This is a genomic window from Allorhizobium sp. nf9_anc (assembly GCF_056323085.1).
In genome coordinates, this window is the sequence record NZ_CM150481.1 from 4402672 (window position 1) to 4459922 (window position 57251).

The window sequence follows — 57251 nt, forward strand, 5'->3', positions numbered from 1 at the left end:
CCAAAAGACATAAGGCGTCGGCTCGACGCACAGCAAGTCCAGGGAGACGGGTGCATGGCATCGTTTGAAGACAATCTGAGCAAGGCCAAGGCCTATCTGAAAAAGTTCGAGGGCGGCGTGAAGAACCGCATCGGAGGAGAGGATCTCGACGCTCTCGACGGTTCGTCCTTCGAGACCATCTCGCCGGTGGATCTCGGTGTCCTGGCAAAGGTTGCGCGTGGCAAGGCTGCGGATATCGATCTCGCTGCAAAGGCAGCGAAGGCGGCCTTCGCCGAATGGGCCGCAATGCCGGGCGATGCTCGCAAGAAGCTCATGCACAAGATCGCCGACGCGATCGAGGCGCGGGCGGAAGAGATCGCCTTTGTCGAGTGCATGGATACCGGACAATCGCTGAAGTTCATGGCCAAAGCAGCCTTGCGCGGGGCAGAGAACTTCCGCTTCTTCGCGGATCGTGCACCGGAAGCGCGTGACGGCAAGTCCTTGCGGGCGCCCGGACAGGTGAACCTGACCACACGCGTGCCGATCGGCCCTGTGGGTGTCATCACGCCCTGGAACACGCCGTTCATGTTGTCGACCTGGAAGATCGCCCCGGCACTGGCGGCTGGCTGCACGATCGTCCACAAACCGGCCGAGTTTTCTCCGCTGACGGCGCGTCTTCTGGTGGAGATCGCCGAAGAGGCCGGGCTGCCGAAGGGCGTCTGGAACCTCGTCAATGGCTTCGGCGAAGACGCAGGCAAGGCGCTGACGGAACATCCGCTGATCAAGGCGATCGGGTTCGTCGGTGAGAGCCGTACCGGCTCGATGATCATGAAGCAGGGCGCCGATACGCTGAAGCGTGTGCATTTCGAACTCGGCGGCAAAAACCCGGTCGTAGTCTTTGCCGATGCGGACCTGGAACGTGCTGCCGATGCGGCCGTCTTCATGATCTATTCGCTCAACGGCGAACGCTGCACGTCCTCGTCGCGACTGCTGGTCGAGGAGAAAGTCTACGACCAGTTCACTGCCATGGTCGCGGAGAAGGCCAAGCGCATCAAGGTTGGCCACCCGCTCGACCCGCAGACGGTCATCGGACCGCTGATCCACCCCGTGCACGAGAAGAAGGTGCTGGAATACATCGAGATCGGCAAGTCGGAAGGGGCAAAGGTCGCGGCCGGTGGCGCGAAATTCGTTGGTCCCGGCGGCGGCTGCTACGTCTCTCCGACCCTGTTTACCGGCGCCAACAACCAGATGCGCATTGCGCAGGAGGAAATTTTCGGCCCCGTGCTGACGGCGATCCCGTTCCGCGACGAGGACGATGCCCTGTCGCTTGCCAACGACGTCCAATACGGCCTGACCGGCTATCTCTGGACATCCGACGTCACACGGGCCTTCCGCTTCACCGAACATCTCGAGGCCGGGATGATCTGGGTGAATTCGGAAAACGTTCGACACCTGCCGACGCCGTTCGGCGGTGTGAAGAATTCCGGGATCGGCCGCGACGGCGGCGACTGGTCCTTCGATTTTTACATGGAAACCAAGAACATCGCTTTCGCCACCAAGCCGCACGCCATTCAGAAGCTGGGCGGCTGAATTTCACACGACACGATCGACGCCTGCGGCGCCAACCGCAGGCCGGAGGAGGACATCATGGCACTACCAGAACCCAATCTCTACCCGCCCTTCAACATCGTGCGTCTCAGCCACGTTGAATTCGGCGTCACAGATCTCGCCCGGTCGCGCGCCTTCTATGTCGACACGCTCGGCCTGCAGGTGACCGACGAGACCTCGGATGCGATCTATCTGCGTGCAATGGAAGAGCGCGGCCACCACTGCATCGTACTGCGCAAGTCCGACAAGGCAGAGGCGCGGGATCTCGGCTTCAAGGTCTATGACGAAGCCGAGCTGGACAAGGCAGCACGCTTCTTCGATGGCAAGGGTCTCGGTGTTGAATGGGTCGAGCGCCCCTACCAGGCGCGGACCTTCCGTACCCGCGACCCGCACGGCACGCCGCTGGAATTCTACGCCAAGATGGACCGTCTTCCGCCGATCCACCAGAAATACGCGCTCTATCGCGGGGTCAAACCGCTGCGCATTGACCACTTCAACTGCTTCTCGCCAAACGTTGATGAAAGCGTTGCCTTCTACAACGAAATTGGCTTCCGGGTCACCGAATACACCGCCGATGAAGAGACGGGTCGCCTTTGGGCCGCCTGGACCCACCGCAAGGGCGGCGTGCATGACATCGCCTTCACCAATGGCAAGGGCCCGCGCCTGCATCACACTGCCTTCTGGGTCCCGACACCGCTCAACATCATCGACCTGCTCGACCTGATGTCGACCACCGGCTGGGTCGCCAATATCGAGCGCGGTCCGGGTCGTCACGGCATATCGAATGCCTTCTTCCTCTACATCCTCGATCCGGACGGCCACCGCATCGAGATCTATTGCTCGGACTACCAGACCGTCGATCCCGATCTGGAGCCGATCAAGTGGGACCTGAAGGATCCGCAGCGCCAGACCCTTTGGGGGGCGCCGGCACCGAAATCGTGGTTCGAGCACGGGAGCCTGTTTGCAGGCGCGGCTGTCCGTGAGTCTGACCTCAAGGCGCAGCCGATCATCGCGCCCTGACCACATCCGCGAGGGCAGCGCGGCACACGTGCTGCCCTAAGTCTCCTCTGAATAAGGCCAGTCCATGCAGCTCAAGGACCCGACACTCTTTCGCCAGGCCGCCCTCGTCGGCGGTGACTGGATCGAGGCCGATGCGGCAAACTCCATCGCGGTGGACAATCCCGCAACTGGCGAGATCATCGGGCGCGTGCCCAATCTTGGCGCCGAGGAAACCCATGCCGCGATCGAAGCCGCCAGAGTGGCGCAGATCGAATGGGCCGGCCGGACTGCCAAGGAGCGAAGCGTCATCCTGCGCCGCTGGTACGAGCTGGTCATGGCCAGCCAGGATGATCTCGGCCGCATCCTGACCCTCGAACAGGGCAAGCCGCTCGCCGAGGCCAAGGGGGAAATCGCCTATGGTGCCTCCTTCATCGAGTGGTTTGCCGAAGAGGCGCGGCGGCTTTACGGCGATATCGTCCCTGGTCACCAGAAGGACAAGCGCATCTTGATCATGAAGCAGCCGATCGGGGTGGTGGCTGCGATCACACCGTGGAATTTTCCGAACGCGATGATCACGCGCAAGGCGGGGCCAGCTTTTGCGGCCGGCTGCGCCATGGTTCTGAAACCGGCCTCGCAGACACCATTCTCGGCTATTGCGCTCGCCATCCTCGCGGAACGCGCCGGCTTGCCGAGAGGGCTGTTCAGTGTGCTCACCGGTTCTGCCCGCGTAATCGGTGCAGAGCTGACTTCGAGCTCGGTCGTGCGCAAGCTTACCTTTACCGGCTCAACTGAAGTGGGGGCGGAGCTGTACAGACAGTCGGCGCCTACCATCAAGAAGCTGGGGCTGGAACTCGGTGGCAATGCGCCCTTCATCGTGTTCGATGACGCGGATCTCGATGCGGCGGTCGAGGGTGCGTTGATCGCGAAATTCCGCAACAATGGCCAGACCTGCGTCTGCGCCAACCGGATCTATGTCCAGGATCGCGTCTATGATGCCTTTGCGGAAAAGCTCGCGAGCGCAGTGGGCCTGTTGAAGACGGGCAATGGCTTCGACGAGGGGGTCACGCTCGGTCCGCTCATCGACGGCAATGCGCTCGCCAAGGTCGAGGAGCATGTCGCCGATGCCTGTGCTCATGGTGGACGGGTTTTGGCTGGCGGGCGGCGCCACCAGCTTGGCGGCCATTTCTATGAAGCCACCGTCATCGCCGACGTAACGCCAACGATGATGGTCGCGAGGGAGGAAACCTTCGGGCCACTCGCCCCACTGTTCCGATTCACGGACGAAGTGGATGTGATCGCGCAGGCGAACGACACCGAATTCGGGCTTGCCTCCTATTTCTACGCCAAGGATCTCGCGCGCGTATTCCGTGTCGCCGAGGCCTTGGAATATGGGATGGTCGGCGTCAATACGGGGCTGATCTCGACAGCGGAAGCTCCATTCGGCGGTATGAAACTATCAGGCCTCGGACGCGAGGGATCGCGTTACGGCATCGAGGAATTCACCGAAATCAAATATGTCTGCCTCGGCGGCGTCGAGTGAGGAGCATGTCCATGTCCTATCCCCGTTTTCTGAGCTTCAGCACGTCGACAGGCCGGCAAGGCTTCGGTCTGGTTGTTGAGGGCGGCATCGTCGATCTTTCCATGCGATATGCCGGACAATACCCGACCCTGCGCGAGGTCATTGCCGATGATGCACTCGCAACGCTCGCGGAGCGTCATGCCGACGACAAGGCAGACATGGCGCTGACGGAGGTTTCATTCGAAATCCCGATCCCTGCGCCGGAGAAGCTGATCTGCGTCGGCGTCAATTTCCCTGACCGCAACGAAGAGTACAAGGACGGGCAGGCGGCGCCTGCCAACCCGTCGCTGTTCATTCGCTTTCCCCGATCTTTTACGGGTCACGATCAGCCGTTGATCCGTCCGCCAGAAAGCCCGCAGCTCGACTACGAGGGCGAAATCGTTGTCGTCATCGGCAAGGGTGGTCGACGGATCGCCGAACAGGATGCCCTCGATCACATCGCGGCGCTGACGCTCTGCAACGAGGGTACGATCCGCGACTGGGTACGACACGCCAAGTTCAACGTGACCCAGGGCAAGAATTTCGACCGTACCGGATCTATCGGCCCCTGGCTCGTTCCGTTCGTGGACGAGAGCCAGATCGCCGATATCAAGCTCGAAACCCGGGTCAATGGCGAGGTCCGCCAGAGCGACCGCACCAGCCGGATGATCTTCTCCTTCCGGAAGATCATCAACTACATCTCGACCTTCACCACGCTGGTTCCCGGCGACGTGATCGTCTGCGGCACGCCGACCGGTGCCGGCGCCCGCTTCGATCCGCCCATCTGGCTGAAGCCCGGCGATGTGGTCGAAGTCGAGGCGGATGGACTGGGGATCCTTACAAACACGATCGCTGACGAGGCCTGACATGCTGACACATGAAGAGATCGAAGCTGCTGCCGCCAGGCTCGATGAAGCAGAGCGGACACGAGTTCAGACGGGTCTGTTGTCGCTAGCCCATCCGGGGATCGACATGGATGACGCCTATGCCATCCAGGCGTCTTGGGTGAAGCGCAAGGTCGCCGCGGGGCGCAGGGTCATCGGCTGGAAGATCGGCCTGACCTCCAAGGCCATGCAGTATGCCCTCAATATCGACATTCCGGATTCAGGTGTCCTCTTCGACGACATGGTCTTCGAGGATGGCGCCACCGTCCCAAAAGACCGCTTCATTCAGCCGCGCATCGAGGCCGAGATCGCCTTCGTCATGAAGGCACCGCTGAAGGGGCCGGGCGTTACCGTCTTCGACGTGCTGAACGCCACAGATTACGTGACACCGGCACTGGAGATCCTCGATACCCGCATTCTCCGCGTCGATCCGGCAACGAAGAAGGCGCGGACGGTGTTCGACACGATTTCCGACAATGCCGCCAATGCCGGCATTGTCACCGGCGGCCGCGCGGTTCGTCCTGATCAGCTCGACATGCGCTGGATGGGCGCGATCGTCAGCCGCAATGCCGAAGTCGAGGAAACTGGCCTCGGCGCGGGCGTGCTCAACCAGCCGGCCCGCGGGGTCGCATGGCTCGCCAACCGGTTGGCGCAGTATGGTGACGGGATCGAGGCGGGGCAGATCGTGCTCGCGGGCTCGTTCATCCGCCCCGTCGAGGCTCGCCACGGAGACACGATTGTCGGCGACTTCGGTCCCTACGGCACAGTCAGCCTGTTTTTCGAATGAGTATGATCAGGCGGGCCTGGCCCGTCTGACCCGAATTGAAAGAGGAGGCCGTGATGCCTGCACCCGTCAACAGCTTCAAGCGTGGTCTGAAAGAGGGCCGTTTGCAGATCGGCCTTTGGCAGGCTCTGGGAAGCCCGAACACGGTCGAGATCTGTGCCGGTGCCGGTTACGGCTGGCTTTTGCTGGATGCGGAGCACGGGCCGAGCGACGTTCCGCGGCTGGCCGAGCAGTTGCGCGCGATGCGTGGTTCGCCGTCGCATGCCATCATCCGCCCACCCATTGGCGAAACATGGGTCATCAAGCAGATGCTCGATATCGGCGCCCAGACCATCCTCGTGCCCATGGTGCACGACGCGGAGCTCGCCGCCGAGATGGTCAAGGCCGTGCGATACCCGCCGCACGGCGTTCGCGGCGTCGGCGCAGCATTGGCGCGTGCCTCTGACTTCAACCGCATCGGCGATTATCTGCAGACAGCGAATGATGAGATCTGCCTGCTGGTGCAGGTAGAAAGCTGTGTTGCGATCGACAATCTCGATGCGATCTGCGCCGTCGATGGTGTCGACGGTGTGTTCATTGGACCATCCGACCTGGCGGCTGACATGGGGTTTCTCGGGCGTCCCGGTGCTCCCGAAGTCCAGGAGGTGGTGGAGCGATCCATCGGTCGGATCCTCGCTTCCGGCAAGGCCGCCGGGATCCTGATCGGCGATCTCGGGCTCGCGAAACGTTATGCCGAACTCGGAGCCACCTTTGTCGGGATCGGCAACGACGTCGGACTGCTCAGCAATGCTGCCGCGCGATTGCTCAAGGATTTCAGCGACGCAAAACCGGCGCAGCCGACGGCCGGCACGAAGGTCTACTGACCTGCAAGGGGAGCTGCACCTGGAATTTGACAATTCCCAGATTTGTTAACATGCTCAGTAAATAGGTGACCGACTTTGGGAGGAGGCGGACATGCACTTGGGGAGCTTGGGACGTTGCGTTCCCACGCAATGGATGACGCGTGAGTTCGACGCCTGGACGTCGGACCTCAAGTCTATCTGCGGCCACTTCAATCCAACCCGATACGACGGATCGAACGTCGTGCGCGGCGGGGCTGCTCTGTCTCACGCCGCCGGTGTGGAACTGGCGCACGTGGCGAACGACCTCGATTACATCCGCCGTAATCCCGACGACATCAGGGCCGACCAGGGCGATAACCTGTTCCTGCTGCTACAGCTTGAAGGGTCCTGCGGGGTCGAGCAGTCGGGCCGTCAGGAACAACTCCATCCGGGCGAATGCATCCTTGTCGATTCTACGAGGCCGTCAATATTCTATTTCGGCGGGTCATTTTCCAATCACCTGTCGGTACACCTGCCGAGGCAGATGCTTCTGTCCGATCGGGCTGTGCGAATTTCGGTGACGCGCAAGATCAAGGCGGATGATCCGATGTCGATCATGCTCGGCGCGCTTGTGGCCAAGATGATGAGCACGTCAAGCGACGACAACCGGGCGCCGCATCTCAGGGAATTGCTGTTCAACACGACGCGGCAGGCCTTTGCGTCCGATCCGGGCGAAGAATTCTTCGTCCGTGGCGACAGCGGGACGGGACGGCTCGAGGTGGTCCAGGTGCTCATCGACGAGAACCTGACCGAGGAATATCTGACGCCCCAATGGCTCGCCAACCGCGTCGGGGTTTCGCTGCGGACGCTTCAGGAGGACCTGAGCTCGCAAGGCATGACGGTAACCGGCATGATCAAGCTCAAGCGGCTGCACCTTGCCCGGGCGAGGCTCGAAAGACTGCGGGGCGCGCATCATCCGGGTGCTATTGCCGACGTCGCCTATTCGGTCGGTTTCAACGATATCTCCTACTTCAATCGCAGCTTCCGCAAGCTGTTCGACTGCTCGCCAAAGGACGTTGTGATGGCCTGATTTGGTATGAGGCGCCCACCGCGCTTTTGTCCAATTCATGCCGCGCCGTGATCCAAGAATTACCGACGGGCATTGGCTAGTCTCCTTCCATCGCAGTGCATGGGAGGATGTATCATGCAGGAATTCACGCTTGTCATCGGTGGCAAGGCGGCCCCGACCGCGCGTCACAAAGAGGTCAAGAACCCCTCGTCGGGCGCTGTTGTGGGCAAGTCGCCACTGGCCACCATCGACGACCTTAACGCTGCCGTATCCGCAGCAAAATCCGCCTTTCCGTCGTGGGCTGCCACTTCTTCTTCCGAGCGCGCCTTGCTCTGCGCCCGTGTGGCGGAGGTAGTCGAGGCGAATGCGGAGGAACTCGCGCGGCTTCTGACGCTTGAGCAGGGCAAGCCGCTCAACGGGCTCGGTTCTCGCTTCGAGATCGGTGGTGCCGTTGCCTGGACCCGCCATACGGCGTCCCTCGATCTGCCGATCGAGGTGGTCCAGGATGGGCCGGAAGGCCGGGTGGAGCTGCATCGCAAGCCGATCGGCGTGGTCGCTGCCATCACGCCGTGGAACTGGCCGGTGATGATCGCCTGCTGGCATATCATTCCAGCCATCCGCACCGGCAATACCGTTGTCATCAAGCCGTCGCCGAACACGCCGCTGACGACCATTCGTCTGGTGGAACTGATGAACGAGGTGCTTCCGGCCGGCGTCGTCAACGTCATAACCGATGACAATGATCTCGGCGCTGCTCTCACTTCCCATCCGGATGTCGCGAAGATCACCTTCACCGGATCGACCGCCACGGGACGTCGCGTGATGGCATCCGCTGCCGATACGCTGAAGCGGCTGACGCTCGAACTCGGCGGCAACGATGCCGGCATCGTCCTGCCCGACGCCGATCCCAAGGCGATTGCCGAGGGCCTGTTCTGGGGCGCCTTCATCAACAGCGGCCAGACCTGCGCCTGCCTTAAGCGTCTCTACGTACATGACAGCATCTATGATGCGGTGTGCGATGCACTCGCGGCCTACGCGTCCGCCATCAAGGTGGGCGACGGCCTGGCGGAGGACGTGGTTCTCGGGCCGCTTCAGAATTCAGCCCAGTTCGGCATCGTCTCTGACTTCGTAGAGGATGCGGTTGCCAAGGGCGGGCGGGTATTGACGGGTGGCGCACCGCAGGGCGGATCGGGCTACTTCTATCCCGTCACCCTCATCGCCGATGTCGATCACGGTGCGAAGCTTGTTGACCTGGAACAGTTCGGACCGGCTCTGCCGATCATCCGCTATCATGACATCGAAGAGGCGATTGCCAAGGCCAACGACAATCCGAGCGGTCTCGGTGGATCGGTCTGGTCGGGGGATGTTGCCAAGGCGAAGCAGGTTGCGGCGCGGCTCGAATGCGGGTCGGTCTGGATCAACAAGCATGGTGCGATCCAGCCCAATGCGCCGTTCGGAGGGGTGAAGCAGTCCGGCATCGGCGTCGAATTCGGCGTCGACGGACTGAAGGAATTCACCACCATCCAGACCGTTTTTTCCTGAACCGTTCGTCAGGCTTTTTTCAAGGCGCGGCTGTTGCGACATCGCGCGGGAGGCTCAAATGCGTGAGTTTGATTATATCGTTGTCGGTGGCGGGTCTTCCGGATCCGTTGTGGCCGCACGTCTTTCGGAAAATCCGTCCAACAAGGTCCTGCTGATCGAAAGCGGTCAGAAGGACACCGACAAGTTCATCCATATCCCCGCCACCTTCTTCAAGGTGATCGAGAAGGGCCGGGATGTGCATTTCTACATGTCGGAGCCGGATCCCGGCATCAAGGGCAAGCCCAATGTCGTGCCGCAGGGCAATGTGCTCGGTGGCGGTAGCTCGGTCAATGCGATGATCTACATTCGCGGCCAGCGTCAAGATTACGAGACCTGGGCGCAGATGGGATGCCGGTCCTGGTCCTATGACAAGGTGCTCCCCGTTTTCCGTGACTTGGAAGGCAATCAGCGGCTCTCCGGAGAGTTTCACGGTGCGGAAGGTCAGTTGAAGGTGTCGGACCGCCGCTACGGCCATCCTCTGTCCTGGGCCTTTGTCCGTGCTGCCCAGGAGGCAGGCATCAGCTACAATGAGGACTTCAACGGTGCGGAGCAGGAAGGTGTCGGCTTTTACCAGACGACGACGAATAACGGTCGTCGCTGGAGTGCCGCACAGGCATTCCTGCGGGACGCAGAAGGACGCGCCAATCTCGAGATCATGACCGGCATCAAGGTCGAGAAGATCCTGTTCGAGGGGCGTACTGCTGTTGGTGTTCAGCTTTCATCCGGCGAGAGGGTTAAAGCGCGCGGTGAGATTGTCCTGACGGCAGGCGCGATCGCGACACCGAAGATCCTGCAATTGTCGGGCATTGGTTCTGCCGAGCACCTGCGCTCGCACGGCATCGACGTTGTGGCCGATCTGCCAGGTGTCGGGGAGAACTATCAGGATCACCTGGAGGCGACGGTTCAGGCCGAAGTCAACATCATGTCCCTGTTCGGTCAGGACAAGGGGCTCGCCGCTGCCAGCCATATGCTGCAATACATGTTGACGAAAACGGGTCTTTTGACCTCGACCGTCGTCGAATCTGGTGGTTTCGTCGACACGGCAGGCCTTGGTCAGCCCGACATCCAGTTCCATGTGCTGCCAAGCTTCGTCGGCTTCGGAGAGCGTACGGCTGAGCCTGGACATGGCATCTCGATCGGCCCGTGCTTCCTGCGACCGCAGTCGCGCGGAACGGTCAAGCTTCGCTCGGCCAATCCCGGGGATCCCGCACTCTTCCACGCCAATTCCTTCGCCAATCCGGCGGATCTGGAGACGCTGGTCCGCGGTGTGGAACTGGCGATCAAGATTACCGAGGCGCCGTCGCTGGCGAAGATCATCAAGCGCCGCGTTCTGCCGACACCCGGCATCGAGAAGGATCCGGAGGCCTTGCGCGACTACATCCGCAGTGTCTCTAAAACCGTCTTCCATCCCTCCGGTACGGCCAAGATGGGCGTCCGGGAGGATCGCATGGCAGTCGTTGACGAGGAGCTCAAGGTCTTCGGGGTTGACCGACTGCGCGTCGCGGACGCCTCGATCATGCCGACGCTTGTTTCGGGCAACACCAATGCACCGACGATCATGATCGGGGAGCGCGCCAGCCGCTTCATCTTGGGGAGGGATCGGGCGGCCTGAGGAGACCGCGCGATCAAAACCGGCCTTTGGGCCACGACGCCGGGTTCCGGCTCACATTGGGAGGAAAACATGAAATCGCATCTTCTGGGCGGCTCCGCCGCTATCGCAGCTCTGTTCCTGATTTCGGCGGGCTCCGCCGCAGCCGCGCCGAGCTGCGGCCTGAACAACGGCCAAGCCGCCAGCGGTGAGCCGATCAAGGTCGGTGCCATCGTCGGCCGAACAGGCCCCGACGACTTCTCGTCCGCCTCGCTGGCGGCGAAGGCCTATTTCGACTGCGTCAACGCCAATGGCGGGATCAATGGCCGCCCGATCGAATACCTCGTCGAGGACGACCAGTGGAACCCGGAAGTCGCCGCGCAGGTCGCGACCAAGCTGGTCAAGGACGAAGAAGTGGTCGCCCTCGTAGGCAACGCTTCCTTCGTGGAAATGGGTGTCAATGCCAAGCTGTATGAAGAAGAGGGCGTGATGGCCATGGCCTCCGGTTGCGCCGTGGCGGAGTGCTTTGAATCGAAGAACATCGTGTCTACCAACCAGGGTCCGCTGCCGTCTTCCGTAGGTGCTGCTCAATGGGCTGTCGCCAATCTCGGCGCGACCAATGTCGTGTGCATCGGTCTCACCATTCCGAGCGTCGGTCCGTATTCCTGCGGCTGGACCGAGAAATACATGCAGTCGAAGAACCTCGCAGGTTCGAGTGTCCTGCTTGATCCTGCCGCTGCCGACATGAACTCGGCCTTCCTCGAAGCCGTGGCTTCTGGTGCTGACACGATGCTCGTCAACCTGCCGGCAGGCATGGCTGCTGCCTTCCTGAAAGCGGCACTCGAGTCCGGCCAGCGTGACAGCTACAAGTGGATCTCCTCCACGCCGCTCTATGATCGTGATGTTCCCGCCATGCTGGGTGCCGATTGGGCCGGTGTCATGCATGTGAATATCGAGCTGACACCGATCGACGGAACCGGCCCCGATGCCAGCAATTGGCGTGCGGTTCTTGATGCTCACGGCAATGCCGATGATCCTCGCGATACGTTTAGCCAGGCCGGATACCTGTCTGCCCGCTTCTTCGTGGATGCCATGCTGCAGCAGGATCCGGCCAAGCTCGACCGTGCCACGGTGAGCGAGGCGATCCGCAACATCAAGAACTACAAATCTGACCTTCTGTGCGGTCCCTATTATGTCGGCACAGGCGATCGCCACATGCCCAACCACGCCAACATGATGGTCCAGATGGTCGAGGGCGGCTACAAGGTTGTCGGTGAGTGCACTGACGTGGACAGCGCCTATCTCGATCCCTATCGCGCCGATGAAAAGGCGCTCGGCATCGTGAACTGAGGCCGCGGTCATGCTGGGCGCCTATGGAATGTTCCTCGTCTCGGGGCTTGCCGTCGGCGCCCTCTATGCGCTGGGCGGGGTGGGTCTGGTGATCCTCAACCGCGCCACCGGCGTGCTCAACTTTGCCTATGGCGCCATTGGCGCCGTGGGTGCCATGACGGCATGGCAGGTGCTGGAATGGCATCTGCCGGAGCCACTTGCCTGGGCGGCCGCAATCGGGGTGAGCCTCGCTCTGTCCCTGGGTTTCGGCCTTCTGGTTGCTCCGCAGCTCGCCCACCGGGAGCCGGTGATCAAGGCTGTGGCAACCCTCGGCTTCGCGCTCTGTCTCCTCGGCCTGATGAACCTGGTCTGGATGGTCACCTCGCGCAAGCTCGGTCTGTTTTCGGACAGTCTCGGCCTTTCCATCATCGGGGTCCGCATCAACGGCACCCGGCTGATTGCTCTCGCTGGTGGTGTGATCGCTACCGTGGCCATGGGAATCTATCTGTCGAAAACCCGGACGGGCCTGCTGATGCGGGCGCTTGCCGACAACCGGGATGTTGCGGCTATCCTCGGAGTTCCGGTTCGCCGCGTCGAGGCCATCGCTTGGGGCATATCGGGCGTGCTGGCCGGTTTTACGGGCTTGCTGTTCGGAGGGCTCGTGCGGCTCGATCCAGCCGTCCTCACCTTTCTCGTTATCCCGGTGATCGCCACCACCATTATCGGACGACTGAAATCCATTCCGGTCACCTTCTTGGCCGGGCTTCTGATCGGAGTGACCGAAAGCATGCTGACCCTGGTGAAGCCGCTTGCTCCATTCCGCGTGGCCGCTCCCTTCGTCATCGCGACGCTTGCTTTGATGTGGCTGCAGCGCGGTCGACGACTGACATTTGCGGGAGAGGATTGAGATGATGGCAGCGAACCCTCCGGTGAATTCCACCCCTGTGCCGGTCCTCTCGCGATCCCGCCCGCTCGGTCTCGTCGTGTTTGTCGTGGCTCTCGCGTTTCTGCCGCCGCTGTTCCTGGCGTCCCTCTGGCTGAAGGTCCTGACAGGCGTTGCGATCTACACTCTCACGGCCGCCTCGATCGCCCTGCTTTACCGGCGTCTCGGGCTCGTCTCGCTCGCCCATGTCGCATTGATGGGGGCAGGCGGTTGGGTTGGGCTGAGGCTCGCCTATGGTCTCGGTACGCCCTTTGAGGTCAATATGCTGGCCGGCGGCGTGGCCGCTGCCGGGCTGGGTATGATCTTCGCCTATCCTGCACTTCGCATGCGGGGACTTTATCTGGCCCTGGTCACCCTGATGATCGCCGGCGCCTTTGCCATTATCGTCAATGTCATCCAGTTTCCCAATGGTGGCGGTGGATGGTCGGGTTTTGCCGTGAAATCGGCCGGCTACATGCCGCGTCCGGCCATCGCCTCCAGTGATGTGGGCTACTATGCTTATTGCGTCGTCGTTGCAGCGCTCGGCATGGCTCTCATCCACTGGCACGAGATCGGAAAGGCGGGGCGGGCCTGGGCACTGATCCGGCGCTCCGAGGCTGCTGCGATGTCGACTGGGGTCGATGTCCCTTTCTACAAGATCTGGGCCTTCGCCCTGTCGGGCTTCCTTGCCGGGATTTCTGGCGTGCTGCTCGCGGGTAACCTTCAGATGCTCGACGCGCGCAGCTTTCCGGCTGCAGAATCCGTGATGATCTTTGCCCTGACCATCGTCGGCGGTGCCTGGAGCCCCGTCGGCGCGCTGATCGCAGCCGCACTCTATCGCCTCGTCCCCGCCCTGCTCAACGATCTCGGCGTCAACGGCAATGCCGCCTACATCATTTTCGGTGCCGCCCTGATCCACGCGCTTGCCACCGCCCCCAGAGGTATAGCCGGCCAGATCGAGGACCTGCTGATCCGGCTGCGCAGCAAGTCGAATGCAGGGAGCACCCGATGATCGAGATCGATGCAGTCACCGTCTCCTTCGGCGGCGTGACGGCGCTGAACAGGCTGAGCGTGCAACTCGATGCACCAGTGGTCGGCATCATCGGGCCGAATGGTGCAGGCAAGACGACTTTCCTCAACGTGCTCTCCGGTTTCGTCACGCCGAACTCCGGACGGATCCGCGCCTTCGGGCAGGAACTCACGGCGCTGCAGCCCCATCAGAGAGCGCAATGGGGTCTTCGCCGTTCCTTTCAGAAGGAGCAGGCGGTCGACGAGCTTACGGTCGAAGACAACATCCGGGTGGTGCTCGATTCTCTTGCACTGTCCCGAGGGGCGATCGAGGATGCTCTGACGAGGGCCTTGGAATTCACCGGGATCAGCGCTGTCCGTCACCGCTCCGTTGCCGGCCTCAATGCCTTTGAACGGCGCATGACGGAGCTGGCGCGCTGCGTGGCCGGTTCGCCCAAACTCATCCTCCTGGACGAGCCGGGAGCCGGCTTCTCCCAGAGTGAGGTTGCAACGCTGCGCTCCGTTATCAACGGGATATCCGAAACGATCGGGGCACGCACCTTCCTGATCGACCACGATGTGGATCTGATCCAGGCCACCTGTCAACGCACGATGGTTCTCGATTTCGGCACGCTCGTCACCTATGGCGAGACGGCCTCAGTGCTGGCCGATCCGCAGGTGCGTGCAGTCTATCTCGGTATGGAGGAAACGTGATGCAGGCTCTTGAGATCGAGGGGCTGACCGTCCGTCGGGGCGTCAAGCGCGTCGTGGACGATGTGTCGATGAGCCTCAAACCGGGCACGGTCACAGCACTTCTGGGGCCGAATGGTGCCGGCAAGAGTTCGCTCGTGTTGGCCTTGGCCGGGGCGCTCCCGCTTGAGGCAGGCTTCGTCCAGATCGGAGGGCGCCGTCTCTCAGGCCTCGGGACTGAGGCGGTTCGGGCTGCCGGTGTGGCAGCCGTTCCAGAGGGGCACCGGGTGTTGTCGGGGCTTTCCGTCGACGATAACCTGCGCACGGCGGGTCACGCTCATTCCCGGAGCGAGCTCGAGCGGGCGCTTGATGAGATCTATTCGATCTTCGGTGAACTGGCGGAAAGGAAGAACCAGCGTGCCGGCTCCATGTCCGGCGGCCAGCAGCAGATGCTGGCGCTGGGGCAGGCACTAATCTGCCGGCCGAAATTCGTGCTCGCCGACGAGATGTCGCTGGGATTGGCGCCCCTGATTGTCAAACGCCTGATGGGGGTCGTCGCAAGGCTGGCCCGCGAAGGGACCGGCATTCTGCTGATCGAGCAGTTCACCGCCGTCGCCCTGTCACTGGCCGATCATGCCATCGTCATGTCGCGGGGACGGTTTGCCTATTCCGGCGAACCCCAGCGTCTGATCTCGGAGCCCGACATCCTGCACAAGGCGTATCTGGCCTGAATGTGGAGATCGGCCTGATCTTCCAGGATGTATTGTCAGCCTTATTTAGCAGGCTCGATGCGGCCCTGTCGCCAGGCAGCAGGTGAGACGCCTGTTCGCTTGCGGAAAAAGCGGGAGAAATAGGCGGGGTCATCGAAACCGATTTCGCGGGCGATGTCTTCCACCGAACGGATGGTGAACATCAACAGGCGCTTGGCCTCCAGCAGGCGCCGCTCCATCAGCATTTCCTTGACGGATTGTCCGAATGTCTCCCGCGCCGCCTTGTCGAGCAGGTGTGGTGTAGTGGCGAGCAGGGTCACGTAGCGCGCGACGGGCCAATCCTCACGGTAGTGCAGATCGATGGCACGGCGCAGGCCGGCCGCGAGCCGCGTCGACGGTGACGCTTCCATGAACGTGCTGCCGCCGCCCAGTCGAGCGATCTGGGAGAGCATGACACCGATCAGGCCCGCGAGCAGCCGGGCGCTTGTTGAGGTCGTTCCGAGGTATTCGTCGACGATCATGTCGGACAGTCGGTCGAGGCGGATCCATGAGGGATCCTCTATGTTGCCTTCGACCAGGCAAGGCGCATCGAGTTGCAGATCAACCGTCGCAGCGAGCGAGCGAAGCTGGTCGTCCGAGATCGAGATCACGACGGCATCCGAATGCTCTTCGACATCGAAGGCGTGGACAACGCTCGATGGCACGAAACTGACGGTTGGAGCCGAAAAATTCCAAGTTCGATCTTCGATCCGATAGGTGCCGCCACCTTTGAACCAATAGGTGATTTGTCCCATCTGCGGATGCTTGTGCGCCGAAACATGCCCGAAATGCACGCTTCTGCGCTCCATTACCGACTCTACGTGGAAAAAGCCGATATCCAGCGCGCGGGTCGGTTCCCCGTAAACGAAGTAGGTTGGGACGACGTGTCTGTCTGCCATGCCGGAAAAAGTACCAGCGAATTGGGGGCTTTGTCCATGGCTCTAAAGCGGTGACGGATTTAACGTTTGTCAGGATCTAATGGGAGGAACGCACATGCGTGCAGAAGATTATCGGAAAGACAAATCGCGGCCGTTTACCGGTGCCGAGTATCTCGCGAGCTTGCGAGACGGTCGCGAAGTCTACATCAATGGCGAGCGAGTGGCCGACGTCACGACCCATCCGTCAATGCGCAATTCTGCTCGCTCGGTCGCGCGCATGTATGATGCTCTGCACGATGAAAAGACCAAGGCTCGTTTGACGTCGCCGACCGACACCGGCTCTGGCGGCTACACACACAAGTTTTTCCGCGGTGCACGCTCTTCCGAAGATCTGGTGGCGCAGCAGGGCGCGATCGCCGACTGGGCGCGCATGTCCTATGGCTGGATGGGGCGCACCGCAGACTACAAGGCCGCGTTGATGAACACGCTCGGCGCCAATGCCGACTGGTATGGTCAGTTCAAGGATAACGCCCTTTCCTGGCATAAGCGCGCGCAAGAATCCGTGCTGTTCATGAACCATGCGATCGTCAACCCGCCGATCGACCGCCACAAGCCCGCAGATGCGGTGAAGGATGTCTTCGTTCACATCACCAAAGAAACGGATGCAGGCATCTATGTCTCCGGCGCGAAGGTTGTGGCGACGTCGTCGGCTCTGACCCACTACAACTTCCTTGCCCAGAGCTCGGCGACGGTGACCGAAGATCCGTCGCTGTCCGTCATGTTCATCGTTCCGATGAATGCGCCTGGCATCAAGATGTTTTGCCGCGTCTCCTATGAGCAGACCGCAAGTGCGGCCGCGCAGCCGTTCGACTACCCGCTGTCCTCGCGCTTCGACGAAAACGACGCCATCCTGGTGCTCGACAACGTTTTCGTTCCCTGGGAAGATGTACTCGTGTTGCGCGATGCGGCAAAGATCCTGTCCTTCCACCCGGCTTCCGGCTTTATGCATGGTTACTGCTTCCAGGGCTGCACGCGTCTCGCCGTCAAGATGGACTTCCTGGCGGGACTTCTCGCCAAGGCGCTTCGGGCCACCGGCGGCGATGCCTTCCGCGGCAATCAGGCGATGCTCGGCGAGGTCATCGCGATCCGCCATCAATTCTGGACCTTCTCGAATGCCATGGCGCACAACCCGATCCCGTGGGCCAATGGTGCGGTTCTGCCGAACCTCGAAGCCGCACTCTGCTATCGTACCTTCATGTCGGAGGCCTATCCAAAGGTGATCGACATCGTGCGCCGGACCGTGGCTTCCGGCCTCATCTACTTGCCGTCGTCGGCGAAGGATTTCCAGAATCCCGATATCAACCGGTACCTTGCGCAATATGTCCGCGGCTCCAACGACATGGGCCATATCGAGCGCATCAAGATCATGAAGCTCTTGTGGGATGCGACGGGCACCGAGTTTGGCGGCCGTCATGCGCTCTACGAGCTGAACTATGCCGGCGCTCCCGAAGAGGTTCGTCTGCAGGTGTTGAAGGGTGCCGAACGAGGCGGGCGTCTTAAGGAGATGGAAGCGCTCGTCGACCAGTGCATGGCCGATTACGACGAGAACGGCTGGACAGGTGATACGTGGCTGCCGCCTGAGAACGACATGCGCGCCCTGCGCGACGCGGCCGAGTAGGATCGTGCGATGACGAATTCCGTTTCCAAGACCGACTTCCGCAATGCCATGGCCAGGGTCTGCGCCCCGGTCAACGTCATCACCACAAATGGACCCGCCGGACGCGGCGGGTTCACCGCGACTGCGATGTGCTCCGTGACGGACGAGCCGCCAACGGTGCTTGTCTGCATGAATGCCAGCTCATCGCAGACTGGATTGTTCGTCGAGAACCGGCGGTTCTGCGTTAATGTGCTGACCCAGGAACACCGCGATCTCGCCGGGTTATTCGCCGGCAAGCAGAGTGACATGGAGGCACGCTACGCGGCGGCCGACTGGACAAACCTTCCCTCTGGTAACCAGGCTCTTGCAGACGCCATTGTCTCGTTCGACTGCCGCCTGATCGAAGCCCGCCTTGTCGGCACGCACAACATCTTCATCGGCGAAGTAGTTGACATAAGATGCCGTCGCGATGGACATGCGCTGCTGTACTTTGATCGGAACTACGTTCACGTCCCGACGCAGACGGGCAGCTATGGCGGTTAGTATTTGCCTGATCTAGACTGATAGGCGGCACCATCTGGTTGGGCTTCGATACTTGCAGTGCCGCCTCTCTTCTCCGCCTCGGCCAGCCGCTGCTGCTGGGAGCCTCAGGCAGCCCGAAAGTCCCGAGGGTTCATAGCTCTGGTGAATTTGATTTAAAGCACACTACATGCCGCCCCAGGTTCCGCGATTGTGCTTACCCCAGCAAAAGGCTGGATTTTGCGCTCTCGGCGCGCGCTTTATGCAAGTCTCTGTGCAATCAGGCCCCCGCAACCAATCAGAATTGCAAATTCTCCTCCTCAAAATGCTTTCTTTTAAGCTCTTCACCATCATGGTCGAGGAGCTTTTTGTGTTGGTCTTCCGTGGTAATCTCGCAAGATGTGACCTGCCCCGCGACTTCCCCCAATTTTCGAGAGAGTCTTGGGTTTTCAATCCGGCCTGATGCGGCCCGTTTTTCCATAGCCATTTTCATTGCGAACTCGCTGAGGGTGATGCGGTGATAGGGGCAGACATCAACTGTCCTCGCGCCCGCCTCCTGCTCCTTCAATATCCCGATGATCTGTTCTTACGTGAACCGTGAACGCTTCATTCGTCCGCCTCCTGGTAGTGACGGACTCTGCCAAATTCTGGAGGAAGGTCAGGGGCTCAGGTCGTGGGGTTCGTGAGACCCTCAGTCCACCCAGGGCAGTGTGCCCGATGGCAACCGTCGGCTTGCCAGTGTGGCGATGGTCGCCAAGATGAGCACCAGCACTGTTGATAAGACAGCCACAGCTGCCGCAGCGGTGGAATTGCCCTCGTACTGCAGGGCAAAGATCATGACCCCGATCGTCTCGTTGCCGGACGACCAAAGCAGGGCCGAAAGTGTCAGTTCATTCAGGGCGGTCATCACCACCAGGATCGCTCCAGCTGTCGCCGCCGGCAGCATGCCGGGCAGGAAAATCGACAGGATCCGTCGGATGAGTCCGGCGCCGGCCACACGCGCTGCCTCGTCCAGCGAGGGATCGGCCGATTGCGCGGCGGCGGCCACCGGGCGCAGCACCAGCGGCAGGAACCGCGAAAGATAGGCGATGACAAGGATCGCCATGGTTCCATAGATCGAGACGCCGACCAGCGGCAGGGGCTTCAGGAAGGCGAGGATCATGCCGAGCGCAACGACTGTGCCAGTAACCACCCAGGGCGCCTCGATGGCGATGTCGAGAAGCCGCAGAGGGATACTTCGTCTGCGCACGGACAGAAAGGCGAGGGGGACCGCGACCAGCACGCAGATCGCCGCCGTTGCGCTCGCAAGTATCAACGAATTTGCAAAGGCCCGCCTTACGGTTTGGTTGTCGATCACGGCGCGGAACTGGTTAAGGCCCACCGTGTCGGGTCCGAAGGTGACCCCGATGGCCGGCAGGAGTGCTGTCATGGTGAGCGCTGCAAGCGGCACCAAGGACACAATCAGAACGACCAGCCAGAGAAGGGTCTCGGTGACGGGTGCCGCCCGCCGGAGCACGAAAGGAGTGCCAGAGGCCAGTGGCACGGCAAAGCGGGTCGTCACCAGATTGCGCGCCAGGATGGCAAGCGCTGCCATCAAGGCCAGAAGCAGCGCCAGCGTTGCGACTTGTCCGGCGGCGGCCGGGCCAAAACCGTTGAGCCGCTGATAAATCAGCGTCGTCAGAACCGAAATACGGCCGGGAATGCCGAGCAGCGCAGGCACGCCGAAATTGCCGATCGCGGCGGTAAAGGCGATCAGGCTGCCCGCCAGAACCGAGGGCATGACGATCGGCAGCACGATCCCGCGGCCGATCCTGCCTGGAGGAATGCCGAGAATACGGGCCGCCTCAACGAGGTCGGCCGGCAGCGCCCGCAGTGCGGCGCGTACGGCGAGGAAGACCAGCGGCATGTGTTCGATGCCCATGACGAGCGCGATGCCACCGATCGAATAAAGCGGATTGGTCGAACCCGGTGCCGGAGCCAATCCCAGTGGTTTGAGGATCGGTGACTGCGCGCCGAAAAGCTCGATCCAGGCGAGCGCCATGGTCTGCGATGGCACGATGAGCGGCATGAGGATCAGAAAGGTCAGCGCTGCCCGCGTCCGAAGCTTGAGCAGACTGACGGCAAATGCCAGCAAGACGCCGAGAAACGTCGAGACGACCACCGAGAGCAGCGCGGTTTGCAGCGTGCCGGCGAGCGCGCGAAGCGTTGAACGGCTGGCAAGCGTGGACAGCATCAACCCGAGGGGCGCACCGTCTTCGCCGGGCTGGAAGGCGCTGGCAAACAGCCGGGCAAGTGGCCACAGTGTCGTCACGGCGACATAAAGAATGAGAAGGGAGACGAGCAGATGCTCGCCTCCCGATGAACCCGGCTTGCGCATGATGCAATCAGCCGCCGAAGAGTTCGGCAAACTTTTCCTTGTTCTCTGTGTCGGCCTTGAGCATGGCGCTGCTGTCGGCCGGCAAGATCTTCAGCGTGGTCAGTGCCGGATAGCCTTCCGGTTGGGCAACGCCCGGCAGGATCGGGAAATATCCTTGAGCGGTTGCCTGCTCCTGGGCGGCCTTGGAGAGCTGCCAGGCAACGAAGGTCTTGGCAGCCTCTACCGAATCCGAACCCTTGAGGACGGCGACCGGCTGGGTGATCGAGCTCACGCCTTCTTTCGGGAAGACGAAGTCGACGGGCGAACCCTTCTTCTTGGCGTTGAGCGCCATGTATTCGATGATGATGCCGTAGGCCTTCTCACCACGCGCGACGGCTTCGATGACCGTGCCATTGCCCTGGCCTGCGACCGCACCGGCTTCAGCCAGCTGTTCGTAATAGGCCCAGCCAAAATCCGGCTGCTGGGTCATCGTGCCGACATGGATGACAGCGGCGCCCGAATAGAGCGGGCTCGGCATGATCAGGCTTTTCGCCGCATCCGTTGCAAGGAGGTCGTTCCAGCTGGTCGGCGCGGTCTTTACCAGATCGGTGTTGTAGACGATGCCGGTCGTGACCACCTTCGTGCCGAAGAAGGTCTTGTCTGCGTCGATGAAGGCCGGATCAATGCCCTCGACCGGGGCCTCGGTAAAGGCGAGCAGGCGATCGTCGTTCTTAAGCTGGGTCATCGCGACCGTGTCAGCGATCAGGATCACGTCGGCCGGGCTGTTGCCGGCAGTATACTCGGCCTGCAGCTTGGCCATGACTTCGGTCGTGCCGGAGCGGAACAGCTCGACCTTGATCTCCGGATGATCGGCGTTGAAGGCCTCGATCACCTGGGTCATCTGATCCTGCGGCTGCGAGGTGTAGACGGTGATCGTGTCCTCGGCCTGTGCGGTAAAGGTGAGACCGGCAAGGACGGTGGTGGCGAGGAGTGTACGGATGAACATGGGAACCTCGTTGAAAGGGCAGGGCGCAGCGAAGGCGGTCCGACCCGGACGATGGGGGAACACCCGTCAGAGCCGACGGGCGAGGAGTTTCGCCTAGCGCAGGCAGATGACGGCAGCACAACGGTTCGATGATCTTCCCGTGACAGCGTGACGCCACATGCGCGTGCCCCCGCAGGCAGCTGCTGAAAGGGGGCCAGGCAGGTTGCGAGATGGGTCTGATGGTCTCAGACCGTCTCGGCGCGGCGGGTCACGTGGGCGCCGCCGGACGAGTGCCCGTCTCCAATCACCCAACCGCCCCGCAAGGCAAGCTCGATCGGCGTGCCGGGTGAAAGTCGCTCAGTGAGTGGGAGGCTGATAACATCACCGTCGATCTCGGTTGGCATGCAATGGCTGAGAAAGGCGCCGTTCTGGAACACCTGGCCGACGAGCTCGGTTTTCAGCTGTCCGCCCTCTGCCACACGCTGCAGATCCGAGGCATGGAAGCAGAGCCAGCCATAACCGACCGGGGCGTGTCCTGGCATATCGAGAAGCTGCTGGCCGAGCATGACCCGGGTCCGACCGCTTTCAGATTTGATCACACGGACCGGCAATGTCCTTCCCCGCCCGATGAAGCGGGCGACCATGGGCGAGGCCGGTTGGCGATAGAGCGTCTCCGGCGTGCCGACCTGCTGCAGGCGGCCCCTGTCCATGACGGCGACATGGGTTGCCACCGCCATCGCCTCGTCCTGGTCGTGGGTGACAAGGACGAAGGTGGCGCCGGTCAGGCTGTGAATGCGGCGGAACTCTGCAAGCATGGACTCGCGCAGATGGGCGTCGAGATTGGCGAGCGGCTCGTCGAGCAAGATGAGCTTCGGCCGTGTGGCGAGCGAGCGCGCTAACGCCACCCGCTGCCGCTGGCCGCCGGACAGCTCATGCGGACGCCTGTCGCCGAGGCCACGAAGGCCGACGACTTCCAGAACCTCGTCGATCCGTGCTGCGCGCTCACTTGCGCTGAGCCTCAAGATCTTGAGGCCAAATTCGATATTGCCGCGCACGCTCATTGTCGGCCACAGCGCATAGGATTGGAACACCATGCCGACTCGGCGCTTCTCCGGTGGCACAAAGGCAGTTTTGCCAGCGACCACCTGTTCATCCAAACAGATCTCGCCGTGATCAGGCACTTCAAGACCTGCGATCAGCCGCAAAAGCGTTGTCTTTCCGCAACCGGATGGTCCGAGCAGAGCGAGAAAAGCGCCATCGGGGATGTCCAGCGAGACTGTGTCGAGCGACTTAAAGTCGTCGAAGCGTTTGGAAACGGCTCTGAGGGTCAATCGGGGCAAAGTTCTGTTCTCCAGACCATGATGGTCCCGTGCCATAGGCAGGTGACGTAGAGATGACGCCATCTGCCGTAGTCAGCCCCGTGGTTACCCGCTTCCCGCCCACGAACTCTCAGGGCGAAATGGAACAATTCCGCCTGGCGATCTTTCAAGTGGACTGTGGAGCCATTTGATCCAGACAACTGCCTGCCATTGAAATCCGGACTTTGCGGAAAGTGGCAGACCAGCCTGTCGAGGATTGAAAGGCATAGTGACTGAGTTGCGGAGCGCGCCAAGCCGATCTCCGCATCTGCAAAGAGGGGGCGGCTTATGAGTTTCATCACCAGCTTTTTTGGACTGATCGAGGATTTGACCTGGGGATGGGCATTAATTCCGATCTTGGTCGTCTTTGGCGTGTTTATCACGGTGATGAGCGGTTTCGTCCAGTTCGAGTTTTTCACGAGGATGTTCCGCGTGCTGTCCTCGAAAAACCAGAGCGGAGATCCAAACGCGATCAGCGCCCGTGAGGCCCTTTTGGTTTCCGTCGGCGGGCGCGTCGGTGGCGGCAATATTGCCGGGGTGGCGGTCGCAATCACGCTCGGAGGTCCAGGCGCTGTATTCTGGATGTGGGCGATTGCACTGATTGGCATGGCGACGAGCCTCGTTGAGTCGACCCTTGCACAGCTCTACAAGCGCTCTAACGGCGATGGAACCTATCGAGGCGGGCCAGCGAGCTACATCATTCATGGTCTCGGCGCCAAACATCGGTGGCTTGCGATCATCTACGCCGTCTGCTTGATGCTGGCCTTCGCGTTCGGCTTCAACGCCTTTCAGGGCAATACGTTTGCCGGCGCCGTGAATGACAGCCTTGGCGTCGATCGGCTGTGGAGCGGTATCGGGCTTGCGATCATCACCGGCTTTATCGTCTATGGCGGCATCAGGCGGATCGCCAAGGTCGCCGACGTCATCATACCGATCATGGCCTTCATCTACATCGGTCTTGCTCTGCTCGTGATCGTCTCGAACATCACCGCATTACCTGGTGTCATCTGGTCGATCGTTGCCAACGCTTTCGGGCTGGAGGAAGCGGTCAGCGGCGGCTTCGGCGCGGCTTTGGCCCAAGGGCTTCGACGCGGTCTGTTTTCCAACGAGGCGGGGCTTGGTTCAGCGCCAAATGTCGCAGCGACTGCGGATGTTCGCCATCCTGTCAGTCAGGGCATCACCCAGTCGTTTTCGGTGTTTGTCGACACGATCATCATCTGCTCCTGCACTGCCTTCATAATCCTTCTAAGCCCAGTCTATCAGCCGGGTGTTGAAGGTATCGACGGGGTGGTTCTCACCCAGCAGTCTTTGGTCAGTCAGGTCGGTGGCTGGTCACAGTATTTTCTGACTTTCGCAATCCTGCTCTTTGCTTTCAGTTCCATCATCTACAATTACTATCTTGGTGAAACGGCCCTCAAAGTGATGACGTCACGTCCGGGCGCACTGCACGCACTGCGACTGGCTATCGTAATGGTCGTGTTCCTCGGGGCGATAGCGCCCGGCGCGACGGCGGTGTTCTTCTTCTCCGACCCGTTGATGGGCGTACTGGCGGTGGTCAACCTAATGGCGATTATCATGTTGTTCCCGGTTGCTCTGCGTATTCTCGATGATTTTCGCTTGCAGCTGCGATCAGGCATTGCGCGTCCAGTGTTTCAGCCCACAGCCTTTCCCGACCTCGATCTGGATCACTCCGCTTGGCCTCATGCGCGAAACCTCTCACTATCAAGGGATAACAGCCAAGTGGCCAAGATCTGAGGGTGCACCGCGCTCGCAGCTCCAAGGGGGCCAAAATGGGCAACAGTGCGCTCGACCGTCCCGCCTCGTCTTACGGGATGGTCTTGATCGAGCGTCAGCAGCGAGGTTTGCAGCTATGCCAGGGACAGACACATGTTAGACGAAATCTCAGCGACACTCGCCAGTGAGTTTTCCGACCTGCCGGATGCGTCCACCATTGTTCGCATCACGGTGCGGCTTGCGATTGCAGCGGTGCTCGGCGGCATTCTAGGCTATGAGCGTGAACGCAAGGGGCGAAGTGCCGGCGTCAGGACGCATATGCTTGTCGCAGTCGGTGCTGCGCTCTTTGTGATCGGTCCGCAACAGGCTGGCATGGAGATCGCCGACCTTTCACGTGTCCTGCAGGGCGTCGTTCAAGGTATCGGATTTCTCGGCGCTGGCGCGATCATGGTCCGGTCCGCGCAGCGACAGGTGGAAGGCCTGACCACTGCTGCCAACATCTGGGCGACGGCGGGGATTGGTGTCATCGCAGGACTTGGTCTGGAAGCAACGGCCGTCCTGTCGACACTCGTTGTCTTTCTCATCCTTGCGGCGGTTCCTTTCCTTTTGCCGAAGCAAGTTGAGGAAAGCCCACCGGTGGTTGGCAAGACGGACTAGCACCTAATCCGGCGTCTGCTCGAGGAAACGTGTGGCCGGCCAGGGATCAGAAAATCAGCCTGTCGCCACAGGCACCCCGTTTAAGCGTCATCGGTTCCACTTCGGGTCACCGGCCCCCGGAGGCATGCGGCGATACGAAGAGATCCGACAGGCAGCATCGCGGCCGTCACTCCAATACCTGCCTGAGATCCTCTGCGTCATAGGGTTTGCCCAGCCACTTCACCTGCGCACCGAGTTGTGCGCCATCCTTCAGATCAGGGGCAGACAGGCCCGACGCGATGACGATCCGGATGGCCGGCCATCGCTTTTCTACCTGTTGAGCCAAAGACGTTCCTGACATCCCCGGCAGCCCGATGTCGGTTATCATCAAGTCAATCGGGTTGTCCTCTAGGATTGCCAGCGCTTCGGCAGCCGTTCCCGCCTCAAAGACGGTATGACCAAAATCTGAGACCATATCACTGGCTGCCATGAGGATCAGGGGTTCGTCTTCAACAAGAAGCACATTGAGCTTGCGCACCTCATCCTGTTGCTGTGCTGAGCCTACATCCAGCTTTGTCGCTCGTTTGTTGTCGCGATCCAGACAGGCTCGCACACGATGGGCCAGTTCGTCCCGGGTATAGGGTTTGCTCAGAAGCTCGACGCTCTCATCGAGACGGCCGCCGTGGACGATCGAGTTTTCCGTGTAGCCGGATGTAAACAGAACCGACAATCCAGGAATGAGCTCTTGAGCGCGTTTTGCCATATCATGGCTCTTCAACGGACCTGGCATCACAACATCGGTGAAAAGCAGATCAATGGGAATCCCGCTCTCAACGATCGCCAAGCCGCTTGTCGCGTCTTTTGCCCGCAACACTTTGTACTCCAGGTCAATCAGCAATTCGATGACAGTCGCGCGTACATCGTCGTCATCCTCGACCACGAGGATGGTTTCGCTGCCGCCGCGAACCGGACCTGTCCAGGCAACCGATGCAAGGGCCTCCGGCTGTCGTACCCGCGGCAGATAGATGCGGAATGTCGTGCCTTCCCCCAGTTCGCTGTAGACCTTGATGTGTCCGTTGGACTGCTTCACCAGACCGTAGACCATGCTCAGCCCGAGGCCGGTTCCCTGTCCTGGCGGCTTGGTGGTGAAGAAAGGTTCGAAGACTTCGTCAATGATGTCCTGGGGTATGCCCGAGCCCGTGTCCGTGACAGCAATCAGGACATACTGTCCCGGCTCAACGTCGGGGTGTTGGCGCGTATAGCGGTCATCCAGATAGGCGTTGCCCGCTTCGATCGTGAGCTTGCCCTGTCCGTTCATGGCATCACGGGCGTTGATTGCCAGGTTGAGAATTGCATTTTCGACCTGTGTTTCGTCGACCAATGCATTCCAGAGCCCTCCGGCAATGATTGTCTCAACTTCCACCCCTTCGCCGAGCGCTCGTCGAAGCAGATCATCCATGCCTCTGACCAGCCTTCCCAGGTTGACGACTTTAGGAGCCAAGGGCTGCCTGCGCCCAAACGCCAGCAGCTGCGCTGCAAGCTTTGCACCACGCGCCACCCCGGCAATTGCGTTCTGCAGGCGCTGCTCGGCGCGGTCGTTTCCGGTGACATCTCGGGTCAGAAGTTGAAGATTGCCGCCGATCACCTGGAGCAGATTGTTGAAGTCGTGGGCGATCCCGCCCGTGAGCTTGCCGACGGCCTCCATCTTCTGAGCCTGCCGCAGCTGTCCTTCTATCGCCTCCCGTTCAGCGACAGTCTCGTCGACCCGTTTCTGAAGGGCTGCATTGAAATTCTCAAGTGTGGCGCGCGCTTCGATCTCGGCTGTGATCTCGCGGGCTTCAATCACCGTTCCGATCGCAACGCCATTGCTGTCGAGGATCGGGCTTGCGGTGAAGCCCACCGGATAAAAGCTGCCATCCTTATGGACAAATGTCTCCTCGCCCTGGACCTGATGTTCTTCTGGAAACGCACGGTCGATCGCACATTCGTGCAGCGGGAACGGACGGCCATCCGGGTAGGTGTGATGGATGACGTCGTGAAGCGGGCGTCCTTTTGTCTCCTCGAACCTATATCCCGTCAGACGTTCCGCGGCGGGGTTCATGTAGACGCATTCCTGGCGGTGATCCATCAGGAATACCGCCATCATCGTATTGTTGAGGACTGTGTCGAGGCGCTGCGAGACCTGTTCCAGGGCGCGACGTGCCGCGTCACGCTCGGTCGTATCTTCAATTGCTGCAAAGAAGACGGGGCGATTTTCGTCCTGCAGAAGCTGGAGCGATACGGAGACGTTGTAGGCGCTACCATCCTTGCGCCGATGCACCGTGTGGAACTGTTGGACGAGCTTTTCGCCTGAGCGAAGCGGGGCAAGCAGCGCTTCGAATTGTTCAGGCGTCACCTCCGGCTTGATGTCGACCGGGGTGATTTCCCGTAACTCGTCCATGGTGTAACCGAGATTTTTCCGTGCACCCCGATTAACCAGGACAAAGTTGAGGGATTGCGCATCGAAGACGAAGATTTCGCTGGCCGCATCTTCAACGATCCGGCCAAGCCGTTCGCTGGCTGACGCTGACGTCAATCGCTGTAGTTCGGCAGAGGCGCGTCCTGCAAAAAACGCCAGGGTCTCCTGCGGTTGCCGCGTAGGATCAATTGGCCCGTCGTTGAGAATTGCGAGCAGCCCGATGCTGCGCCCGTCCGTCCCTTTCAGTGGTATGCCCAGATAGCTCTCAGCGCCGATCTTCGCCAGAAGTGGGTCTTCGGGAAACAAGCCTGCCACATCTGCCGGATAGTAACACATGTCATCGTCAAGCACCTTTGCGCAGGGTGTGCCTTGAACGTCATATTCAAAATAGTCCTGCCGATGGCCATCGCCCCATGCAGACAGAACCCTCGCGCGAGCAGGGTTGTTCGGGTGAAGGTCGCAGAGCAAAGCCCATCTTGCGCTGAGCGCCTCCGCCAAACCCTCGACAAGCCCATCCAGAAACGGACGCCCGATCAGGCGCGAGCATTCGATCAGTTTCTGTCTGGCGGCATCCGCGCGTTTGCGAGCGGTTATGTCACGGACGATGTTTGAAGCGCCGACCACGTTGCCGTTCCAGTCTTTGATTGGCGAGAGGGTGAGCGAGATGTCCAGGATCTCGCCATCCTTGCGCAAGCGCTGCGTTTCCACATGGTTGACGATCTCAGAGCGGCCGACCCCAGACAGGATCGCATCTTCCTCTTCACGGCGTTCGGCAGGGATGATCCGGCTTATGTGTTGGCCAATCATTTCATCTGCTGAGTAGCCGAACAGCTTCGTGGCCCCCGAATTCCAACATATCACGCTGCCGGTCAGCGAAATGCCGATAATCGCATCATCGCAGTGCGCAACGATCGCTTCGAAGGAATTTTTGTCAGATACGTGCTCAAAGGTCTCAGTCAATGTTCTGTCTCATTGTAAAGCCCAGAGGCTGGAGCATCTGAGGAAGGTTGGCGGCACCCAGGGAGAGTATTGCTCCGATACCGACAACCCAGTTATGACAGAAAGGGTGGATGGCACAACGCTCAGGCGGACATAGATCCGGCAGACGTGGCAAAGCCGATCGCACAGGAGTCCGCGGACCCGGGAAGCGGTCTTCCGGGACTGCGTCTCTGGATTGTCGGAGGTCGTTCGATGATCAGCGCTTATCAGGTTGTAGATCGGGCGCGCACGACGTTGCTGAGGCAGCTTTCAGTGTGCTTACACCTTCAACTTGGCCTGCTCGAGTGACCAGTATTCCATATCGAAGAGGTCGGCTTCCCCGATCGGCGTAAACCTGCCGTAAGCCTCGGCGGCATTGATTGCCCGGGTCGCCTGTTCGCATAGGTCCCCGCCGATTTTTGCCGCTTTTTCCGTGCTTCCGAGCGCATACATGCCCTGGTGCCGAACAATGATCACGCGCGGATAGACATCAAGCATCTGCTTAGGCTCGCTTTGGCGCGAGGCATTGCGCTCGAAGTACGATGTGTACAGGCTGGCGTAGCCATCAAGTGCCTTGTTGATAGCCGCGTCATCTGCGTCGGCCTCGATGATCATCGGCCAGGGCTTGATCCGGATGACGTGGTCAGGGGTCACGGTCCCTCGCTGCGCGATGTCCTCCAGCCGCTCGTTGGTGGCGTAGTCCCTGATGGCAGATGTCGAGCGATAGTCCAGAAAGATGGCTTTCTCGAATGGTGAGTTCGGCTGGGACAAGGCGCGTTCCAACCGAAATTTGAGGGCCTGGTCCTGTTCGCCGTCATTGCTCTGCGGCCCGGTCAGCATGACACCTGCACGGTCGAGTTCTTGCTCTGCCATCGTCACGAATTCAATCATCAGCTCATAGGACGTACGAGCGTCGTTCGCGAAGGTGAAAAGCCCGTGGTTTTCAAGCCACAGCCCCTCGCAGCCCGGATTTTCCCGATAGACCAGGTTACCTGCAATTGAGAGGTCAAATCCCGGCATGACGTAAGGGACATAGGCGACGCGGCTGCCGTAGATGTGCTTTACGGTTTCGCGCATGTCCGGCTGGTCAGCCAGCGCGAGAATGGCCGTCGCGTGTGTGTGATCGACAAAGGTGAAGGGCAGGAAGGCATGCAGCAATGCTTCTACCGATGGGTTCGGTGCATCCGCTGCGATCAGGTTCCGGCGTAGCAGCGTGACCATGTCGGGATCGGAGAGCTTTGGTCCTTCGCGCACCTCAAGCAGGGGAGCGAGGTGCACGGCAGGGAGCCCTGGCGCTTCGATCGTGTCGAGATCCCATCCGCTGCCTTTGATGTGCATGAGCGTCGAGCCATCATCGGCGACGACCTTCACCGATGTGTTGCCGCCTCCGTGCAGAACGAGGTCCGGATCGCCACCGATGATGCGGGAGGAGTAGATCCGAAGGCCGAGTGCATCACTTTGGCCGGCAGCGCGTGCGGCTACCACATAGCGGTTTGCGTCTTCGTCGTTCCAGCGGCTTTGCATCGGCATATCCTGTCTTTTGAATGAAGTCGGCGGGCAGCCGAAGCCGCCCGCCGTGAGTTCGTCAGCTTGTTAGAAGTCGAAGTTGCCGATGTTGTCCTTGGTAAAGACGGTCCGCTCCGGAAGCAGGATGATGCCATTGCCCTCCGCCTCGTAGTCGTAACCCTGGACGCTGTTTGCCGAGACTTCGACTGTGCCAACGCCTGGGATTTCCAGCTTGTCGCCAACCTTCATCGGTCCGTTCTTCAGGACGTGATCGGCGACGTAGACGGAGATTTTGCCCTGCTGCGTGACGTCCCAGAGACCGAAGCGCTGGATCGTGCCGCGCTCGATGTAGGGGCGCATGACGTTTGGCGTGGAGAAGCCGACAATCGTCACACCTTCGGCACGCTTGAGGTTTTCGGCGGCCTGCGCTGCAGCAGGAAGTGCATTGGCGTCAGGCGCGATGATTGCATCGAGGTCGGGATAGGTCTGCAGAATGCTCTCGGCCGTCTGCAGGGACTTCTGCGCATCATTGTAACCGTATTGGGTGGTGACGATCTCCCAACCCGGGTGCTCCTTGGCAATCTTCTGCTTTGCCGCTTCCGCCCAGGCATTCTGGTCGGTGACGGTCGGGCTCGAGTAGAAGAAGGCGACCTTTGCCTTTTCCTTCGTCACGCCTTCTGCTGCCATCTCGACCAGCAGACTGCCAAGCTGCTCCGGCGTTCCCTGGTTGATGTAGTAGCTGCGGCAATCCGGGTTGACGTCGCTGTCCCAGGTCATGACAAGAACATCGCGTTCCATGGCGCGCTTCAGGGCAGGGCACAGGCCGTCAGGCGAAACCGATGATACGATCAGGGCATTGTAGCCCTGGTTTACATAGTTGTTGATGAACTGCACCTGGCCCGAAACACTCGGCTCAGTCGGTCCGTCATAGGTCACCTTGGCGCCGAGCTCTTCGCCGGCTTTGACGGCACCTGCGCCACCCGACGTGAAGAAGCCGACACCGACCAGCTTGGGGATGAAGGCAATCTGATTTTCGGCACTGGCCGAACCCGCGCCCAGCATGGTTCCGGCTGCTAGAACGCTCGCCAGAGCGCCCGATTTCAATATGGTCTTGATCATTTACTTTCTCCTCCTGAAGTAACCGTTGCCGTAGGCTTTTTCTGTTGCCGGGCAACGGCGATGAAATCGGCCAGCATTGCGCTCCCATGACGCATTGCGACCGCGACAACCAGCAACCCTCCCGAAAGCGCGCTGGAAATCTGGCTGGGGACCCCGGCTGCCTGCAGACCCTGCTGCAGATAGCCGATGACGAATGTTGCAAGGAGCGTGCCCAGGATGGAGCCCTGGCCGCCATAGATCGATGCGCCACCGAGTACGGCTGCAGTGACTGCCGGCAGCAGCGTCGCGGAACCCAGATCGACGCGGGCCGAGCCGAAATAGGCCGACATCACGAGGCCGGCGATTGCTGCCGAAAGGCCTGTGATCACATAGGTGATCGTCTGAACCTGCCTGACGGGAATACCGGCGAAGCGTGCGGCGTCCTCGGACTGCCCCGCGAGGAAGACAGTGCGACCGAAACGGGTGAAATGCAGCAGGACAACAAGAACAAAGGCGAGCGCGAGGAAGAGTGCGAGCGACGCAGGCAGCCCGAGAAACTCGGCATATCCAAAGGCGTTGAAAGCCTCAGGGAAGTTGCCAATTCCCTCATATCCACCAGCGCCGACGAGGCCGGATGCAACTGTGGCCGTGCCCTGGAACAGATAAAGGCTTCCCAGTGTGACAACGAGGGGCTGGATCTTCGACAGGTGAATGAGCGTCGCATTGAACAGGCCACACAGGCCGCCCGTCGCGAGTGCCAAAGCGATCGCCAGCGGTAGAGGGACGCCGTAAAATGTAGCAACGCCGAAGATGATGGCTGCCAGGCCGATCACCGAAGCGAAGGAAACGTCAATGCCACCGGCTATGATGACTAAGGTCAGCGGCAGGGCGACCATCCCGATCTGGATGAAGTCGGACGTGCCATAGACGAGGTTCGCGACGTTCAGGAACCTGGGATTGATCAACCCGAAGACCGCGAGTTCGACAACGAGCATGGCAAGGAGAGCGGTCTCCCAGCGGAAGAAGAGATTCTTCATCGGGCAGCCTCCGCGGTGCTTGTGGTTGTCTGTTCGGGAGATGGCGCGCGTTCGTGGACCGCATAGCGGCGGGCACGGATGCGCCGATCAATCAGCTGCCGGATCCGGCCATCAAGCAGCAACACGCTCAAGAGCAGTGCGCCGGCGATGAAGTCGTTCCAGTAGGCGGGAATCTTCAGGAACACGAGCGCACTGTCGATCGAGGTGATGAAGATCACCGCGGCAAAGACGCCAGCGACCGAGCCCGTGCCTCCAAGGAGGCTGACGCCGCCGAGTACGTTGACTGCAATGGCCTTCAACTCGATCCCGTTGCCAGCCTGGTTCGGGATAAATCCGATCTGGGCTGCAAAGACGAGGCCAGCGAGGGCCGAGCAGATGCCTGTCGCCACAAAGGCGGCAAACTGAACTCGGTGCACCGGCACACCCAGATGGTGAGCGGCCGCCTTGTTGTCGCCGACAGCATAGAAGAAGCGGCCGAACCGTGTCTTGCGAAGGCCAATCCAGGTCAGAACAACGAGCGCGAGGACGACGACCGTAAGAGAGGAAAAGCCAAAGCCGAGATTGGAGGCCAGTGCCTTCAGGCCTTGCGGGAGGTCTTCGATCCACCGACCGCCCGTCATGACCAGCATGATGCCACGGTAGAGGCCAAGTGTTCCAAGAGTCGCCACGATGGAGGGGATGCCGAGATAGGCCACCATCAGACCGTTGAATGCGCCGGCGAGTGCGCCTGTTAGAAGGCATGCAGCGATTGCCAGCGGCAGGCTCATGCCGGCATCTAACGAGAGACCGAGAACGGCTGCGCTCAAACCGAGGACCGAGCCACTCGAGACGTCGATGTTGCGCGTCAGGATGACGATCATGGTGCCGAGCGAGATCAGCATCAGGACAAGGCTGCTCGAAAGGACAGAAGAAAGCGTCGCGCCTGAAAGATAGCCCGGTGCCGCAGCGCCGATGGCGGCGTAGGCGAGGGCAAGAACGATAAGGAGGGTTGCGACGCGGTTCTTGGCAAAAAGGTCAAGCATGACGGGCCTCCGAAGCGCCGAAGGCAAGCCGCGCAATCGCATCGACCGAGATGTCGTCCTTCAGTTCGCTACCTTGCCGTCCGAAGGCCATGACTTCGACCCGGTCGGCCAATTGCTCGATTTCGTCGAAGTCGGAGGAAATGAGGATGATCGCCACGCCTTCGAGGGCGAGCTTTTCAATAAGATTGTAGATGTCGTTGCGCGCCGCAACGTCTACGCCACGTGTCGGTTCGTCGAGGATCAGCACCTTCGGTCCTGCTGCAAGGCATTTCGCCATGAGGACCTTCTGTTGATTGCCGCCCGACAGGCCGCGCGCCTCCTGGCCGGGGCCGCTGCATTTGATGCCCATGGACTGACGAAAGGCCTCAAAGCTCTTTCTCTCGGAGCCTGGCCGCAGGAAGAATGGCAGGCGGTGCACGAGATAGGAGGAGACGTTCCAGAAGAGGGGTGCTTCGAGGAAAAGCCCGTGCTGCTGACGATCCTCCGGCAAGTAGACGAGCCCGCGATCGATGCAGATGCGTGGAGACCTCTTCCTCAGCTCCTGTCCATCAAGTGTGACTGTTCCTGCCGACTGATGTCTCAGGCCGAACAGGGTTTCGGCGAGCTCTGTTCGTCCCGCGCCAACGACGCCGGCAAGCCCCAGGATCTCGCCACTGCGGACCTGAAGGCTGATGTCCTGAAATCCTTCGCCACTCAATCTGGATACGGAAAGGCGAGGCGCATCCGTCTTGTCTGCGACGCGCTGCTGTCGAATCCTCGAAGGCGTCGCCCCGATCTGGACCCGGCTCATCGCTTCGACGATGGCTGCATCGGTAAAACTGTCGAGAGACCCTGAAAGCACGATAAGCCCATCGCGCAAGACGCTGATCGTCCCGCAGATTTCCCGGATCTCGCGTAGCTTGTGGGAGATGAAGAATATGCCGACCCCCTGCGCCTGTAGTTTTCGGACGCGGTCAAACAGTGCGCTGGTTTCAAACGTGGTCAGCGCCGATGTGGGTTCATCGAGAATGAGGACGCGTGCATCGCGCACAAGACCGCGCAAGATCTCGACGATCTGTCGTTCCGCGATCTCCAGGGCTGCAGCCTGTCCCTCGAGATCAAGCGTTACCGAGAGCTCGGCGATGAGTTGCTCGACACGGGGGCGAAGGGTCGGTGGCGAGGGCCGGAGGCCAAGGCAGATGTTCTCCAGAACAGTCTGGTTGGGCAGAATGTGCGCTTCCTGCGGAACGAGATAGAGACCGAGTGCCTGGGCCTGGGCGGGCGACGCATGTGTTAGTGCCTGTCCATCGATCTCGATCGAGCCCGAATTGGCCGCGATCACGCCCGACATGATCTTCATCAGCGTGGATTTGCCCGCACCATTGCCGCCGAGGAGGGCGTGAACCTCTCCGGCTCGCAAATCGAGCGAAACGCCTTTCAGCACGGGGATTGCGCCGTAGGATTTCCAGATTTCGGTGAGCTTCGCGACCCTCCCGGTCGTCTGGCTACCTGTCATGCTGCACCTGTTCATATGTATGATCTGGTAATCAAATGATCACAACGGTTCGGGTTCGTCAACATGTTCACGAGAACCGGATCGCTCCTGATGTCACAATGTTGCATTGCAAATGATGAATTTTGGGCGGAAATCAAATGATTAGGTGCGTGGTAATTTTTTCTGCCAAACCCGACGTTGACGGATCAAATGTTTATTTGATATGCAAATGATCAGAAAAAGGCCGAGGGAGCCCTGGCGCATGGCATCGGAAAATGGTGAATGGAGTTATGCGGACGCAGATGAGGAAATCCTCACGCGGATCGCATGGTACTATTATAACGACGGCCTGACCCAGAATGAGATCGGCGACAAGCTCAACATGTCGCGGATCAAGGTATCCCGGCTCCTGGAAAGCGGGCGCCGATCGGGGATAATCCAGGTGCGTATCAACTCGCGCTACCAGGGTTGCCTCACACTCGAGCGGCAAATCAAGGAGCGTTATGGCCTCCTGGAAGCCTATGTCGTCCCGCAGCTTCCCGATCAGGATCCGAGTGATCGCCTTGGCCAGGCTGCAGCACAATTTCTCATGCAAAGGCTTCAGACGAATGATCTGCTCGCCGTCGGCTGGGGGGCAACGGTTTCGAATACGATCCAACGCCTTGGACACCTAGCAAACGAGCGCAATATCGGCCTGGTCAGCCTGACCGGGGGTGTCGGTACCTATGTCGACGGGATGCGCACGGCCAACTGGGGAAGCAGCGTTCACCTTGTTCCTGCCCCGCTCGTGGTCCGCGACCCCGATGTTGCGCGCAATCTCTCCTCCGAGCCTGCCGTTGCCAATCTCCTCGATATGGCTCTCAACGCGACCTACCAGCTGGTGGGTATTGGTGAACTTTCCGGAGCCTCGACAGTCGTGCGTTCCGGCTATGTGAGCCCGGATGAGGTCGAGCCTTTGCGCCGCAAGGGTGCTGTCGGCGATATCCTGTGCCAGTTCTACGATGAACGCGGCGAGCCGCTCGATCTGCCTCTCCATGACAGGGTCATCGGGGTCAAGCTGGCGGCACTGTCTCGCGCCGAGAAGGTCGTGGCCGCAGCCGGCGGTGCGCACAAGGTGCCAGCTATCCATGCCGCATTGCGTGGCAAGTTCGTCGGGATCCTGATTACCGACGAGACGACGGCTGCGGGCCTCCTTGAAATGAAGGACTGACATCATGACCACTTCCTATCTGCTCGCTATCGATGCCGGAACAGGCAGCGGGCGCGCCGTCATTTTCGACGAGAACGGAAACCAGGTGGCGAGTGCGCAGCATGAATGGTGGCACAAGGCAGATCCGCGGTTTCCCGGCTCCATGGATTTCGACGTAGAGGGAAACTGGTCTCTTCTTTCACATGCCATTCGTGGAGCCATCGCCGAAGCCGGCATCAAGGCTGGTGATGTCAGGGCAGTCAGCGCAACCAGCATGCGCGAGGCGATTGTCGCCTATGATCGCAGCGGCCAGGAGATCTGGGCCTGCGCCAATGTCGATAGCCGCTCCGTCAACGAAGTCCGCGACCTGAAGCGGGAATTCCCGGAACTGGAGCGAGAGCTCTATGAGAAAAGCGGACAGACCTTTGCGCTGGGGGCTCTGCCGCGGCTCTTGTGGCTCAAGCGAAACCTGCCGGATGTCTATGGCCGCATTCACCGCATCAGCATGTTGTCCGATTGGGTTCTGGCCCGTCTCTCCGGTGTTATCGCCAGCGAGCCCTCCAATGCGGGAACGACCGGCCTATACAGTCTGACGGCGCGCGACTGGCTGCCAGATGCCATGGCCAAGGCCGGCCTGCGCGTTGACATCTTTCCAGAGAGCGTCGAGCCGGGAACGATGATCGGCCGGGTGACCGAAAAGGCTTCGCTGGAAACGGGACTTGAGGCGGGAACACCCGTGATCATGGGAGGTGGCGACTGTCAAAGCGGTGCGGCAGCGATCGGTGTTGTGCAGGAAGGGGACTGCGCCGTGCTTGGCGGCACGTTCTGGCAGCAGGTCGTCAATGTCGGTCTCGATGTATCCGATCCGTCGATGGACCTGCGGATTAATCCGCATGTTGTAACCGGGCTCAACCAGGCCGAGGCGATCAGCTTCTTTGTGGGCGCCGTCATGCGCTGGTTCCGTGACAGCTTTGGTGCGGAAGAAATGACCGCTGCCGGACCAGACAGAGACGCCTACACGCTATTGGAGCAAAAGGCAGCGGCCATTCCGCCTGGCGCCTACGGGATCATTCCCGTGTTCTCCGACGTCATGCATTACGGCAATTGGTACCACGCTGCGCCTTCCTTGCTGAACCTGTCGATCGATCCGGACAAGTCCGGCAAGGCTGCCATCTTTCGGGCCTTGCAGGAGAATGCAGCCATCGTTGCTGCACGCAATCTCGATGCGATTTTCAGGCTGACGGGGAAGACACCTGAAAGGATCGTTTTTGCTGCCGGTGCGTCGAAATCTGCCCACTGGTCACAGATCCTGTCGGATGCCACGGGGCTGCCTGTCGTGACACCTGTCGTGAAGGAGGCAACCGCCTTTGGATGTGCTGCTTCCGCTGCGATCGGCATTGGCCTGAGACGCGATTTTGTCGAGGCTGCGGAAAGCTGGGTCCGCTGGGACAAACACTTCGAACCAAATCCCGCGCACAAGGCCATCTATGATCACGCGGGCGACCGATGGGCTCGCGCCTACTCATTGCAGCGCCAGCTTGTCGATGAGGGCATTACCACGGCCATGTGGAAGGCACCCGGCCTCTGAATTTCAAGATAGAACAACAAGTCAGGATAAAGATATGCTCATTCAAATGGTCGCAATTCACGTCCAGCAAGGCCATGTCGACGAGTTTCTCGATGCTTTCCGGATCAACTATGAAGGCACTCGTCGCGAGCCGGGAAACCTGCGCTTTGACGTGCTACGCAGCCCCGAGGATGACCACAGCTTCGTCATCTATGAGGTATTCAAGTCTGCAGAGGCGCTTGATGAGCACCGCAAGACCGCGCATTATCTGGAGTGTGTCCGCCGTATTGATCCCATCATCACGGGCCCGCGGACGAAAACCTTCTACCATGCGGAGATGGCGGATTTTCTCACTGCCTGACCCCTTCAGTTGGCGCGGCCCTGCAAATCGGATGGCACGTCGTGCTCAGAGAGAAGGGGTGTCGGACGGACATTTTGGATGTTCGTCCGTTTCGCTTAATCTGGCTTCAGACGGATCTGATGGCCCCGCCATCCACGCGGATCTTGCTTCCGGTTACGTAAGAGGCGGGCTCTGAGGCCAGGAAGACGGCAACGGCGGCGAATTCCTCCGGCCGACCGTAGCGTCCCGTCGGAATGCCGGCCGCGGATTCGGCGGCGATCTCCTCGACACTCTTGGCTGAGCGGCTGGCTGCGGCTGCGTCGAGTTCGTCCACCCTTTTTGTGTGAATGCGTCCCGGAAGAAGGACGTTCACGGTAACGCCGTCCGCGGCCACTTCCGCCGCAAGTGTTTTCGACCAGCCGATCAAGGCCGAGCGGATGCCGTTTGAGAGTGCCAGCCGTGCGATCGGCTGCTCTACCCCTGACGAAGCGATCGATATGATCCGACCCCAGCGCTTTTCCCGCATGCTGGGCAAGAGGCTGGTGGTCAGGTGGAAGATGTTGGCGGCCATCGTCTCAAAATGATTGAGCCAGTCCGTCCGTTTCGCATCGACGGCTGCGGCCGGTGGCGGGCCGCCCGAATTGTTGACGAGGATGTCGACACCCCCATTTGCTACGAGCAACTGGACTGCCTTATTCACGCTGTCGATATCCGAGAGGTCGAGCTGCAGCGGGATGACAGGACCGGCCGTTGGTGCGAGCTCGGAAGCCCATGCCGAGATGGCCGAGGTGTTGCGGGCGGCGGCATGGACTGTCACCCCTTCTTCCGCGAGACCACGCGCGATCGCGGCACCCAATCCGCGGCTTGCACCCAGCACGAGAGCGGTTTTGTTTTTCAAGCCGAGTTCCATCAGCCGAGCTCCTTCAATCTTCTGTCCTGGCGCGCGATAAGGCGCTCGATCTCGCCGATATCGGCTGGGGATAGGGCTCCTCCCGGTTTGCGCAGTGCCGGCGTAGCGATCGCGCTGCGTTTCGCCATGATGTATTTCCGGATGGAGAGGCCGAGGCCCGGTTGCTGTTCGTAGCGGGCGAGGGGAAGGTAAGCGTCGAAGATATCCTGCGCGCGCTCCGGATTTCCCTGCTCGCTATAGTGAACGACGTCGCGCATCATTTCGGGATAGGCAAAGCCGGTCATCGCACCGTCTGCCCCGCGCGCCATCTCTTCCGGCAGGAAGACGCCGCCATTGCCGCACAGGATTGATATGCGCCTCTTGCCAGTCGTCTCCGAAGCGGTTCGTAGTGCAGTAATCTTGGACAGACCGGGCCAGTCCTCGTGTTTGAGGCAGACGCAGGTCGGGATCTGATCGATGATCGTCTGGATGACGGAGACGGGGATGGTGACGCTCGTGACGAGCGGGAAATCCTGCAGCACGAAAGGCGTATCGCCGATGAACTCCGCCGCCTGCTTATAGTAGGTGACGATCTGCTGATCGTTCCGCAGGGACGAGGGCGGAGCGATCATCACACCTGCCGCGCCGTCATCCATGACCATCGAAGTCAGAGCCTGCATCTGGGCAAAGCCCGCAGCAGAGACGCCCGCAACAACCGGCACGCGGCCATCGACCCTGCGAAGGATGCGTCGAACATAGGTCTGCGATTCCTCGATGGTGAGCTTTTGCGCTTCCCCCATCATTCCCAGCACGGTCAGTCCCGTCGCGCCGCGCTCGAGGTAGAAATCGACCATGCGGTCCGTGCTTTCCAGGTCGAGATCACCCGTTTCCGTGAAAGGGGTGAGGGCTATGACGTAGACGCCTCTTGCCTCTTCATTCAGCCTCATCATTGGCTGTCTCCTTGATGTTTTGGATATCTTGCATGGCCAAAAAAGCCCTCGGGCTGGCCAATCATATTTTCGAGGCCCATGCACTCGATGAGCAACCGGGCTTGCCTGTCGGCTTCTGCGACGACCTCATCGAGGTCGGTCAGCAGGGGGCGGCCACCTGCAAGCAGGATCTGGCCGTCGATCACGACGGTGTCGACGTCATTGCCATTGGCGAAATAGGCCAGGCGGAAAATGGGCATCTGGTAGGGTGCGAGGTGAGGGCGCTTCATGTCGACCACCACGATATCGGCTTTCTTGCAGACCTCAAGGGAGCCGAGGTCCCGGTCTAGCCCCAGGGCGGTCGCCGCATCGATCGTCACCATCTCAAGGGCCTTGCCCGGAGGCAGGACCGAGGGATCGCGAAAATGGGTGCGGTGATAATGCATGCATTGCTGCATGTGCCGGAACATGTCCGCCGATCGGTCTGGCGCGGTTGCATCGGAGCCGATCGCGACGACAGCGCCGGCCTCGATCAATTCGATCGCCGGGCACCGGCCAAGGATGGAGGCGATGGCGCTGGGATTGTGGGCGATGCGGGTGCCGGTGTCGGCGATGATGCGGATCTCTTCTGGCGTGATGTCGATGGCGTGGGACAACAGCGCGTCCGGTCCGAGGATGCCGAGCTTTTCGGCGCGGGAGACTGAGCCCTTCCAGTGGCCATCTTGGGTGAAGACCACGCCCGCCTCGCGCGAGAGCGCCCTCACGGCCTTAGTCTGGGCGACCGCGGCTTCGTAGTCTGCGGCTGACATGTCGCGCTGATGTTCGTCACGCAGGACGGGGGTGAGCAAGGCGATCTTCAAGCGTTCGCGACCGTGCCACAGATCAAGCAGTTTCCGGCTGACAGCAAACTGTTCCAAGAAGGTTACAGGCCGTTCTGACGCCTTGCCATCGTGCCAAGATGCATAGGTTCGCGGATGCGGAGGGCGGGTTGGTCCGACGGCGACGACCGAGCGCGTGCGGACTGCGGCGACGCCCTCGCAGTGGGCGCTTCCATAGGCGACGTCATCCGTCCGCATGATCGTGTCGCCGCCACCTAGAAGCGAAACGCCGGTGGTAACGCCGAAGCGCAGGCGTTCGAGGGCGGCAAGCCGCGCCTCCGCGAACCAGAATTCGGGTGTCGAGCCGACGGTATAGGCTGCGTTGCATATCTCTTCCCAGTGATTGCCTTGCTCCATGCCCATGGTCTTGATCAGACCGTGGCCGGCATGGGCATGGACGTCGATCATTCCGGGCATCACCACCTTGCCGCTTGCGTCGATCTGGCGCTCGGCCTGGTATTCTCTGGCGATCTCGTCCGCATGCCCGACCGCGAAGATGCGATCGTCGAGAACGGCGAGCGCACCCTTGTCGAGCACGCGGCGACTTCCGTCCATGGTGAGGACGGTTCCGCCGCTGATGATCAGATCGACGCGCCTCATGATGCTTTCTTCCCGGACTGGAAGTCAGGGAGCCGCGTCACGTCGAGCACGCAATCCTGGCGCATGCGCCAGTCTGGCCAGGACCCGGAGAGGCCTGTCACCCTCAGCGGATTGTAGAGATAGAGCCATGGGGGATCCACTTGCAGCGCGCGGAAGGCCTTCTCGAAGATCTCCGCACGTTCATTCAAATCAACAGTTGCCCGGCCCCTATCGAGCAAGTCTTCGGCCTCGGCGTTGTGAAAGCCCAGCCACCAGGAGCCCTTAGCCCTGTGATCGATCTTCTCCGCGAGGATGCGGAAGGTGCTCAAGGGGCTGGAATCGAAAACGCACATGTCGCGCACCTGCTTCAGGCGGACACCATGCGCATAGGCTTCGCGGTCTGTGTGGAGGTGAACGTCCAGCGTCACCCCGATTGCGGCAAGCTGCTCCGCAAGAGCCGCTGTCAGCGCCTCGGCCTCATCGGGAAGGCGTGTCGGGCAATCGACCTCGATGGTGAGGCCTTCGTCAAATCCAGCTTCCGCGAGCAGCCTTTTTGCCAGATCCTGATCGGGGCGCAGATCCTCTGACGGCAGGCTGCCGAAATGAACCGGGCTGACGAAGCCAGTCAGTGGCTTTGCTGCACCTCTGACAACCCGATCGATCAGGGCCTGGCGGTCAATCGCCAGATTGAGAGCGCGGCGAACGCGACTGTCGGTCAGCGGCCCCTTGAAGGCATTGAAGAGATAGATGATGGCGACGGGCACGAGCGATGTGACCCGCGTATGCTGGCCTGTGTCCTCGAGCGCCTTGGAGGCTTCGAAATCGAGGCTGTTTGCCACCTGCGCCTGGCCGGAGATCAGCATCTCCAGCCGCGTGTCCCGGTTCGGCTCCAGGCGAAAGGTCAGTTCAGCATTTGTTGGTCGCTCGCGATGCCAGCCATCGAAACGCCGGAGGTGGAGCGCATGGCCGGGTTCGTAGGAAACCAGACGATAAGGGCCTGTACCGACCGGCTTTGACGTGTCTCCCGCCTCGTAGCGGTCCAATGCTGAGGGAGCGACCACGTAGCCGTAAACCACGATGTCAAGGAGATCGGCGATCGGCTTCGACAGGCGGATCGAGACCGTCAGGGGATCGACTGCCTCGATCTCCGCATCGCCGAGATACTGATGCCAGACCCCAGGCGCGCCCAGCGTGTAGCCTTTGTCAGGACGAGCCATGCGTGTCAGCGATTGGCAGACGGCAGCCGCATCGCAGGGGCTCCCATCGTGAAAGCTCAAGTCTTCCCTCAGCCTGAATGTCCAGTGTCGCGCATCCGATGTGACATCCCAGGAGCTTGCGAGTGCTGGCAGGTAGCCGCCATCCTTGCCATAGCGCACAAGTCCGTCGAACAGGGCGTCGAAGACGGCCAGCATGTCATTCGCATCGGTGCAGTCATGCGGATCTTCGAGGGCGAGGCGCGGTTGGACAATGACGACGGGGGAACTCACTGGCTTTTCCTTTCGGCATCATTGCGATCATGGAGGTGGCATGCAACAGCGCTGCCATCCGGCTGGGCGGTCAGCACGGGACGGTCGATCGCACATCGATCAAAGGCCATAGGGCAGCGGGTTCTGAAGCAGCAGCCGGAGGGCAGGCGCAGTGCGCTTGGCACTTCTCCGACGATCTCGATCTTCGGTTTTGTCAACGACTTGTCGATGGTCGGCGCGGCCGAAAGCAGAACCTGCGTGTAGGGATGTTTCGGCTGGCTGAACAACTGGTCGCGGCTGGCCGTCTCCACCATGAAGCCGAGATACATGACGCCGATCCGGTCGGCGATGTGGTGAACCACCGAGAGGTCATGCGAGACGAACAGATAGGAGAGGCCGAACTCGTCTCGCAGGTCCATCATCAGATTGAGGATCTGCGCCTGGATCGAGACGTCGAGCGCCGAGACGGGCTCGTCGGCGATGATGATCTTTGGCCGGACCGACAATGCGCGTGCGATGCCGATACGCTGCCGCTGACCTCCCGAAAACTGATGCGGGTAGCGTCCAGCCTGTTCGGCGTTGAGGCCGACCTTCGCCAGAAGTGCGATGGCCTCGTCATGGAGTTCGCGTCGGCTGAGCTTGCCCCCGGCCTGAGCGCGCCTCGGCTCCATCACAATGTCCCTGACCCGCTGCCGCGGGTCGAGAGAGGCATAAGGGTCCTGGAAGATCATCTGCAGCTTGCGGCGGATCGGGCGCATTTCGCGAAACTGCATCCGTGAAATGTCTTCGCCGTCAATCCGGATCTCGCCTGATGTCGGCTCGTAGATCCGGGCAATGGTCTTCGCCACGGTCGACTTGCCGCAGCCGGATTCGCCTACCAGGGCCATGACCTCGCCGGGCGCAATTGAGAGGTCGACACCATTGACCGCCCGCAACTGCTTCTGGGGAGCGAGTAGTTTTCCCTTTCCGAACTGTAGCCGATCGAAAAGACCTCCCACGGGAAAGGCTTTGACCAGGCCTCGGACCTCAAGCACGGGGGTCGTCATGGGGCAAGCTCCTCCAGCGGAAAGTGGCAGGCTGCATCGAGCGATCCGCGCACGGGTGTGAGCGCCGGCGTTTCTGCCGAGCAGATGGCCTGGGCTCTGAAACACCGGTCCCTGAAACTGCACCCATGCCCAAGGGTGCGAATGTCCGGCACGGTGCCGGGGATCTGGCTGAGGCGTTCCCGTCGATCGGTGATCTTCGGAATGCTGTCGAGGAGCCCGCGCGTATAGGGATGGGCGGGGGACTCGATGATCTCGCTCGTGAGTCCCCGCTCGACGACCTTGCCGCAATAAAGCACGACCACCCGGTCCGCCATTTCGGAGACAACCGCGAGATCGTGGGTCACTAGGATCATGGCGGCCCCGCGATCGACGATTTGGCGGCGCATCAGCTTCAAGATCTGGGCCTGGACGGTGACATCGAGGGCCGTGGTCGGTTCGTCCGCGATGATCAGACGGGAACCGGCCAGGAGCGCAATGGCAATCACGACGCGCTGGCGCATGCCGCCAGAAAACTGGTGCGGATAGGCGTCGAGGCGGCTGGCGGCCTCCGAGATGCCGACATCTTCGAGCATCTCGATGCAGCGTGCACGCCGCGCTTTCTGATCGAGGTCGGTATGCAGGCGCAGCATTTCGTCCATCTGGCGCCCGACCGTGTAGACCGGATTGAGCGACGTCATGGGGTCCTGGAAAACCATGGCGATCTGGCCACCGCGGACAGCGCGCATCTGGTCCTCGCTCTTGCGCGTCAGATCTTCGCCGGCAAAGACAATGCTGCCTGCCTCGATCCGTCCGGGTGGGTCAATGAGGCCGAGAATGGAAAATCCGATGACGGATTTGCCGCCGCCGGACTCGCCGACAAGGCCGACCACCTCGCCCGGGCGGACGTCGAAGCTGACGCCGTCGACGGCTTTCACCACGCCGCCGAAGGTATGGAAATGTGTCTTCAAATCCCGGACTTCGAGAAGTGCTTCGCCCATGGTCGCTGTCTCCTTCGTCATCTCAGCCGCGGATTGAGTTCGTCCCGCAGGAAGTCGCCGAACAGGTTGATGCCGAAGACGAGGAACATGATGAAAAGCCCCGGGAATGCAGAGGTCCACCAGATGCCTGAGAACAGGACATCGAAGCCCTCCTTGACGAGAAGGCCGAGTGAGGGCTCGGTGATGGGGACGCCGACACCGAGGAAACTCAGCGAAGCTTCGATCAGAATGAAGGTGCCGACCTGGATCGTCGCAACCACGATTAGCGGCGTCATCACGTTCGGCAGCACGTGGCGCAGAATGATCTCGCCGTTTCCGAGCCCCGCCACCTTGGCCGCCTGGATGTATTCCTTCTGGATCTCGCTCAATGTCGATCCGCGAACGGTGCGGGCATAAACGACCCAGCCGACGGCAGTGAGTGCGATCAGAACCATGCCGATGCCTGTCCCGAAGGCAGACATCAGGAAGAGCGCAATCAGCATTGAGGGAAACGACAGCTGGATGTCTGCTATGCGCATGATGATGCTGTCGACGATGCCGCCGTAGTATCCGGAGATCAGCCCGAGTGCCGTCCCGATCACGCAGGAGAAGATCATGGCGGCGAGGCCGATGAAGGCGGAGATCCGCGCGCCGTAGACGATGGATGCGAGCACGTCGCGGCCCTGACCATCCGTCCCGAGCAGATACCTGCCATCGCCACCCTCCAGCCACACCGGCGGCTTGAAGCTGTCCATCAGTTCCAGCTGAGACACGTCGTAGGGGTCCTGGGCGACAAGCAGCGGCCCGAATGTCGCAAGCAGGGCGAAGAAGGCGAGCAGTGCGCTTCCGAAGACGGCCGGCAGGTTTCGGCGGTAGTGAAAGAAGAATTCCGAAGAGAAGAACCCGGTCATGCGATCCTCACTTCACGGTAATGCGCGGGTCGATCAGCGTGTAGACGATGTCGACGATGAAATTGATGGCAACGAAGATGAAGGCTGTCAGCATCAGGTAGACGACGATGACGGGGCGGTCGCCGCGGTAGATCGAGTCGATCAGCAGCTTGCCGGTCCCAGGCCATGCGAAGATGGTTTCGGTGATTGTTGCAAAGGCGATGAGATCACCGAGCTGGAGACCGAAGATCGTCACGACCGGAATGAGAGCATTCTTCAGGCCGTGCCTGAACAGGATGTTCTGGCGGGACGCGCCTTTTGCACGGGCAAACCGCATATAGTCCTGCCGCATCACCTCCATCATGCCCGCACGGGTCATGCGCAGCATGATGGCAAGGGTGGCCAGCGCCAGCGTGACGGAGGGCAGGATGATGTGCGACCAGCCGTCCGCTGTGAAGATGGATATGCGGAGGCCCAGAATTTCCACCGTGTCGCCGCGTCCGGAGGAGGGCAAAAGCTGATAGCGGACGGAGAAGAAGAAGATCAGCATCATGCCCACCCAGAACCCAGGGAGGGAAATGCCGAGCAGCGAGCCTGCCATGATGCCGCGAGAAACCGGCTTGTTCGGATTAGCCCCGGCATAGACGCCGAGCGGCACGGCGATCACTGTCGCCAGTATGATTGCGACGAGCACCATTTCGATCGTTGCCGGCAGACGCTCCAGGATGAGGTCCATGGCGGGCTGGCGGAACACATAGGAGCGCCCGAAATCGCCCTGCAGCATGTTGCCGAGGAAGATGAAATACTGGCTCAGCAGGGATCGATCGAGACCCAGGAGACGGCGGGCCTGTTCGATCTCGGCGGTGGTGGAATCGATCGGGATCACCATGAAGACGGGATCGCCGGTAAAGCTCATCATCAGGAAGACGATGACCGATACGCAAAAGAGTACCAGCACCATCTGCAGGAGCCGCTTGATCGTGTAACCCAGCAAGGCAGTGTCCCGTCATGAAGAAGTGAGAAATTCGGGACTGTCGCGCGCAAGGTCGACAGTCCCGCGTTCGTTCGGGTCGGCTTATTCCTTGACGTCGATCTCGTAGGCCCAGAGGAACTTGTCCGCACGCGGTGTCATTTCGACATTGGTCTTTGCGGCATAGAGATCCTGCTCGTAGTGGATCGGGATCATCGGGATGTCTTCCATCAGGATCTTGGTGACTTCCTGCAGGTAGCCATCTCGCTCTTCGAGCTTGGAGGTGGCATCGGCCTTGTCGATCAGTTCGTCCACCTTCGGATTGGAATAGGATCCGCGGTTGACCTGGCCGTAACCTTCCTTCTTGTCGCGCGAGTAGAACATCACGCTGTACATCGAGCCGCCGTCACCGGACGGAACGTCCCAGCCGCTCATGATCATGCTCGACTGCTCGCTGGGTACCCGGATATAGCCGAAGAAGTTGGACTTCGGCATCAGGTTGAGCTTGAGATCGACCTTGATCTTGCCAAGCATCGACGCGAGCGCCTGAGCGATCTGCTGATCGTTGACATAGCGGTTGTTGGTGGTGTCGAGGGTCACCGTGAAGCCATCGGCGTAGCCGGCCTCAGCCATGAGAGCTGCCGCCTTCTCAACATCGAAGGGGTACATGTCGCGGAAGCTTGCGCCGTCGACATAGCCCGTGTGGGAAGCAGGGATGTATTGCTCCGACGGGGTCGACAGGCCGTTCATGATGATCTTGTTGATCGCATTGACGTCGATCGCGCGGACCATGGCTTCACGGACACGGCGATCCATCATCGGGTTCTTGTCGAGCGCGATGGTGGGGCTCTTCTCACGATGGTCGATCGAGACCACGACATTGAGCAGGCTCGGCTTGGTCATGACCTTGTAGCGGTCATCAGCCTTGACGCGTTCGACGTCGCGAACGTTGAGATCCTGGATAACATCGACTTCGCCCGTCAGCAGGGCTGCCGTGCGGGTGGCGCCATTGGTGATCGGGCGGAAGGTGACTTCTTCGATCTTCGGCGCGCCAGCGAAATAGTCTGCATTGGCGGCAAGCGTGATGTGATCTTCCTTGATCCATTCGACCAGCTTATAGGGGCCGGTGCCGACAGGCTTCAAGTCCAGCTGCTCGTCGCCCACTTCCTTCGCATACTTCTCGCTGAGGATCAGGACGGCTGCCAGATCGTTCGGCAGGACTGCGTAGGGCTTTGGCGTCTTGATCTCGACCGTGTAGTCATCGACCGCCGTGAAGGAAGCGATGTTGGCGCCGAGATTGGCCATCAGCGATTTCTTTAGCCGGTCCAGGGTGAAGACGACGTCGGACGCCTTGAAGTCTTCGCCATTGTGGAACTTGACGCCCTGACGCAGCTTGAACACCCAGGTCGTGTCATCCTTGAGCTCCCAGCTTTCTGCAAGGCCGGGTCCGAAGGACAGATCGGCATTGCGGCGGACCAGGGGGTCGTAGATGTGGTAGAACATGATGTTGCTGGACAGCTCCTCGCCCGCCTGGGGGTCGAGATTGACGGCGTCCGACGTCAGGCCGACGGTCAGTTCCTTGGCCTGGACCAGGCCGCCCAGGGCCGTCGAGCTCAAGAGGACGAATGCGGCAAGGGCCGCGATACGTCCGGATTTCATGCGCAGATTCAGCATTTTCGTTCCCCTTTTTTGGTATGCCGACACGTATGCATGCGAGTGTTCACCGAAGTACGGATTGCACCTCGATCTGGTAGCCTTCCGGGTCTTCCAGCACGAAGGCTCGAATTCCCAAGGAGACGCTGTCCTTTGGTTCGGTCAGCCCGATCGCGTTCTGGCTCGAGAGATAGCGATGCCAGGCATCGACATCCGGCACGCGGATACAAAGTTGTACGGGCTTAATGGGATTGGCGCGATGCATTCCACGGGTCTCGTCAACGAGACCGACATAGGCATGCTCGGCAATTCTTAGGATCTTCGACCACCCCTGATCGATCTCGAGCGGGAAGCCCATCACGGCTGTGTAGAAGTCGAACGCTCTGGGCAAATCGACGTAGTAGAAGAAGGTGATGGCCTTCTCGACGATGCCGTTATCGGGCCGGGCGGGTGCCTCAGTCATGTTGTGAGATCCTTTGGGAACCATGTGCTTTCGCCGCGGCGCAGATAGCGTCCGCTGCCGGGCGTGTTGATGACCGAGCGGCCGTCATAGGCAAGCTTGCCTGCGTGGTAGGTCGCGTCCACCCGAGCGGCGAAACGTCGTCCGTCATAAGGGCTCCAGTTGAGGCCATCCTGAGCACGGCTGGCGTCCCAGACATCGTCCCTCTCGGCGAGGATCGTGATGTCGGCATCGGCACCGGGGACGAGAGCCCCCTTCCGTGGATAAAGGCCGAAGAAGCGGGCGGGGCGTTCAGCGAGATACTCGGCGCAATAATGCGCTGCATCGACGCCGCGCTCTTTTGCGACGGTATAGAAGGCAGGCAGCAGCGTCTCCATTCCGGGTACGCCCGCACCGGCATCGAAGATGCTGTCGGTGAACTTGTTGTCGATCGGCCAGCTGGAATGATCGGAGCTGACAAAGGCAATCCTGCCCTCCACGAGTTCCTGCCAGAGCCGATCGATCTGACCGGGGCGAATGGGTGGATTGACCTTCATCCGCGCGCCGAGTTCTTCACCGTCGCGTTCGGGATCGAACCAGAGATAGTGGACGCAGAGCTCGCCGGTCGCCCTGAAGCCCTCTTGCGCATAATTGTCGACCAGCCTGAAGCCGCGCGGCGTGCTGATATGGACGATATGCGCATGCCCGCCGGCACTGGCGGCGAGTTCGAGGAAATGCACGGTTGATGCCAGTTCTGCGACTTCAGGCCGGCTCGGCGAATGCGCGGTGATGCCGTTTCGACCCTCAGCCCTCGCGCGCGAAACCCGTGAGCGCACGATTTCCTGGTCTTCGTTGTGCAATCCAAGTGGCAGGTCGGTTGCCGAAAGCGCTTCCAGCAGGTCTAGGGCGAGCGCCGCATCGATCCTCGGAAAACGAGTGGGGCTGCTTTCGAAAGCGGAGATCTTGAAGGCGACGACGCCACCATCGGCGAGCGAGCGCACTTCGTCGAGGGATTGCCCAGGCATGATTGTGCCGTAGAGCGCGACATCGCAATGGGCGAAGCGTTCTACGGCTTCGACCTTGGCGTCGAGGTGTTCCCTGGCGCTCAGCGGGGTCGGGTTGTCGTAGGGCATATCGATGATGGTGGTGACCCCGCCGGCAATGGCAGATCGGGTCGTCGGCTCGATCCCAGGAAGGCCAAGATAGCTGCCCGCATGCGTTTGTCCGTCAACGATGCCGGGCAAGACAAAAGCGTCTCCAGCATCGTGAACGGTGTCTGCCGTAGGTGCTTGGCCTTCTCCGATTGCGTGAATGATCGAGCCTGAGACCGCGACCCAGCCTTTGGGGATGGTCATCTCAGGCGTGACGATCCGCCCACGAATGACGAGATCAATGCTCAAAACGCCCTCCTGCGATAGCCGAGTTCAGCCTGCATGCAGGCAAGGGCGACGCCGGCCTGAACTGGGTCGATGACGGGCAAGCCCAGCTCTGCCTGCAAAGCCTCCCGGTAGGTCCCAAGGCCGGCGCAGCCGAGGATGACTGCCTCGGCGCCATCCTCATCGCGAAGCACGGAGGCGATGCGCGTGACAGGAATGACGGCATCTTGGGCAACGAGTTCAGCAACGGTCATGTCGATCGACCGATCGCCTGCGAGCCTGCCGTCAATTCGCAGGGCCTCAAGGTAGCGCCGGTGCCGCTCAATCGAGGACGGACCCATCGACACTATCCCGAAGCGCTGTCCGAGGCCGAGCGCTGTCAGATAGGCCGCTTCGGCAATCCCGACGACCGGGACATTCGTGGCGGCGCGTACGGCCGAAATGCCGGGATCTGAAAAGCAAGCGATCACCACGGCGTCTGCCTTTGCTGCCTGCACAGCCTTAATCAGCAGCGGCACGACTTCGGCCACATGGGCATCTGTTTCGATACCAACAGGCGCGCCCTCGAGCTCAGTACAGCGGATTTCGTGGCCATTGCCTTCGAACGGTTTCAGGCACGCCTCCATCGAGCGCGTGACGGCCTTCGAGCTGTTCGGATTGATCACCAAGATCTGCGCCACGGTTCCTCCCAGAGGGCTCTCCCAAGCCATCAAACTGTGATATGCATCTTAGTATACTACGAAATATCTCATGTCAAAGGCTTGCCGTCTTGCGGAGTCGGAAAAAGTGGAGGAAGACAGAAAGGGGCGTGAAGCCTTATGATCCACGAGCGGACCCCGACAGATCCCATCGAGCTTGGAGAGAAGCCGTCTTGCAGAGCCTCAGCGTCGAAAGTGATACCTCGCCGGCCCGGCAGAAGAAGATATCCCTGACGGAGACAGCCTATCTTTCGCTGCGTGCGCGGGTGCTCTCCGGCTCTTTAAGGCCCGGGGCCGAGTTTTCGGAACTTGAGCTGGCAGACCAGTTGGCCATGAGCAAGACGCCGGTGCGGGAAGCACTCGGTCGATTGGTGGCGGAAGGATTGATCGAAGCCTTTCCAAGGCGGGGCTACCGGGTAACACCTGTGACGGTGAAGGACATCAACGATCTCTTTGCTATCCGTGCCATGACCGAGGGCACGGCCGCCGCCATGGCCGCCCTCAATCTAACAGCTGCAGACCTCGATCGTCTCGAAGCCCTGGCGGATGCGCGTTACGATCCGCAACAGGGCGAGAGCGTGCAGTCCTTCGTCAAGGCTAACCGCGATTTCCATCTGGCGATCGCCGAGGGCGCGAACAATCCCCGGCTTCTGGCGCTGGTTGCCGCGCATCTCGATGAGTGCACGCGTCTCTTTTACCTTGGTGCCGTCAGCCGCGACGTCAATCCGGAAACCAGCGCCGACCATCGACGCATCGTTGATGTCCTCCGTCTGCGCGATCCGGATCTTGCGCGTGCGGCGATGGTGGAGCATAGCGAACACACACAGAAGGGCATTCTGAAGGCATTGATTTCCAGCGACACTACAGCATTGACGCTGTGATGTGTGTGGGGGGATCATGCTTCCTTAAAGTCGCGTGTTGCGAAATGCGCTCTGACTTCGTGCTCAAGAGGTACCATCGAAGGCCTTGAGTGCGACGAAGCTCACGACTGAAGTATCCGCCGGTGCCGCATAGGTCTCGATCGTGATCGCCTGTCCGCCAGAGCTAAGTCCCGCTGCAGTATCACCATCGAGGCCTGCTTCGTCACGATTGATGGATCCCGAGAAGCTGATGGCACTAATCATCCCGAAGTCAGCGCCCGGATCGTAACCGAGGATGCCCCTGTAGCTCTGATTGCCTACATCACGGTCAGCAATCACGGATTCGCTAAACGGGATGGGCGCACTCATCGCAATGATGCAAGGACGGCCATCGCTTCCGAAGGACCGACCACCTTCGGGGATCTCGTCTTGGAAGGATGTACCCTCAAGCAGAGATGCCATCACGAAGTCCAAGAAATCGTTGATGATTGCGCTGTCATCGAAGCCATCGCTCGAATTTGGTGCGCGGGCTCAAGCGGAATAGCCGTCAGGCCCTGCGGCAACATTGATGTCGCTTGCGTCCAGGGCTGCAAAAAAAGCGTTGCCTGCGGCAGCTTGACATCCCCGATCACGAAGGTCGGAAGGTTGACGGCGCCGCCTGTCACGACAATTTCCGAACCATCGCTGAGCACTAAGATCAGGTCGGCACTCTCCACGCGGAAAGCCGCATTGTCGACGTCGATGCCGGTGGGCAGTGTCATGGTATTGTCTGGATCGGGCGTGATTTCCATGACGTATTTCGCGGGATCGGCCGCAACATCCCGGGCGGCCGCCGTCGTGTTTGCCGCCGTCGTTTGTACCAACTCCAACTGCCTATCCGGCACGAGGCGACCGGTAACGGTCGCTTCGCTGTTCTGATGATCCATCGTGGGGGCTCGGATCGGCTGGGTGGTGCTTTGATTCGACATGGTAACTCGACCGTTAATGTTGCGTCAGAGTTGAAGCGCCGACGCACTCTCCGAGCGACGAGAAAATCAAATAATTTGAATAATTCGTGATATCGTTATCAGCCAAAGTTGACCGGGGCTCTACATTGACTTTGGATTCAAAAGAATGGTCTGAGGAGCTCGCGCAAGTCCCCGTCGCGGAGGTCGGAATTGCGCTTCAGATGGTGCGTATCTCCATCTAAGACGCTGGCGCCGCGCTAAAGGCTGGCGTGGAGTTCAGCGGAAACCCCCGTTCTCTGGTCTTATCGTCAACCTTCTGAAGGATGTCAAACTGCGCACAAAGCTGGGCGCGACGAGGCTTCGTGATAAGAACTCGGACGCTGCCGGGGTTCCATTCGCCTCAACAGCGCGCATTGAGCGAGCCAGCCAGCTCCGATTTTGCAGATCCGGTCTGGTGAGGTCGCTGAGCTAAGGTCAGGAGCCCGGGTGGGCTCTGTCCCGGACGGTGTTGCCAATGGTGAGACCGATATCGATCAGGTCGACGGGCTTTTCTGAGCCAGGCTGCGCGGTCCTCAAAGCTGCTGTTGCTGCTCTGCGGCCCATCTCCAGGAGTGGCACTTCTATGGTTGTCAAACGTGTCGAAAGGGAGTGGGTCAGTGCGGTGCCGTTGAAACCATTGACGGAGATTGTCTCGGGTACGGCGATTGCCGCTTCGAGCAGGAAGCGCAGGCCGCCAATTGCCATGGCATCGTTGAGATAGTGGATGGCTTGCGGGATTTCCGCTTGCTCGATGAGCCTTTTGGTCAGGATGTACCCCGTCTCCGCCGTGCGCGGCAGGGTCTGATCCGTCCATAGCTGCATGGTCGCACCATTTTCAGTCAGTGACCGTGAGTACCCGTCCAGCCTCAAAGCCGCGCACAGATCTCGGGTCAATTGAGATCCGACATAGGCGCAGCGGGTGAGGCCAGCCTCGAGGAATATCTCTGCTGCCAACCGACCAGCTCTCCGATGGGAGAGGCCAACGGTGGCATCCAGATCCGGATGATCGCCATCCCACAAATGTATTGCCCGGACGCCGGACTGGCGCAGGAGCCGCGTCGTGCGTTCGTCGCGCGCCAACCCTCCCGTCAGGATCAGCGCCGCTGGTTTCATCGTCAGCATCATGTGCACGATGCGAAGCTCGTTCTCCGGATCGAAGAAGCTTTCACCGATGAAGGCCGTGTAGCCCTGGCCGTTCAAAACCTCGTTTATCCCGGCCAGCACGCCGGCATAGACCTGGTCGCCAATGGAGGGGATGACGATGCCGATCAGCGAGCTCGTCTGGGAGGAGAGAGCTCCTGCCAGCCGGTTGGGAACATAGCCCAGTTCCTCGGCGATTTGCGTCACGCGAGCCCGCGTTTCGGTCGCGATTCTACCTGTGCCGCGCAAGACTTTCGAGACCGTCATGCTGCTGACGCCGGCGGCCTTGGCCACGTCGGCGATCGTGATCGTGCGGGGGAAATGCGGGACTTGACTCATAGCAATGTTATCGATACCAATTTGGGTTAACGATAACCCATTGTCGGGTTTGACGCAACGAGTCTTCGGGGAGGAGGAACTCATGCGACGTCTGTTTCAGGCGATCTGGTCGATGATCGACATCCTTATGGCGGTCATTCTCGCAGCCATGATCGCTCTTGTCTTTGCCAATGTGGTTCTGCGCTACGGCTTCTCGTCGGGCATACGGCAGTCGGTCGAGTTGGCCCGATTGTGGTTCGTCTGGATCGTCATGCTGGGCGCTGCCGTCGTCTTGCGCCGTGGCGAGCATCTCGCCGTTGCCGAGTTTTCCGAAGCGATGATGCCGCGAGCTGTCCCGATCCTGCGCCGGCTTTGCTGGGTCGTGGTCATGGTTGCTGTCGGCATGCTGTTCATCGGCGCGCTTAACCAGACCATCGCGAACTGGAACAACCTGTCGCCTCTGACGGGGCTGCCGTCTGGTCTCTTTTACCTCGCCGGCGTCGTCTCGTCTGTTTTGATGGCCTCGATCGCCATCGTCCGCTTCATCGATCCGATGAGCATAGATGCTCGCATTCCGGAGGACACCAAGGAATGACTCTTATCCTGTTCCTCGGCGTTCTGTTCGTCGCGATCCTTGCGGGGCTTCCCGTCGCCTTTGCCCTCTTGCTTTCCGCCATGGCGCTCATGCTGCACCTCGGCACGTTTAGCCCCGATATCCTGGCGCAAGGGCTTATCAACGGCGTGGACAGCTTCCCGCTGCTCGCCATCCCATTCTTCCTCGTGGCTGGCGAAGTCATGTCCAAGGGTGGGCTTTCGGAGCGCATCGTCCGGCTCGCGATGACGCTTGTCGGCCACAAGCGCGGTGGCCTCGGCTATGTAGCCATTCTGACGGCGATCGTTTTGGCCGGACTGTCCGGATCAGCCGTTGCCGATGCGGCAGCCCTTGTGGCGATCCTTTATCCCATGATGCGCAAGGCCGGTTATCCGGAAGGTCGAAGCCTCGGCCTGCTCGCATCGGGCGGCATCATTGCGCCGATCATTCCTCCGTCTCTGCCGCTGATCCTCATTGGTGTTGCCGGCAATATCTCGATTGCCAAGCTGTTCATGGCCGGCATTGCGCCGGGGCTGATGATGGGCGTGACGCTTATGGTCGTCTGGTCCTACATCATGCGCAACGAACAGATCGATACCCTTCCAAAGGCGAGTGGCAAGGAAAGGCTGGCAGCACTTAAGGACGGTATCTGGGCGCTGCTGCTGCCGGTTATCATCATTGGCGGTATTCGCTCCGGTGCCTTCACGCCGACCGAAGCCGCGGTGGTGGCCGCAGTCTATGCGATCATCGTGTCCACGGTCGTCTATCGCGCCCTGACCTGGAAGATCCTGCTCGAAGTGCTGGTCACGGCAGGTCGTTCGACTGCTATGGTGATGTTCCTGGTCGGTGCAGCCATGGTCGCCGCCTGGCTGATCACCGTTGCCCAACTGCCGCAACAGTTGGCAGAAATGCTCCAGCCCCTTATCAACAGTCCGCGGCTGCTGATGCTGGTCATCATGCTGATCGTGCTGGCAGTCGGCATGGTGATGGACCTGTCTCCGACCGTGCTGATCCTGGTGCCGCTGTTCATGCCGGTGGTGAAGATGGCGGGCATCGATCCGGTCTATTTCGGGCTGATGTTCATCCTCAACTGCTCGATCGGCCTTCTGACACCCCCGGTCGGAACCGTCCTCAACGTCATCTGCGGGGTTGGACGCGTGCCGATGAGTGTGGCGGTGCGTGGCGTTGTGCCGTTCATCTTTGCCTATGCGGCGCTGCTCGGCCTTTTCATCATCTTTCCGCAACTCATCACCGTTCCCGCCAACTTCCTTGGCGGCTGAGACTTCACAACAGGGAGGAGCCTGAAATGAAAATCTTGAAAGTGCTTGGACTAGCAACCGCAATCGCCTTTACCGGCGTTTCCGCGCATGCCGAAACAGAACTGAAACTTGCTCATGCCGCGCCTGATACGGATCTGCAGCAGACACTCTCCGTGTTCTTCAAGGAGCAGGTCGAAGCGCGCACGAACGGCTCGGTCAAGGTCACCATCTTCCCCCAGGGGCAGCTGGGCAACGACCAGGCGATGATCGACGGAGCCCGTTCCGGGATCATCGATATCGTGATGACGGGCCTCAACAACCTGACCGGGCTAGTGCCGGACGCCGGCGCATTCGAGCTACCCTTCATGTTCCCCAACCGGGAACTCGCCTACAGGGTCCTCGACGGTGAGGTCGGGCAGGGTGTATCCGCCCAGTTTACCCAGCATGGTCTGAAGATGCTCGGCTATCCGGAAAACGGCTACCGCAACATGACCAACAATCGTGGTCCGATCCGAGTGCCGGCTGATGTCTCCGGGCTCAACATGCGCGTCAACAACTCCAAGGCCCTGAACGACATGTTCGCGGCACTCGGCGCCAATCCGACGCAGTTGCCGGTCGCCGAACTCTACACGGCGCTTGAGACGGGTGTGGTCGATGCCCAGGATCATCCGATCGGCATCGTCCTGTCCTTCAAGTTCAATGAAGTGCAGAAGTACCTCAGCATGACGCAGCATGCCTATTCGGCGCTGGCGCTCGCTATCAACGACGCCAAGTTCAACGGCCTGACCGCCGATGAGCAGAAGGTAATCCTCGACGTGGCCGCCGAAGCCATCACCATGCAGCGCAAGCTGGCACAGGAAAAAGAGGCTTCGATGATCGCCGAGCTGAAGGCTGCCGGCATGGAGGTCAACACGGACGTGGATGCTGCTGCCTTCCAGGCCGCCGTCAAGCCGGTCTGGGATGGTT

General features: G+C 60.5%; 51 protein-coding genes (1 of these 51 running past the window's edge). 25 read left to right on the forward strand and 26 right to left on the reverse strand.

Translation table 11 applies throughout. The features are described from left to right. Positions 1–54 precede the first annotated feature (54 nt). From hpaE to AC02Y0_RS21470, 14 genes are all read left to right on the forward strand, one after another. Entirely contained in the window at positions 55–1569 is a 1515-nt protein-coding gene (gene hpaE, locus AC02Y0_RS21405) for a 5-carboxymethyl-2-hydroxymuconate semialdehyde dehydrogenase (protein ID WP_476381134.1), read from the forward strand. 57 nt (positions 1570–1626) lie between these two features. After that, positions 1627–2607, forward strand: a complete 981-nt coding sequence (hpaD, locus tag AC02Y0_RS21410; protein ID WP_476381135.1) for a 3,4-dihydroxyphenylacetate 2,3-dioxygenase — start codon at positions 1627–1629, stop codon at positions 2605–2607. 64 nt (positions 2608–2671) lie between these two features. After that, entirely contained in the window at positions 2672–4126 is a 1455-nt protein-coding gene (gene gabD / locus AC02Y0_RS21415; RefSeq protein ID WP_476381137.1) for an NADP-dependent succinate-semialdehyde dehydrogenase, read from the forward strand. Between the two features lie 11 nt (positions 4127–4137). Beyond that, positions 4138–5010, forward strand: a complete 873-nt coding sequence (locus tag AC02Y0_RS21420) for a fumarylacetoacetate hydrolase family protein (protein ID WP_476381139.1) — start codon at positions 4138–4140, stop codon at positions 5008–5010. Position 5011: 1 nt separating this feature from the next. Next, complete coding sequence (hpaH, locus tag AC02Y0_RS21425) at positions 5012–5815, forward strand: 2-oxo-hept-4-ene-1,7-dioate hydratase (protein ID WP_476381141.1); 804 nt, start codon at positions 5012–5014, stop codon at positions 5813–5815. 53 nt (positions 5816–5868) lie between these two features. Further along, the gene (locus tag AC02Y0_RS21430; protein ID WP_476381142.1) at positions 5869–6675 is read left to right on the forward strand and encodes an aldolase/citrate lyase family protein; all 807 of its coding nucleotides are present in this window, start codon (positions 5869–5871) and stop codon (positions 6673–6675) included. Positions 6676–6766: 91 nt separating this feature from the next. After that, positions 6767–7723, forward strand: coding sequence for a helix-turn-helix domain-containing protein (locus tag AC02Y0_RS21435; protein ID WP_476381144.1), 957 nt, complete (start codon positions 6767–6769; stop codon positions 7721–7723). Between the two features lie 114 nt (positions 7724–7837). Then, positions 7838–9244 (forward strand): aldehyde dehydrogenase family protein, encoded by a 1407-nt coding sequence (locus tag AC02Y0_RS21440; protein ID WP_476381146.1) that lies wholly within the window; start codon positions 7838–7840, stop codon positions 9242–9244. Between the two features lie 58 nt (positions 9245–9302). After that, a complete protein-coding gene (locus AC02Y0_RS21445; RefSeq protein WP_476381148.1) occupies positions 9303–10895 on the forward strand; it encodes a GMC family oxidoreductase in 1593 nt (530 codons plus the stop codon). A 69-nt stretch (positions 10896–10964) separates the two neighbouring features. Then, a complete protein-coding gene (locus AC02Y0_RS21450) occupies positions 10965–12221 on the forward strand; it encodes an ABC transporter substrate-binding protein (protein WP_476381150.1) in 1257 nt (418 codons plus the stop codon). A 10-nt stretch (positions 12222–12231) separates the two neighbouring features. Further along, positions 12232–13107 carry a branched-chain amino acid ABC transporter permease gene (locus AC02Y0_RS21455; RefSeq protein WP_476381152.1) on the forward strand — a complete coding sequence of 292 codons (876 nt, stop codon included), beginning with the start codon at positions 12232–12234 and terminating at the stop codon, positions 13105–13107. A gap of 4 nt (positions 13108–13111) precedes the next feature. Further along, complete coding sequence (locus tag AC02Y0_RS21460) at positions 13112–14134, forward strand: branched-chain amino acid ABC transporter permease (RefSeq protein WP_476381154.1); 1023 nt, start codon at positions 13112–13114, stop codon at positions 14132–14134. Continuing rightward, positions 14131–14844, forward strand: coding sequence for an ABC transporter ATP-binding protein (locus tag AC02Y0_RS21465; protein ID WP_476381156.1), 714 nt, complete (start codon positions 14131–14133; stop codon positions 14842–14844). Before AC02Y0_RS21460 ends, AC02Y0_RS21465 begins: the two co-directional genes overlap by 4 nt. Continuing rightward, a complete protein-coding gene (locus AC02Y0_RS21470; protein ID WP_476381158.1) occupies positions 14844–15551 on the forward strand; it encodes an ABC transporter ATP-binding protein in 708 nt (235 codons plus the stop codon). The genes AC02Y0_RS21465 and AC02Y0_RS21470 overlap by 1 nt, the downstream gene beginning before the upstream one ends. 41 nt (positions 15552–15592) lie before the next feature. Here AC02Y0_RS21470 and AC02Y0_RS21475 read toward each other — a convergent pair whose 3' ends face one another. Continuing rightward, positions 15593–16468, reverse strand: coding sequence for a helix-turn-helix domain-containing protein (locus AC02Y0_RS21475; protein WP_476381160.1), 876 nt, complete (start codon positions 16466–16468; stop codon positions 15593–15595). 94 nt (positions 16469–16562) lie between these two features. Between AC02Y0_RS21475 and AC02Y0_RS21480 the strand changes: the two genes are divergently transcribed. Continuing rightward, positions 16563–18125 carry a 4-hydroxyphenylacetate 3-hydroxylase N-terminal domain-containing protein gene (locus AC02Y0_RS21480; protein ID WP_476381161.1) on the forward strand — a complete coding sequence of 521 codons (1563 nt, stop codon included), beginning with the start codon at positions 16563–16565 and terminating at the stop codon, positions 18123–18125. A gap of 9 nt (positions 18126–18134) precedes the next feature. After that, complete coding sequence (locus AC02Y0_RS21485) at positions 18135–18647, forward strand: flavin reductase (protein WP_476381162.1); 513 nt, start codon at positions 18135–18137, stop codon at positions 18645–18647. A gap of 274 nt (positions 18648–18921) precedes the next feature. Here the strand turns inward: AC02Y0_RS21485 and AC02Y0_RS21490 are convergent, their stop codons facing one another. From AC02Y0_RS21490 to AC02Y0_RS21505, 4 genes are all read right to left on the reverse strand, one after another. After that, positions 18922–19191 carry a hypothetical protein gene (locus tag AC02Y0_RS21490; RefSeq protein ID WP_476381164.1) on the reverse strand — a complete coding sequence of 90 codons (270 nt, stop codon included), beginning with the start codon at positions 19189–19191 and terminating at the stop codon, positions 18922–18924. Positions 19192–19314: 123 nt separating this feature from the next. Continuing rightward, the gene (locus AC02Y0_RS21495; RefSeq protein ID WP_476381166.1) at positions 19315–21000 is read right to left on the reverse strand and encodes an ABC transporter permease; all 1686 of its coding nucleotides are present in this window, start codon (positions 20998–21000) and stop codon (positions 19315–19317) included. Between the two features lie 7 nt (positions 21001–21007). After that, positions 21008–21985, reverse strand: a complete 978-nt coding sequence (locus AC02Y0_RS21500; RefSeq protein WP_476381168.1) for an ABC transporter substrate-binding protein — start codon at positions 21983–21985, stop codon at positions 21008–21010. A gap of 224 nt (positions 21986–22209) precedes the next feature. After that, positions 22210–23304, reverse strand: coding sequence for an ABC transporter ATP-binding protein (locus tag AC02Y0_RS21505; protein WP_476381170.1), 1095 nt, complete (start codon positions 23302–23304; stop codon positions 22210–22212). A gap of 306 nt (positions 23305–23610) precedes the next feature. Between AC02Y0_RS21505 and AC02Y0_RS21510 the strand changes: the two genes are divergently transcribed. Both AC02Y0_RS21510 and AC02Y0_RS21515 read left to right on the forward strand, forming a co-directional pair. Continuing rightward, complete coding sequence (locus tag AC02Y0_RS21510) at positions 23611–25077, forward strand: alanine/glycine:cation symporter family protein (RefSeq protein ID WP_476381172.1); 1467 nt, start codon at positions 23611–23613, stop codon at positions 25075–25077. A 132-nt stretch (positions 25078–25209) separates the two neighbouring features. Further along, positions 25210–25713, forward strand: a complete 504-nt coding sequence (locus AC02Y0_RS21515) for an MgtC/SapB family protein (RefSeq protein ID WP_476381174.1) — start codon at positions 25210–25212, stop codon at positions 25711–25713. A gap of 166 nt (positions 25714–25879) precedes the next feature. On the opposite strand, the gene AC02Y0_RS21520 is transcribed toward AC02Y0_RS21515, so the two are convergent. The 6 genes from AC02Y0_RS21520 to lsrA all read right to left on the reverse strand — a co-directional run bounded on the left by AC02Y0_RS21520 (position 25880) and on the right by lsrA (position 35286). Further along, positions 25880–29110, reverse strand: a complete 3231-nt coding sequence (locus AC02Y0_RS21520; RefSeq protein ID WP_476381175.1) for a hybrid sensor histidine kinase/response regulator — start codon at positions 29108–29110, stop codon at positions 25880–25882. A gap of 297 nt (positions 29111–29407) precedes the next feature. Continuing rightward, entirely contained in the window at positions 29408–30652 is a 1245-nt protein-coding gene (locus tag AC02Y0_RS21525) for a class II aldolase/adducin family protein (protein ID WP_476381176.1), read from the reverse strand. Between the two features lie 69 nt (positions 30653–30721). Beyond that, on the reverse strand, positions 30722–31753 hold the full coding sequence (gene lsrB, locus AC02Y0_RS21530; protein ID WP_476381177.1) for an autoinducer 2 ABC transporter substrate-binding protein LsrB: 1032 nt from the start codon (positions 31751–31753) through the stop codon (positions 30722–30724). Further along, positions 31750–32769, reverse strand: coding sequence for an ABC transporter permease subunit (locus tag AC02Y0_RS21535; protein WP_476381178.1), 1020 nt, complete (start codon positions 32767–32769; stop codon positions 31750–31752). Before AC02Y0_RS21535 ends, lsrB begins: the two co-directional genes overlap by 4 nt. Further along, positions 32766–33791, reverse strand: a complete 1026-nt coding sequence (gene lsrC, locus AC02Y0_RS21540) for an autoinducer 2 ABC transporter permease LsrC (protein WP_476381180.1) — start codon at positions 33789–33791, stop codon at positions 32766–32768. The genes AC02Y0_RS21535 and lsrC overlap by 4 nt, the downstream gene beginning before the upstream one ends. Further along, positions 33784–35286 (reverse strand): autoinducer 2 ABC transporter ATP-binding protein LsrA, encoded by a 1503-nt coding sequence (lsrA, locus tag AC02Y0_RS21545; protein WP_476381182.1) that lies wholly within the window; start codon positions 35284–35286, stop codon positions 33784–33786. The genes lsrC and lsrA overlap by 8 nt, the downstream gene beginning before the upstream one ends. 241 nt (positions 35287–35527) lie before the next feature. On the opposite strand from lsrA, the gene AC02Y0_RS21550 reads away from it, so the two are divergent. The 3 genes from AC02Y0_RS21550 to AC02Y0_RS21560 are packed head-to-tail and all read left to right on the forward strand — an operon-like array spanning position 35528 to position 38382. Further along, the gene (locus AC02Y0_RS21550; protein WP_476381184.1) at positions 35528–36475 is read left to right on the forward strand and encodes a sugar-binding transcriptional regulator; all 948 of its coding nucleotides are present in this window, start codon (positions 35528–35530) and stop codon (positions 36473–36475) included. A 4-nt stretch (positions 36476–36479) separates the two neighbouring features. After that, complete coding sequence (lsrK, locus tag AC02Y0_RS21555; protein ID WP_476381186.1) at positions 36480–38042, forward strand: autoinducer-2 kinase; 1563 nt, start codon at positions 36480–36482, stop codon at positions 38040–38042. Positions 38043–38076: 34 nt separating this feature from the next. Further along, entirely contained in the window at positions 38077–38382 is a 306-nt protein-coding gene (locus tag AC02Y0_RS21560) for an antibiotic biosynthesis monooxygenase (RefSeq protein ID WP_476381188.1), read from the forward strand. A gap of 106 nt (positions 38383–38488) precedes the next feature. Here AC02Y0_RS21560 and AC02Y0_RS21565 read toward each other — a convergent pair whose 3' ends face one another. From AC02Y0_RS21565 to AC02Y0_RS21620, 12 genes are all read right to left on the reverse strand, one after another. Continuing rightward, positions 38489–39271, reverse strand: a complete 783-nt coding sequence (locus AC02Y0_RS21565; protein ID WP_476381190.1) for an SDR family oxidoreductase — start codon at positions 39269–39271, stop codon at positions 38489–38491. Continuing rightward, the gene (locus AC02Y0_RS21570) at positions 39271–40200 is read right to left on the reverse strand and encodes a dihydrodipicolinate synthase family protein (RefSeq protein WP_476381192.1); all 930 of its coding nucleotides are present in this window, start codon (positions 40198–40200) and stop codon (positions 39271–39273) included. Before AC02Y0_RS21570 ends, AC02Y0_RS21565 begins: the two co-directional genes overlap by 1 nt. Then, a complete protein-coding gene (locus AC02Y0_RS21575; RefSeq protein ID WP_476381194.1) occupies positions 40197–41657 on the reverse strand; it encodes an amidohydrolase family protein in 1461 nt (486 codons plus the stop codon). The genes AC02Y0_RS21570 and AC02Y0_RS21575 overlap by 4 nt, the downstream gene beginning before the upstream one ends. Next, positions 41654–43123, reverse strand: a complete 1470-nt coding sequence (locus AC02Y0_RS21580) for an ABC transporter substrate-binding protein (protein WP_476381196.1) — start codon at positions 43121–43123, stop codon at positions 41654–41656. The genes AC02Y0_RS21575 and AC02Y0_RS21580 overlap by 4 nt, the downstream gene beginning before the upstream one ends. Then, a complete protein-coding gene (locus tag AC02Y0_RS21585) occupies positions 43120–44148 on the reverse strand; it encodes an ABC transporter ATP-binding protein (protein ID WP_476381198.1) in 1029 nt (342 codons plus the stop codon). Before AC02Y0_RS21585 ends, AC02Y0_RS21580 begins: the two co-directional genes overlap by 4 nt. Continuing rightward, entirely contained in the window at positions 44145–45125 is a 981-nt protein-coding gene (locus AC02Y0_RS21590) for an ABC transporter ATP-binding protein (RefSeq protein ID WP_476381200.1), read from the reverse strand. Before AC02Y0_RS21590 ends, AC02Y0_RS21585 begins: the two co-directional genes overlap by 4 nt. 17 nt (positions 45126–45142) lie before the next feature. Beyond that, complete coding sequence (locus tag AC02Y0_RS21595; protein ID WP_476381202.1) at positions 45143–46015, reverse strand: ABC transporter permease; 873 nt, start codon at positions 46013–46015, stop codon at positions 45143–45145. 7 nt (positions 46016–46022) lie between these two features. Then, entirely contained in the window at positions 46023–46988 is a 966-nt protein-coding gene (locus AC02Y0_RS21600) for an ABC transporter permease (RefSeq protein WP_476381204.1), read from the reverse strand. 81 nt (positions 46989–47069) lie between these two features. Then, positions 47070–48638: an ABC transporter substrate-binding protein gene (locus tag AC02Y0_RS21605; protein ID WP_476381205.1), complete on the reverse strand. Its 1569-nt coding sequence runs from the start codon at positions 48636–48638 to the stop codon at positions 47070–47072. A 46-nt stretch (positions 48639–48684) separates the two neighbouring features. After that, the gene (locus tag AC02Y0_RS21610) at positions 48685–49080 is read right to left on the reverse strand and encodes a VOC family protein (RefSeq protein ID WP_476381206.1); all 396 of its coding nucleotides are present in this window, start codon (positions 49078–49080) and stop codon (positions 48685–48687) included. Continuing rightward, a complete protein-coding gene (locus tag AC02Y0_RS21615; RefSeq protein ID WP_476381208.1) occupies positions 49077–50456 on the reverse strand; it encodes a dihydroorotase in 1380 nt (459 codons plus the stop codon). The genes AC02Y0_RS21610 and AC02Y0_RS21615 overlap by 4 nt, the downstream gene beginning before the upstream one ends. After that, the gene (locus tag AC02Y0_RS21620; RefSeq protein WP_476381210.1) at positions 50453–51112 is read right to left on the reverse strand and encodes an aspartate/glutamate racemase family protein; all 660 of its coding nucleotides are present in this window, start codon (positions 51110–51112) and stop codon (positions 50453–50455) included. Before AC02Y0_RS21620 ends, AC02Y0_RS21615 begins: the two co-directional genes overlap by 4 nt. A 191-nt stretch (positions 51113–51303) precedes the next feature. Here AC02Y0_RS21620 and AC02Y0_RS21625 point away from each other — a divergent pair, with 191 nt between their 5' ends. Then, positions 51304–52011 (forward strand): GntR family transcriptional regulator, encoded by a 708-nt coding sequence (locus AC02Y0_RS21625; RefSeq protein WP_476381212.1) that lies wholly within the window; start codon positions 51304–51306, stop codon positions 52009–52011. Between the two features lie 63 nt (positions 52012–52074). Here the strand turns inward: AC02Y0_RS21625 and AC02Y0_RS21630 are convergent, their stop codons facing one another. From AC02Y0_RS21630 to AC02Y0_RS21640, 3 genes are all read right to left on the reverse strand, one after another. Further along, a complete protein-coding gene (locus AC02Y0_RS21630) occupies positions 52075–52452 on the reverse strand; it encodes a hypothetical protein (protein ID WP_476381213.1) in 378 nt (125 codons plus the stop codon). Continuing rightward, on the reverse strand, positions 52452–52958 hold the full coding sequence (locus tag AC02Y0_RS21635; protein ID WP_476381215.1) for a hypothetical protein: 507 nt from the start codon (positions 52956–52958) through the stop codon (positions 52452–52454). Before AC02Y0_RS21635 ends, AC02Y0_RS21630 begins: the two co-directional genes overlap by 1 nt. A 453-nt stretch (positions 52959–53411) precedes the next feature. Further along, positions 53412–54539 carry a LacI family DNA-binding transcriptional regulator gene (locus AC02Y0_RS21640; RefSeq protein WP_476381217.1) on the reverse strand — a complete coding sequence of 376 codons (1128 nt, stop codon included), beginning with the start codon at positions 54537–54539 and terminating at the stop codon, positions 53412–53414. Here AC02Y0_RS21640 and AC02Y0_RS21645 point away from each other — a divergent pair. The 3 genes in view from AC02Y0_RS21645 to AC02Y0_RS21655 are tightly spaced (at most 26 nt apart) and all read left to right on the forward strand, a layout consistent with a single transcriptional unit that may run on beyond the window. Then, a complete protein-coding gene (locus tag AC02Y0_RS21645; RefSeq protein ID WP_062284592.1) occupies positions 54538–55029 on the forward strand; it encodes a TRAP transporter small permease in 492 nt (163 codons plus the stop codon). The genes AC02Y0_RS21640 and AC02Y0_RS21645 overlap by 2 nt on opposite strands. Further along, the gene (locus tag AC02Y0_RS21650) at positions 55026–56306 is read left to right on the forward strand and encodes a TRAP transporter large permease subunit (protein WP_476381219.1); all 1281 of its coding nucleotides are present in this window, start codon (positions 55026–55028) and stop codon (positions 56304–56306) included. The genes AC02Y0_RS21645 and AC02Y0_RS21650 overlap by 4 nt, the downstream gene beginning before the upstream one ends. A gap of 26 nt (positions 56307–56332) precedes the next feature. Beyond that, on the forward strand, positions 56333–57251 hold the 5' portion of the coding sequence (locus tag AC02Y0_RS21655) for a TRAP transporter substrate-binding protein (protein WP_476381221.1). Its footprint extends 56 nt past the window's final position; 919 of the gene's 975 nt are visible here — the first part of the coding sequence; it begins with the start codon at positions 56333–56335; its stop codon lies off the right edge, out of view.

Bases quoted from the DNA above. Each gene is read 5' to 3' on its own strand.
- hpaE (WP_476381134.1), top strand. From the start codon at position 55: ATGGCATCGTTTGAAGACAATCTGAGCAAGGCCAAGGCCTATCTGAAA.
- hpaD (WP_476381135.1), top strand. From the start codon at position 1,627: ATGGCACTACCAGAACCCAATCTCTACCCGCCCTTCAACATCGTGCGT.
- gabD (WP_476381137.1), top strand. From the start codon at position 2,672: ATGCAGCTCAAGGACCCGACACTCTTTCGCCAGGCCGCCCTCGTCGGC.
- AC02Y0_RS21420 (WP_476381139.1), top strand. From the start codon at position 4,138: ATGTCCTATCCCCGTTTTCTGAGCTTCAGCACGTCGACAGGCCGGCAA.
- hpaH (WP_476381141.1), top strand. From the start codon at position 5,012: ATGCTGACACATGAAGAGATCGAAGCTGCTGCCGCCAGGCTCGATGAA.
- AC02Y0_RS21430 (WP_476381142.1), top strand. From the start codon at position 5,869: ATGCCTGCACCCGTCAACAGCTTCAAGCGTGGTCTGAAAGAGGGCCGT.
- AC02Y0_RS21435 (WP_476381144.1), top strand. From the start codon at position 6,767: ATGCACTTGGGGAGCTTGGGACGTTGCGTTCCCACGCAATGGATGACG.
- AC02Y0_RS21440 (WP_476381146.1), top strand. From the start codon at position 7,838: ATGCAGGAATTCACGCTTGTCATCGGTGGCAAGGCGGCCCCGACCGCG.
- AC02Y0_RS21445 (WP_476381148.1), top strand. From the start codon at position 9,303: ATGCGTGAGTTTGATTATATCGTTGTCGGTGGCGGGTCTTCCGGATCC.
- AC02Y0_RS21450 (WP_476381150.1), top strand. From the start codon at position 10,965: ATGAAATCGCATCTTCTGGGCGGCTCCGCCGCTATCGCAGCTCTGTTC.
- AC02Y0_RS21455 (WP_476381152.1), top strand. From the start codon at position 12,232: ATGCTGGGCGCCTATGGAATGTTCCTCGTCTCGGGGCTTGCCGTCGGC.
- AC02Y0_RS21460 (WP_476381154.1), top strand. From the start codon at position 13,112: ATGGCAGCGAACCCTCCGGTGAATTCCACCCCTGTGCCGGTCCTCTCG.
- AC02Y0_RS21465 (WP_476381156.1), top strand. From the start codon at position 14,131: ATGATCGAGATCGATGCAGTCACCGTCTCCTTCGGCGGCGTGACGGCG.
- AC02Y0_RS21470 (WP_476381158.1), top strand. From the start codon at position 14,844: ATGCAGGCTCTTGAGATCGAGGGGCTGACCGTCCGTCGGGGCGTCAAG.
- AC02Y0_RS21475 (WP_476381160.1), bottom strand. From the start codon at position 16,468: ATGGCAGACAGACACGTCGTCCCAACCTACTTCGTTTACGGGGAACCG.
- AC02Y0_RS21480 (WP_476381161.1), top strand. From the start codon at position 16,563: ATGCGTGCAGAAGATTATCGGAAAGACAAATCGCGGCCGTTTACCGGT.
- AC02Y0_RS21485 (WP_476381162.1), top strand. From the start codon at position 18,135: ATGACGAATTCCGTTTCCAAGACCGACTTCCGCAATGCCATGGCCAGG.
- AC02Y0_RS21495 (WP_476381166.1), bottom strand. From the start codon at position 21,000: ATGCGCAAGCCGGGTTCATCGGGAGGCGAGCATCTGCTCGTCTCCCTT.
- AC02Y0_RS21500 (WP_476381168.1), bottom strand. From the start codon at position 21,985: ATGTTCATCCGTACACTCCTCGCCACCACCGTCCTTGCCGGTCTCACC.
- AC02Y0_RS21510 (WP_476381172.1), top strand. From the start codon at position 23,611: ATGAGTTTCATCACCAGCTTTTTTGGACTGATCGAGGATTTGACCTGG.
- AC02Y0_RS21515 (WP_476381174.1), top strand. From the start codon at position 25,210: ATGTTAGACGAAATCTCAGCGACACTCGCCAGTGAGTTTTCCGACCTG.
- AC02Y0_RS21525 (WP_476381176.1), bottom strand. From the start codon at position 30,652: ATGCAAAGCCGCTGGAACGACGAAGACGCAAACCGCTATGTGGTAGCC.
- lsrB (WP_476381177.1), bottom strand. From the start codon at position 31,753: ATGATCAAGACCATATTGAAATCGGGCGCTCTGGCGAGCGTTCTAGCA.
- AC02Y0_RS21535 (WP_476381178.1), bottom strand. From the start codon at position 32,769: ATGAAGAATCTCTTCTTCCGCTGGGAGACCGCTCTCCTTGCCATGCTC.
- lsrC (WP_476381180.1), bottom strand. From the start codon at position 33,791: ATGCTTGACCTTTTTGCCAAGAACCGCGTCGCAACCCTCCTTATCGTT.
- lsrA (WP_476381182.1), bottom strand. From the start codon at position 35,286: ATGACAGGTAGCCAGACGACCGGGAGGGTCGCGAAGCTCACCGAAATC.
- AC02Y0_RS21550 (WP_476381184.1), top strand. From the start codon at position 35,528: ATGGCATCGGAAAATGGTGAATGGAGTTATGCGGACGCAGATGAGGAA.
- lsrK (WP_476381186.1), top strand. From the start codon at position 36,480: ATGACCACTTCCTATCTGCTCGCTATCGATGCCGGAACAGGCAGCGGG.
- AC02Y0_RS21560 (WP_476381188.1), top strand. From the start codon at position 38,077: ATGCTCATTCAAATGGTCGCAATTCACGTCCAGCAAGGCCATGTCGAC.
- AC02Y0_RS21565 (WP_476381190.1), bottom strand. From the start codon at position 39,271: ATGGAACTCGGCTTGAAAAACAAAACCGCTCTCGTGCTGGGTGCAAGC.
- AC02Y0_RS21570 (WP_476381192.1), bottom strand. From the start codon at position 40,200: ATGATGAGGCTGAATGAAGAGGCAAGAGGCGTCTACGTCATAGCCCTC.
- AC02Y0_RS21575 (WP_476381194.1), bottom strand. From the start codon at position 41,657: ATGAGGCGCGTCGATCTGATCATCAGCGGCGGAACCGTCCTCACCATG.
- AC02Y0_RS21585 (WP_476381198.1), bottom strand. From the start codon at position 44,148: ATGACGACCCCCGTGCTTGAGGTCCGAGGCCTGGTCAAAGCCTTTCCC.
- AC02Y0_RS21590 (WP_476381200.1), bottom strand. From the start codon at position 45,125: ATGGGCGAAGCACTTCTCGAAGTCCGGGATTTGAAGACACATTTCCAT.
- AC02Y0_RS21595 (WP_476381202.1), bottom strand. From the start codon at position 46,015: ATGACCGGGTTCTTCTCTTCGGAATTCTTCTTTCACTACCGCCGAAAC.
- AC02Y0_RS21605 (WP_476381205.1), bottom strand. From the start codon at position 48,638: ATGCTGAATCTGCGCATGAAATCCGGACGTATCGCGGCCCTTGCCGCA.
- AC02Y0_RS21610 (WP_476381206.1), bottom strand. From the start codon at position 49,080: ATGACTGAGGCACCCGCCCGGCCCGATAACGGCATCGTCGAGAAGGCC.
- AC02Y0_RS21630 (WP_476381213.1), bottom strand. From the start codon at position 52,452: ATGGCATCTCTGCTTGAGGGTACATCCTTCCAAGACGAGATCCCCGAA.
- AC02Y0_RS21635 (WP_476381215.1), bottom strand. From the start codon at position 52,958: ATGTCGAATCAAAGCACCACCCAGCCGATCCGAGCCCCCACGATGGAT.
- AC02Y0_RS21645 (WP_062284592.1), top strand. From the start codon at position 54,538: ATGCGACGTCTGTTTCAGGCGATCTGGTCGATGATCGACATCCTTATG.
- AC02Y0_RS21640 (WP_476381217.1), bottom strand. From the start codon at position 54,539: ATGAGTTCCTCCTCCCCGAAGACTCGTTGCGTCAAACCCGACAATGGG.
- AC02Y0_RS21650 (WP_476381219.1), top strand. From the start codon at position 55,026: ATGACTCTTATCCTGTTCCTCGGCGTTCTGTTCGTCGCGATCCTTGCG.